Origin of the sequence: Nocardia sp. NPDC004604 (assembly GCF_040609795.1) — a bacterium.
In the GTDB taxonomy this organism is placed as follows: domain Bacteria; phylum Actinomycetota; class Actinomycetes; order Mycobacteriales; family Mycobacteriaceae; genus Nocardia.
On record NZ_JBEXLC010000039.1, the window covers coordinates 1 to 57,671 of the forward strand.

Here is a 57,671-nt window from a genome sequence, read left to right on the forward strand (position 1 = left end):
GCAGCCGCGGCTCATCTCCGCCGATCGCCGGACCTGGTCGCCGATGCTGGACGCGCTGCGCAAGGTGTGGCAGGACAGTCAGGACCAGCATTCCGGTTGGGGCGTGCAGGTTTTCGAACAGGACGGCCGCTACGTCGGGCAGATCGCCGGATATCAGGGACCGCCCGGTCCGGACGTCGCGGCCACCATGGATCAGCGCCTGCAGCGGGCCGCCGAGGATGCCGTGGTGAGCGTCGGTACGCCCGCCTCGATCGTGGCGATCCGGCCCTCCAGCGGCGCGGTCGTCGCGGTCGCGCAGAACACGCAGGCCAGCGAGCACGGTTCGGTCGCCTTCACCGGGCTGTATCCGGTGGGCACCAATATCGACCTGTTCCGCACCGTCGCCTCGGTCCTGAAGAACAAGGCACCGCAGGATGTGTCGGTGCCGGATGCGGCCGAGGCCGCGCCGAATCTCGGTGTTGGCGTCGATTACAAGGTGCCCGGACTGGATGAGGTCACCGGGCGGGTCGCGGTCGCGGGTCGCAGTGCCGAGCAGGTCCGTCAGGGCGGCGGAACGGATGCGGTGCTGGCCAGCCCCTTCGGCATGGCGATCGCCGCGGCCGCCATCGCGCGCGGACAGGTGCCGCCGCCGATGATCGAGGCCGGGCGGCCGAGCACCACCGACGCGCAGGTCAGCGGCATGTCACCGGAGCTGACCGACCGGCTGCGCGGACTATTGCGCGATGGCGCGGGCCGACCGGAATTCGCGCCGCTGCGGCCGTTCCGCGATGTCACGGGATTCGCGGCCACCGCGGGCAATGACGGTTGGCTCATTGCGAATGTGGGGGATCTGGCCTTCGCGATCCATATCAATGACACCGACAGCGGCGATGCGACCGCGCGGATGGCCGCCAGGATGCTCCAGTACCTGGCGTCTCCGGAGCCCTGATGGCTCAGTTGACGGCCTTGATGGCCGCGCGCCAGCCGAGCAGGAACAGTGCGAGCACGCATGCCGCGACAATGATGAAACTGAATGCCGTGCCCTGACCGCTGATCACGCGCAGCACCATGCCGCCGCAGAGCGTGCCGAACCAGACCAGAACTCCGGTCGGCCACAGGGCGGTCCCGTCGAAGTGCGCGGCGCGCCCCTCTTCGTCACGCATCCGGCTCGCGACCGCGACGGCCGCCACCCAGCCGATTGCGAGTCCGATTCCGAACGGCCAGAATGTCTTCAGCAATCCGGTGAGTATCGCCTCATCATGACTGCGCCTGCCGATCGCGCAGAACAGGACCACCAGCAGTGCATCGACCAGCAACGGCACCAGTTTCTTCACGCGGGCCAGCGTAGTAGTGCCCATATCCGTCGCTGAGACGCGACACCTGCCGGACGGAGTCGCCGAGCGTAGGCGCGAGTCTCGACGACTCGGACGCGAGGCCCACCCGTCGCCCGACCACCACCCCTCATCGAATCGCTACGCGATGCTGAATATTCGGGGCCGCGAATACGAGCGTCGACAGCGCTGCCGATGTCACAGCGTTCGGCGCTGCTCGAATTCCTTCTCGAGCTCCGCATCGTCGGCCTGTGGCGTGCGGAACAGGAAGGCGAAGACGATCCAGCCGATGATCGCGACCAGGATGAAGCTCACCAGGCGATAGACGAAGGCGGCGGCGACGGCCTGGGTGATGGGCAGGGCCGCGCCCGCCGTGAGGCCGTAGATGAGGGTCGCGTCGACGTAGACGATGCCGCCGGGTGCGAACGGGATGGAACCGACGGCCTTGCCCGCGGTGAACGCGATGAGCAGACCGGCCAGCTTCGGATCGGCGCCGACCGCGTAGCAGGCGGCGCCGAGGCAGGCGACATCGGCAAAGCGGTGCACCAGCGCCCAGCCCGCGACCAAAACGCCGTCACGCTTGCCCAGATCCACCGACTCCAGCTGCGATAGCACCTCGGCGATCTTGCTCATGCCCTGGTCGGCGGGCCTTTTGCGGATTCGATTGAGCAGCGCGAGGCCGCGGCGCAGCACCGCCTCCAGCGCGCCCGGATTCCTCGACAGGTAGTTGCCCGCCCACACCAGCGCGATCACACCGACCACCGACAGGATGAGTTTGAACGGCCCGACCTGGTTGCCGACCAGCAGTGCGCCGCCGACGCCGAGCAGGGCGAGTCCGGCGGTGGCCACCACGCCGGAGATCACCAGCTGCCAGGAGGCGACGATCGGATTCGCACCCCAGCGGCGGGTCTGGCGATAGGTGAAGGCGGTGGAAAACACCTGTCCGGCAGGCAAAGTCACCGACATCGCGGTGGCGCCGTAGACGACGGCGACGGATTTGTGCTGGCGGACATCGACACCGCCCGCGTGCAGCAGCTGTTTCTGAACCCGGCTGAATCCGCTCATCGACAGTGCCGCCATCCAGATACAGGCGGCGACCCAGCCCCAGTGAATTTCGGTGAGCTTATTCCAGGAATCGTGCAATCGTGGCCAGAGGTAGTAACCCTCGCCGATGAGCAAGGCCAGCAATGCCATACCGGCGACCCATTTGACCCACCAGAATCTTCCCCGCTGGCCCCGCTTCGCTGGTCTGTCGGTCGGGTCCTCGGGCGGCGGCGGTGCCGGATCGCCTGCTAGTTCCCCGTTGGCCGTCACGCGGTCAGCCTAACTAACCGATCGTTCGGCTGTCTGCATCGACGTGCGGGGCCGGGATTCAATCGCCGGAGCTCTCCGGCGCAACCCAGGCCGGCTCGTCCGGTTCGGTCGCCCGCATCGCGGTGCTCTCCTGCGGCCAGGCCAACCTGGTCTTGCGCCGCCGCCCGCGCAGCTGGACTTCGTCCCCGGTCAGCCAAAGGTCCTGCTCACTTTCATCGGCGAAATACAGCGCGCTGCCGGAGGCGAGTACGCGGCCGGGGCGATCCTTTGCCAGCTCGGTCAGCCGCGACGCCTCGTTCACCGGATCGCCGATCACGGTGTATTCGAAACGGTTTGCGGCGCCGATATTTCCGGCGACCGCCAGACCCGCCGATACCCCGATACCGATATCGAGTCCGGGCACCTCGCGCAGGGCTTCGCGCAGTTCACGGGCGGCGGCCAGGGCGGCGGTCGGTGCGTCCGGCCGGTCCAGCGGAGCGCCGAAGATCGCCAGTGCGGCATCGCCGACGAATTTATTGACGAACCCGTGGTGCCGGTCGATGACATCGACGACGATGCGGAAGAACTCATTGAGCAGGCTGACCACCTCGGTCGGCGGGCGCTCGGCCGCGGTCGCGGTCGACCCGACCATATCGACGAACAGCACGGCCACGAATCGGGTCTCCCCGCCGAGTTCGGTGCCGTAGTCGAGTGCGCGCTGCGCCACCTCCTCTCCGACATGCTGGCCAAAGAGTTCCTGCAGCTCGCGGCGCTTGGCGGCCTCTTCCATCATGCGGTTGAAGCCGACCTGCAGCAGTCCGATCTCACTGCCGTCGAACACCTCGACCTGCACGTCACGGGCACCCTCCTGCACCCGTTCGATGGCCTGGCTGAGCTGGCGCACCGGATCGGTGATGCTCGATCCGGTCAGCATGGACAGCGCGAGTGCCTGCATGATCACCACACCGCACAGCAGCAGGATGGAGATGGCCAGCGACTGCGCCGAGAACTTCACATCCGACGAGATCTGGGTGACGCACAGCAGCACAATGGCGATGGTGGGGGCGAATGTGCCCATACCCCAGGTCATCGCCATTCTGGTGCCGACGCCCGGGGTCAGCGAGCGGTCGAACGAACCCTCGGTCAGTGCCTCGGCGGCGACCGGGCGCAGAATCCGTTCGCCGAGCATATAGGTGAAGCCGAAGACGATCGTCGCGGCCATACATTCGGTGACGATGACCGCGCCCGCCAGTTCCGGCGCGTCCACGATGATGGTCGCCGCCAGGATGGCGCCGCCGATCAACCACAGCACCAGATGCAGGATCGCCTGTCGCAGCGGCGCGTGCAGTGCGGCCATCTGCTCCTGTCGGCTCGGCGGTCCGCCGCGCATCTGCCAGCGCATGACCGGCCGCAGCATCAGTGCCGACGCGGCAAGGCTCAGCAAACCGCCGGTGGTGAATACCAGACCGGGAATCACCAGGCCGGTGCGTCGCGCACCGGCCGCCTCACCCTCGGGAACCGGGAGTCCATATTGGATGAACGCCCACACCAGGACCGCACCGAAGGCATTGGCCAACAGCATCGATGTCAGGTACAGCGGCCAGCGCGTTCGCATGGTCTGTTTGACCGCTTCCAAAGGCGCTGACACGTGACCAATCTAGCGTTTCGATCATGTGTGCATATCCGCGGCGGTCCGCGCCGATTAGGCTCGCGGAGGTGACCGACCAGAAGGTAAGTGCTACGGGGAAAGCCACTGCTGTGCGGTCGGCTGCTGATTCCGTCCATCCGTTTGTCCGGATTTCCGCGGAGTGGTCGTGGCGGCTGCTGGTGATGTTCGCCGCGCTGCTCGCGCTCTCGGCGGTGGTGCAGAGGTTGGCGACGGTGGTGATCCCGCTCGCCATCGGATTGCTGGCCGCCGCACTGCTGGCGCCGCTGGTGGATTGGCTGCAAGGGCTAGGGGTGCCGAGGGCGGTGGGGGTCTTCGTCGCGCTACTCGGATCGATCGGCGTGGTCGCGGGCATCATGACCTTTGTCGTCGAACAGTTCGTCGAGGGTGTGCCGCAGCTGTCCGACGAGATCACCCACAGCATTCACGAGATTCAGGACTGGCTGATCAATGGTCCGCCCCATCTGAGCAATGAACAGATCCGCAATGCGGGCGACACGATCGTCAAGACGATCCAATCGAACCGGGAGGGTCTCACCAGCGGGGCGCTGACCACCGCGACGGTGATCGGGCACATGCTCACCGGCGCATTCCTGACGCTGTTCATTCTGATCTTCTTCCTCTACAGCGGCGATCAGATCTGGCACTTCGTCACCCGGATCGTGCCGAGGCCGCATCGGGAAAAGGTGCGCACAGCAGGGCAACTCGGCTTCGGCACGCTGGTCGGATTCGTCCGCGCCACCGTGGTCGTCGCGCTCGTCGATGCCATCGGCATCGGTGCTGGCCTGGCGATTCTCGGGGTGCCACTGGCGCTGCCACTGGCCTCGCTGGTGTTCATCAGCGCGTTCATTCCGATCGTCGGTGCGTTTCTGGCCGGGACCATCGCGGTCTTCATCGCGCTGGTGACCAAGGGCTGGGTGACCGCACTGATCGTGCTCGGCATCATCATCGCGGTGATGCAGCTGGAGAGCCATGTGCTGCAGCCGTTGCTGCTCGGGCGGGCCGTGAGCATCCATCCACTGGCGGTGGTGCTGGCGATTGCCGCTGGCATCGTGCTCGGCGGGATCGCTGGCGGTTTGCTGGCGGTGCCGTTCGTCGCGGTGATGAATACCGCGATCCGCTCACTGCTGTCCGAAAGCCCGGAGGAGGCGTTCGAGGAACTGCACACCGGCGAAGGGCACAGAATGTATTCGGCGGAGCCGGATAAACCGGAACCCGGCCGGTTCGACGTGGACGCGACATTGGCGCGGGAGGCGGCCAGGGAGCACCCAGGTGGGGACGAGACCGATGACGCGGCCGGACCAGACTGAGGTCCGACCTGCCGAACTGAGCGCGGACGATGCGGCAACCGCGCCGCTGTGGCGGGCCGTACAGGCGTTGCGCCTGGTCACGCTGCTCTACGCGGTCGGCCAGCAGATCGCCTCGGTGCAGTACTACCAGCACCAGCAGCTGAGCTGGGTGCTGATCGCGGTAATGGCGGTGTGGTCGGGCACCTCGGCATTTATGTTGTCGCAGTGGCACTTTCCCGATGTGGCGCGGTTGCGGTGGTGGGTGGTGATCGGCGACCACGTGGTGGTTGTCGCACTCATCGCCTCGACCCGACTGGTCGCCGATTACGGCTGGTACCACGGGCATCAGACGCTGCCGACCACGCTGTGGGTCGCCAATGCCGTTGTCTCGGCAGCGATCCTGCGCGGGCCGCTGGCCGGTGTGCTCTCCGGGGTGCTCATCGCAGCGGTGATCGTGACAGTGCGCGAACAATGGGGGCAGGACGTGTGGGCCGATGCGACCGCGCCTGTGCTCGTCTCCATCGGTCTTGCGCTCGGACTCGCGGCCGATACCGCGCGGCGCGCCCAAGGCCAGCTGGAACGGGCCGTGCGGCTGACCGCAGCCGCCGAGGAGCGGGAGCGGCTGGCCCGTGAGGTGCACGACGGTGTACTGCAGGTGCTCAGCTACATCAAGCGGCGCGGCAACGAGATCGGCGGTTCCACGGAGGAATTGGCCCAGCGCGCCGCGGAACAGGAAGTGGCGCTGCGGGTACTGATCTCCGAACAGGGCAAACACGGGGATACCGGTGGCGCCGATGTCGATCTGCGACCGCTGCTGACCGCATACGCGACGCCATCGGTATTCGTTTCGACACCGGGTGGTCCCGTCCGGGTGGGACGCTGGACGGCGGGGGAGATCGCGGCGGCGGTGGCGAACGCACTGTCCAATGTCGCGCTGCATGCCGGACCGGAGGCGAAAGCCTATGTGCTGCTGGAGGATACCGGCGACGAGCTGATCATCAGCGTGCGCGATGACGGCGTCGGCATTGCGCCGGGTCGCCTGGCCGAGGCGGAAGCCGAAGGGCGCATGGGTGTTTCGCGCTCCATTATCGGCCGGATCGAAACGTTGGGCGGGACGGCGGTGCTGCTGACCGAGGCGGCGGGCGGTGTCGGATTCGGCACCGAATGGGAGTTCCGGGTACCACGTACAGGAGGTGCGGTGTGACCGATGGCGGTGCGGCCGAGGCGATTTCGGTCATGGTGGTCGATGACCATCCCATGTGGCGGGACGGTGTCTCGCGAGATCTGGCCGAGGCCGGATTCGAGGTGGCCGCCACCGCGGATGGGGTCGGATCGGCCACCCGGCGGGCGGCGGCGGCGCGGCCCGCAGTGGTGCTGATGGATATGCAGTTGCCCGATGGGAACGGGGCGCAGGCCACCGCGGAGGTGCTGCGGGTGTCGCCGCAGAGTCGGGTGCTCGTCTTGTCCGCCTCGGCCGAGCGCGATGATGTGCTGGACGCGATCAAGGCGGGGGCCTGCGGATATCTGGTGAAGAGCGCGTCGGTCAGCGAGCTGATCGAGGCCGTGCGGGCCACCGCGGCGGGACAGCCGGTGTTCACACCCGGACTGGCCGGGCTGGTGCTCGGCGAGTATCGGCGGATGGCGACCGCGCCCGCGCAACCGGATGAACCGCATCGGCCCGCACTGACCGAGCGCGAGACCGAGGTGTTGCGGATGGTGGCGAAGGGCTTGTCCGCCAAGCAGATCGCCGCCCGGCTCGGGCTCAGTCATCGGACGGTGGAGAACCATGTGCAGGCGACATTGCGCAAGTTGCAGTTGGCCAATCGTGTCGAATTGACCCGTTATGCGATCGAGCAAGGGCTCGAATAGCGCGATATCGGCTCGGGGGTCGGCCACCGATTTCTTGCCCGCCACCCCGGGGATCCCTGGTGCTGGAAATACCGGACCGCAGACCGTCGGCATCGGGCGGCGGATGCCCGTGACGTGCACCGGTGCGAGAGGGGGCCGGGGATTCGGGTCGGGGCCGTGCTGGAATCGGGGTTTGCCCTGATGCACCGAGCGCCCGGGGCTCGGTAATCTCGAATTCATGGGTGGCCCCGATTCGGTATCCAATGGTGTCGGCTCCGGTGACGTCGTCGGCGACCGTGCACTGCGCGTCTCCGACGCAGAACGCGAGCACGTCGGTCAACTGCTGCAGCGGGCCGTCGGGCTCGGCATGCTCTCGCTCGGGGAGTTCACCGAGCGGATGGATACCGCGCTCGCCGCCAAGACCCGCGGTGAGCTCAATGCGGTACTGGTCGATCTGCCCGGTGTCCGGCTCATCGGCCAGCCCGCCGCACCGCCGTCGACAGTCGTCAACGCCGCGCCCCGCGTCGCGAAGCGGCCGGTATCGCCGCCGCCGTCGGTTCCGGCGCATGCCACGCCTGGCAATGTGATCCGCAGCCGTCTTTCCGGCGTCAATCGTCGCGGCCCATGGCAGGTCGCGCCATCGCTGCACCTGAACAACTGGCTCTCCGGCGTCACCCTCGATTTCACCGAGGCGATCATGTCCACGCAGGTCGTCGAGGTGAATGTCGACGACTATCTGAGTTCGCTCACCCTGATCGTCCCCGCCGAGGCCACCGTCGACCTCAATGGCGTCGACCTGATCGGCTCCAGTGTCAACAACAAGGTTCGCACCGGCCCACCCTTCGGCCCGCTGCACGTGGTCGTCCAGGGCCGGATCCGCTTCGGCTCGGTGACCGCCAAACACACCCTGCGCGCCCAGTGGCGCAAGTTGATGGGCAGCTGAACGCCGGACTAGTCGTTGACGCCGATGCGGCGGGCGAAGGCGCGCAGCGGGACTCGGCGGTCATGGTCGAGCAGTTCGGAGACGATATGCCTCGGCAGGGTCTGGTATTTGATCCAGTCGGCGCCGCCGACGCGTTCGGCATTGAGTAGTGCGTCGAGTGCGCGCTTGTGCTGGCCGGTTCGGGTCAGGGCGACGGCGGTGTCGGTGAGGTGGCGGGCCCGGGAGGCCTGCGGGAGACCACAATTCGCGGGCATATCCTTTGCGGCGGCCAGCGCCTCCGGATAGCGTTCGGAGCTCACATTCACATCGACGGTCTGCATGACGACTTGCGAAGGGCCGAAATAGGTTTCGTAGTCATGCCGATCGCTGCCGATGCGCAGTGCGACCTCACCGGCCGCTTGGACCAGCGACAGCGCTTCGGGCACCTCCTGCGCGCGGCCCGCCGCAGTGGCGCCCTGCAACACCAGTGACCCGTACGCGGACAGATGCGCGAGGGTTTCGTCGCCCTCGGGTTCCAGGCTCGCCGCCGCACGCAGCGCGACCTTGCGCGATTCGTCATAACGGCCCTGCACCAGCAGCTGCCAGGCGACCGAGCCGCGGATGGTGGCCAGCAGCAGCGGATCGTTGCCGAGTTCGGCCGCGGCCAGTGCCTGCCGGATCGCCAGGAATGCCGGATCGGTCTGGCCGAGGTGCACCAGTGTGCAGCCGGTGACCCAATACATCCGGGCGAGTAGTTCATTCGCCGGGGCGACCGTGCCGTTGTGGGCGGCGTGCACCGTAGCCCGCAGTTGGGTGAGCCCCGACGGCAGGATCGTGGTCAGCAGTTCGTAGCGGCCCGTCCAGTAGGCGCCCCACGCGTAATCGACTGCGCGACTCGCCTCGTCGAGGCCGATCGCGTCCTCGTGGGGCATCTCGCCGAGCAGATCGTCGACCGGCGTCAGCGCGCGCCGGATCGCGACGATGCCCGCATCCGGATTGCCGGAGGGTATGCCGTGCCGCTTGCCCACCAGGTCGGAGATGTCGACATCCAGTGCGCGCGCGAGCTTTTGCAGGCTGGCTATCGACGCGGTCTGGCGGCCACCCTGTTCCAGTTTGCGCACCAGGTCCACGCTGACACCGGCTTGGTCGGCGAGTTGGCGCTGGGTCAGCGCCTTGCCGCGGAACAGCCGAATCCGCACGCCGATCGAGGAATCGTCCATCTAGCCAAGTCCTTTGTTACATCCTTGTTTCAGCGTACGACGTTAAGTGATTGCGCTCACCCAAAGTGGGACATTACGTACGACTCGTGCACGCTCAGTTGGAATACCGTTGCCTTTCTGCAACTTTGAGAATGCAAAGGGCGGCGGCAATGATCACCATGCCGATTACCACCGTGCGAGCTCTCCGCGCCGATCGCGCGCTCGAGCCGGGTGCACACACCAATCGATCCGCGCGCCACATCCAGCGCGTGCGCGAACAGCACGGCCCGCTACGCGCAGGGGGCTGCCCGGTCTGCTGGCGAGGTGAGGGGTAGGCCATGTTCGAGCGCTGTCACTCTCCCAATGAAGTCGCGCATTTGCTGCGCCATCGGTACGGGTTGCCGGTTCAGCTGCTGGCAGGTCGCCCGATGATCACCACCGGCTCCATCCTCGGCGCCCTGGTGATGCCACCAGATCTGGGCCGCAAGGTCCTCGCCACCTTGGAGCGGGGCTACACGGCCCCCGTGGTCGCCGATCCCGGCGAGCGCACCTGGACCTTCCTCGTCGCACCCCCGGGTCAGTCGAGCCCCGTCGATATCAGCGTGCGCCGCTGCCTGGCCGGACACCACGTGACCGTCATCCCCGGCGGCCGCTACGTCATGCTCCCCACCACCGACTCCCAACTCGGCTGGCACTGGGCAGGCGAACCGGCTCCCGGCGTCCTGCGCATGCCACCCCGATCAGCGGTGATCAACGCGGTCCACCAGGTCACCACAATGCGAGCCCCGCAAGTCGGGTAGATATCTGGGGTCCACCGAGGATTTCTACTCATGTGTCGGCGTGGCGTGCGAATCAGCATTGGGGCATGACTTCGTCTATCGATCCCGTGCTGATTTCGCGGTTGTCAGGGGAGTTCACGGCGTTGGGAACGCAAATGGGCGTTCTGGGCCGAGACCTGGATTTGCTGCGCTGCCAGATCGAGGCGAGTTCGGTTGCGGCATCTGAGGTTTCGAAATATGCGGCAGATGCACCGGCTGCCGTGGATTCGCCGCTCGATTCCGTTAACGTGCCATCCGGTTCGTCTGTTCCTGCGTCGGCGCCGTCAGCGCAGCTCGGTTTCGAAGGCGCAGTCTCAGGAGACCTGGTGGGTCGCCGGAGGCAGTTGCCAGAGGCCGTGCCGCCGGGAGCATCCGGGATGGGTGCGATGCCTGATGCTCCAGCCGTACCCGCCGCAGGTGAGGTGCCTGGTGAGCCTGCGGTGGGGGCGGAGGGGCCCGGATCGGGTCCTGTCACGGGGATGGGCCGGATTCCGGTGCCGCCTGCTATGTCTTCGGGTTGGGCAGAGCCAGCGCCCGCGCATGGGGTCGGCTATATGCAACCAGCTGCTACTGCGGTGTCCGGTTGGGCGGCCGTGGCAGCTCCTGCTGGGATGGCGGGAGTTCCGGGTGGGTACGGGCAGCCGGTGGGTGTGCCGCCGGGAGCAACGGGAACTCGCGGTGGGTACGGGCCGATAGGTGCGCCGACGGGAACTCACGGTGGGTACCGGCCGATGGGTGTGCCGCAGCGGACGGGGGTGGTTCCGCCGGGGGTGCGGCCGCCGGGGCCGCCGGTGCGGGGTGGGGCGGGTGCGCCGCGGACGCCGTGGTGGCAGCAGGAGGGGATGATCAGTCGGGCATTGGCGGTGGCCGGGGTTGGGGTGACACTGATCGGGGTGGTGATGCTGTTGGTGCTCGCGGCGCAGGCCGGATTCTTCGGTCCGGTGCCGAGAGTTGTTGCCGGGGCAATGTTCTCGGCGGCATTGGTTGGGGTCGGTGTGCGGGTGTTCGGGCGAGCCGGTGGACGGGTCGGCGGAATTTCGTTGGCGGCCACGGGTATTGCGGGGGCATATCTGGATGTGGTTGCGGTGACCGCGATCTATGGGTGGCTGCATCCGGTGGTCGGGCTCGGGGTAGCGTTGGCCGTTGCCGCGGGTGGGGTCGGGCTGGCGCTGCGCTGGCAGTCGCAGCCGCTCGCGGTGCTGGTGGTCGCGGGTGCGGCGGTGTTATCGCCGTTCGTGACCTCGGAATTGGTACTGCTCGCCTTCCTGATCGTGCTGCAGTTGACCTGTGTGCCGGTGCAATTGGCGCGCGATTGGCCGTTCCTGCATGCGGTGCGCACGGTGCCGGTGACATTGGCGGCCTTGGTCGCCATTGCGGTGGCCGCCGTTGGCGATCCGGCACCTGGCCGGACCTACTGGCTGCTCACCGCCGCGGTGGCGATTGCATCGATCGGGCTGGTCGGCGGTTTCCTGATGGTGCGCAAACGATCCGGGGATATGGTCGCCGCGCTGGCCTTCGCCCTGTCGACGGTTCCGCTCTTGGCGGCACCCGCGCTGTTCGAGCGGCACTCGGCTGCCTTGGTCGCCGGGATCTACGCGGCGGCGCTCTTGGCCGTGGCGGCATTGTCGACGGCGCCGAAACTGCGTGAGCTGGTGCGGATTCCGGGTTCGATCGCACTCGTCGCCGCGATAGCCGGTTCCTTCGCACTGCTCGAAGCCTGTGTCGGGATCACCCGGGTGTCGACCCTGCCGATCGCGCTGTTCCTGGTTGCGCTGGGCTTCCTTGGGGTGGCAGGTCAGCAATGCTCGCGTGTTACCGCCGCCTTCGGTGCGGCCTACACGATGGTCGGCGCCATGGCGTACTTCATCACTGTGACGCCGGAAGCGCTTGCGACACAACGGATCGCGCAGGAGCGCATGGGCATCTCCACCGCATTGGGGGCAGTCCTCGCACTGGCCGTAATCGCCGCGGGCGTCTGGTGTGCCCGGAGACTCCCCGGCATGACCAGGGGCGGCACCGATGAATCGACGTTATTCGTCGTCGCGAGCATCGCGGGCCTGTATGCCGTAACCGCCGCGACGGTCTCGATCGGCATCGCATCCGGTGCCGCCGACGGCTTCATCATCGGCCACAGCGCCGCCACCATTATCTGGATGGCCGCGGCCACCGCCGCGCTGCTCTTCGGTCTGCGCAACCTATCCCGCTCGGCCGCGGTGGCGAAACTCGCCCTCGGTTCCGGACTCCTCGTCACGGCCGCGGCATTGGCCAAACTGTTCCTATTCGACCTCGCCACCCTCGACGGCCTCGTCCGAGTGGCCGCCTTCCTGATAGTCGGCGTCCTGCTCCTGCTCGCGGGTACCCGCTACGCCCGAGCCTTCGCCGAAGCCGGTGCCTCGAAACGAAATTCAGACGACGCCCCAGCCAACTGACGCCGCGCCTCTCATTGGCGGCGGCCTCCCGGCTACCCAGTCGCTGAATCGCGCATCCACGCCCGGAATCCGGTCGGCACTACCCTCCGTTGCCACAGCTGCACGGCCGCAACCCAAAGTTGCGGCCGCACAGTCATTTCTGTCGGCACCCGAGGCAATCTCATGATCTGCGATTGCCGCACGGGACGGCGCACCGGACTACTCGAAGCCGACGGGGATGCGCTGACCATCGATATCGCGCCCACCGTAGCGTCTGTCGGCTACCACTGACCACATGCCGCCTTACCTGTCGACGATCACGTGGCGCTCGGTCCTCTCGACGCACCGAACGTCGGCTATTCGCTCCCCCTGCGACGCAACAGTTCGTTCACGCTGACGGTGCGGCCATCGGCGCTGTGGTGGCGGCCCCCATCGGGTTTGCCGATGCCGCGGCGGTTGGAGCGCAATTCGGCCATCCAGTTTTCGATGCTGCTCCGGTTCTGGTCCGGGACTTCGTCATTCGATGGCGGGGTGGCGGGTTGTTCGGGCGCCGCGTGGTGGGCCGGGTGGTCCGACGAAGCCGTCGGCAAAGGTGTGGGCTGGCCCGGCGGTGGCGGCATCGGCGTAGGCGCCGGCGGAATCGGATACGTCGGCTCGGACGCCCCTGGAATCCCCGGCAGCGGACGCGGCCGAACGACCGGTTCGGCCAACCGGCGTACCGGCGGCGCGGGCTGCACGGAAGGTATCGGAGGCGCAGACGGATTCGCCCGCGGCCGCGTCGGATCATGCGGCGCGGCAACCGGTCGCGGCGGCACCGGCGGATCCGCCGGGATCTTGGTCAGATGCTGCGTCGGCGCACCCGCCTCGATCTCCTCGATCGTGCGCGGACGGCGCGGGCTGCGGGTCCGGGTCGTGGCGTTATCGGAGAGCGCGGGCATCTGCATGGTCGGCGGATCGGTGATCGGGGTGGTCTTGACCAGGTCGACGAGCTCGCCGCCACCGGGCCGCTCATCATCGAGAATCGGCTCGCCGAGCCCGACCTTCTGCTGCACCTTCTTCATCCACGTCGGTGCCCACCAGCAGTCGTCACCGAGCAGTTTCATGGTGGCCGGGACGAGCAGCATACGCAGGATGGTGGCGTCGATGAACAGCGCCGCGATCATGCCGTAGGCCAGGTACTGCATCATCACCAGATCGGAGAATGCGAACGCGCCGGTGACCACGAGCAGGATGAGCGCGGCGGCGGTGATGATCCGTCCGGTCTGCGCGGTGCCGATGCGCACCGCCTCGGTGGTCGATGCCCCCTGGGCGCGCGCCTCGACCATGCGCGACAGGAGGAATACCTCATAGTCGGTCGACAGACCATAGATGACCGCGATGATCAGCACCAGCACCGGCGACATGATCGGCTGCGGGGTGAAGTTCAGCAGGCTCGCGGCGTGCCCGTCGACGAAGATCCACGTCAAAATGCCGAGTGTGGAACCCAATCCGAGCGCGCTCATCAATGCGGCCTTGATCGGCAGCACCAGTGAGCCGAAGGTGAGGAACATCAGCAGCGTGGTCACGAACAGGACCAGCGTGATCATCAACGGCATCCGATGCAGCAGCGCATCGATGCTGTCCTTCTGGATCGCGGGCTGACCGCCGACATACATCTGCACGTCGTCGGGCATGTCGAGGGAGCGCAGATAGTCGATGGTCGGATCCGGGTTTTCGGAGTCCTCGAGCGTCGCGCTGGTGCTGTAGACATCCGGGTCGGAGGTGGAGCGCGACGGCACATTGAAGGTGCCGTTCAAGCCGGGCGCCTGTTTGGCCGCGGCCCACACCTTGCCGACGTCATTGCTGTTATCGGAGACGAAGACCAGCTGGATCGGATCGGATTTGCGCAGCGGGAAGATCGAGTCGAACTTCGCCTGCGCCAGTCGAGTCGAATTGTCCGGCGGCAGATACCGCTCGTTGATACCGCCGAATGCCAGATTCTTGACCGGAATGATCAACAGCAGCAACAGGATGCAGATCGGGATGGCGATCTTGAGCGGATGCTGCATCACCCAGCGGGTCGACTTGCCCCAGAAGCCGTTCTCGACGTCCTCGGCGGTCTTGGTCTTGCGGAATCGCTTGAACCCGAGCATATCCACCCGCGACCCCAGGATGCTGAGCATCGCGGGCAGGATGGTGATGGCGGTCAGCGCGGCCAGCGAGACGGTCGCGATGGAGCCGTAGGCAATCGATTTGAGGAAGCCCTGCGGGAACAGCAGCATGCCGCCGAGGCTGGCGATGATCATGGTCGCGGAGAACACAACGGTACGACCCGCGGTCATCACCGACCGGCGCACGGCCGCGCGCGTGTCATAGCCCTCGGCGAGTTCCTCGCGGAACCGGCTCACGATGAATAGGCCGTAGTCGATGGCCAGACCGAGACCGATCATCGAAACGACCGGCGAGACAAACGAGTTGACCTCGGTGAACTCGGTGGCGAAGCGCACGATTCCCCAGGCGCCGATCACCGTGAGACCACCGACGATCAGCGGCAGCGCCGCCGCGACCACACCGCCGAAGATGAAGAACAGCAGCACCGCGACCGCGGGGATGGCCAGGATCTCCATCCGCTTCTGGTCGGCGGCCATGGTGTCGTTCAGCGTGCCCGCCACCGCCTGCAGACCAGCGACCTGCACATCGACGCCGGGAATGGCGAAGGCGTCCTTCACCTTCCGGAAGTTGCGCACCATAGCGGTGTCGTTATCGCCCTTGATGGCGATCGAGGCGAAGGTGTACTTCTTATCCTTCGAACCGAACGTCAATGGTGAGGCCGGACCGGTTTCGGTCTGCCAGTAGGCGCCGTTGACCTTGGTGATCTCGTCCGGATGCTCGCGCGGCAGCTTGTTCAGGCTGTCGACGACCTGCTGCCGGAATGCGGGATCGTCGATCGTCTTACTGCCCGGCGCGGTGTACAGCACAATGACATCGCTGTTGTGATCGCGACCGAAGGCCTCGTCGGACAGCTTTGCAGCTTTGGCCGACTCCGACGTCGGGTCATCCCATCCGCTGGAACTGAGATGGTCCTCCAGGCCGAGGCCATAGCCGCCAAGTGCCAAGAGTCCGGCCGCGACAATGCCGATGACGGCGAAGCGCAGCCGGTAGACCAGATCGCCCCAGCGTGTGAACACTAAGCGACTCCTTGAGCAGGGCGAGAGGTGAGCAGTGCCGACAGCGGCCGGAACGGCTGCAGCCAGGCACCCTCGTCGGGCAGCGAGTCGAGGCTGACCCGGGGCAGCGGTTCACGGAACACGCCCGGGATGTCCTCGAGGTCGATGAATTCGAGGGTATCGGATGTGACGGCCCAACTCGCATGCTCACGGAAGCCGAGTATCTGAACAGGGATTCCGTTGGCGGCCAATTGTTCGAGTGGTTCGCGAAACGCCTGGCCGTCGGCGGAGGCGACCATGATGCCCGCCAGTCCGGCGCCGCGACTGCGTAGCTCGATGTGCGCGAGCATATCCGCGTCCACATCGGAGTCCTCATCGATCTTGGGCTTGGCGAAGACCGCGTAGCCGACATTGCGCAGCGCCTCCACCCACGGCCGCACCACATCCGCGGTGCCCGGGGCGATATTGGTGAAGACGGTGGCTTCCGGCTCGACCCGGGTCACGCTGCCCACCGATAGCTCGGCGGTGCGTGCGAGCAGCCAGCGGCCGAGCGCGTCGAAGCGCGGTCGATAGGCAGCCGTCGGACGCCCGCCGAGGATGGCGCCGAGTCCCATATCGAGGTTCGGGGCGTCCCAGACCAGCAGCACCCGACGCACATCCGGTCCGGTGGCACCGATCACCTCGGTTCCGGTGCCGTGCATCTCCCCGGCAACCTCTACGACGTCACTGATGCTCATGCTTTCGCCTCGCTGGCGCTCGGCTCCGACATGGCCGTCATGACGGCTGAGCTAATCACTCGCTCGCTGGGCTCGCTCATCATCCGATCTTCCCCCATATGAACTCGTTGATGGCGCTTCCTGCGCGATGTGCCTTGCCTTCGAATTTGGTGACCGGCCTTTCGAAGCCGATCGGCGCGCTGTCGCGATGTTCCGCGCTGTGTCCGCCGGTGGTCTCGTTCAGGCCGATGAGCTGTGGTTCCGCCGCGCCGACCGCGGCGATGAATTCCGCGTAGTCGGCGTGGTCGGTCGCGACGTGCAATACCCCGCCCGGCCGTAGGCGATTCGCGATCAGCGCCACCGTCGATGGCTGCAGCAGCCGCCGCTTGTGGTGTCTGGCCTTCGGCCATGGGTCGGGAAAGAAGACTCGCACGCCGGTGAGCGACTGCTCAGCAATCATATTTTCCAGCACGTCTACGGCATCACCGCGCAGCAGGCGGATGTTGTCGATGTGCTCGCGCTCGATGCGCTGCACCAGTTGGGCGAGGCCGGGCTGGTAGACCTCGATGCCGATCAGGTTCAAATGGGGTTCGGCCTGTGCCATCGTGGCGGTGGCGGTGCCTGTGCCACAACCGATCTCGATGACCAGCGGGGCCTCCCGCCCGAACCAGGCCGTGGCGTCCAATGGCTCGTCGGCCACATCGCGGCCGATGCGCGGCCAGGTGCGATCCCAGGATTGCTGCTGGGTCGCGGTCAGTGCGACCCGGCGCGAGCGGAAGCTCGTTACTCGGGGGTACAGGCGGGAGCCCGAGCCCTTTCGGGATCCACCGTCCGCCGGAGCCGAAGCTGTGGACGGCGGTCCGGGAACTGACTCGGCAGTGTGGTTCGCGGCGTCGTTCACGCGGTCCATTGTCCAGCATCGGATGATCAGGGCGGCAATCGGCCGCTGGCGATTGCTTGTGGGTCGCTCGAAAGGGGCCGTTGGCGACCTGGTCGCATGGGTCGGCCGGCTGCTCGCGGCTGGCCCGCTCGCCCCGCTCAGGCGGCGCGTACGCGGCGGATTCGCTTCGTCGGCGCGGTCTCCTGACGCAGCGGCTTGCCCAGTGCCACTTTGAGCGCGGTCCCGAGCATCTCCAACAGCCCGCGCACCCCGGCGGGTGAGGCCGCGACCGACCACACCGTGCTGTCGCTCTCCTCGTGCACCGGCTGCCCGGCCAGCCGATCACTGAGCCAGTCCAGACTGATCGGGGTGGCCAGCGGAAGCAGCGAGAAGTGTTCGCTGAGCCGATCACGCACATAGGTGACCTGCGCCCCGCCCCGCCGATACCGCTCGACCTGGCCGTCCACGCCATCCATATGAATGATCTGGTCGTGCACCGGCTGCACTATCAGCAGCGGACAGGTCGGGGTGGAGTGGCCGAGCCGCAGATCGGCGAGCATGGCCTGCATATCGGGTGCGGCGAGCACCTCATCGAGTGGTCGGGTCAGATGGTGGCCGACATCTCTATTGACGAGGCCGAGTATCGCCGAGAGCGGTGTCGCCCGTTCGGCGCGTTCGATAAGCCGATGCCCCTCGGCATCGCAGTCGCCGTCGAATACCGCAGCCAGCGCCGGATACAACCGGCGCAGCGCCGCGACCACGATCGCGGGCAGTCCGGCGTAATGTCCGCCGTTCAGCCGGGTGAAGACCTGTCCGGGATCGCCGACCGGCGCACCGAGTACGGCGCCGACGATATCGATCTCCGGTGCGTAGGTCGGCGCCATCTCGACCAGCCAGGAACTGGCCATGCCACCACCGGAATAACCCCACACCCCGACCCGGGTGTCGGGCCGCAGACCGAGCGGGGCGAAGCGCAGTGCCGCGCGGATCCCGTCGAGTCCGCGGTAGCCGGGCTCGCGCGGCGCGCCGAAGTTCCCGTGCGGACCCTCGTGATCGGCGATGCTGACCGCCCAACCCCGGCGCAGGGCATTGGCCACCAGCATCCATTCGAACTGGGTGACCGAGCCGAGCGCATGGGAACCGCGACGCAATGCGTAGGACGGCGAGCACCGCTCGGCGACCGCGTCCATGGCGGTCTGGAAGGCCAGCAACGGGCGGTCCTCCTCCGGCTCGGCGTCCAGCGGCAACAGCACCGTGGTGATCGCCGCCTCCGGTGTGCCGTGCAGATCGCAGCTGCGGTAGAGCAGCTGCCATGCCGAGACCTGCTGCGGCACAAGGCCGAACAGTGCGAGTTCGACGCGGCGGCTGCGCAGGATGGTGCCGGGCGGACGGGACGCGAAGCCCTTCGGCGGCCGCAGGAACGGGTCGGCACTGGGTAGCAGTGGTTCACCATCGCCGGACGCATCCGGCTCGCCAGCACCGATGACATCGATGGCCACGGCAACCTCCTCATCGAGACCTGCACGGAACGCGTTCCGTTCAGGTCGGCAGGCTAACCGACTCGCGGAGCTCCTGGGGCCTCGCGTGGTTATGTAAGTTTTTTTCTTACGGACCGTCGTTCGTGCTGCGGGCTCGAAAAGTTAAGCCGCGCAGCGACTATGGTGCTGACCGTCAGGTCAGATTAGGTGACCGCGGGTATCTGTGGGAACCCCGAGGTAGGGGGCTTGCCGTCGCACTAGACTGCGCGCATGAGCAGACCGACTGTGTTCATTACCGGTGCGGCGGCGGGTATCGGCCGGGCCACGGCCCTACTTTTCGCTGCACAGGGGTACCACGTCGGCGCCTACGACATCGATGAGGTGGGCCTGACCAGGCTCGCCGCCGATATCCACGCCACCGATGGCAGCGTGCGGACCGGGGTACTGGATGTGACGAACGACACGCACTGGACCGAACGTCTCGCCGAGTTCCACGCCGATGAGCAGCGCCTCGACATCCTCATCAATAACGCTGGCATCCTGCGTGCGGGTCCGTTCGAATCGATCGACCTCGCCACCCACCAGGCGATTGTCGATGTCAATCTCGGCGGGGTGATCGCGGGCACGCATGCGGCGTTCACCTATCTGCGCGATACGCCGGGTGCGCAGGTGGTGAATCTGTGCTCGGCCTCGGCGATCTACGGTCAGCCCGAACTGGCCAGCTACGGCGCGACCAAATCGGCGGTCAAAAGCCTGACCGAGGCGCTGGATCTGGAATGGGAGCAGCACGATATCCGGGTGATCGCGGTGTGGCCGCTGTTCGTGTCGACCGCCATGGTGGACGGGGTGGAGACCGCCTCGACCAAATCGCTCGGCGTGCGCCTGACCGCCACCGATGTCGCGAACGGCATCTGGGACGCGACCCGAAAGCGCGGTCGGCTGCCGCGCGTGCACTACGAAATCGGCACGCAGGCAAAGGTACTGGCGGCCGCCGCCAAATACGCGCCGAACTGGGCCGTGCGCACTGCGAATAAATACTTCAGCGGCAGCTGATCCTTTCGAGCCATCCGCGAGGGTGTGCCGACCCTTTCGAGCGACCTGCGAGCAGTCGCTGCGTCCGGCCGATACCTCGGCCCGAAGTCTGCAAGAATTGCGCACCGAAAAGGGGGTGTGCAGCTTTGCCGACAGCCACCGAATCCGACGGGCCCCGAATCCGACCGGGCGGACCTGCGCGGGAACTCGACCAACTCGACCACCTGCTCGCCACGCTGCGCTCGGGTGCGGATCCGCGGATCGTGGGCCAGGTGGGGGCCGCCATCGCGCGGTGGCGGCGGCCGCCGCGCATTCAGGTGACCGGCCGCGCGCACACCGGCCGGACCACCGTGCTGCATGCGCTCGCGCTGATGTCGGCGGTGGAAACCGCGCCGGTGGACGAGCCGGGAGTAGCCGATCCCGAACTCGATGCCGACATCATCGTCTACGTCCTCTCGGGCGCGCCGCAGCCCGCGGACCGGCGGATACTCGCCCAACTGCCACCGGAGCGCACGGTTGCGGTATTGAACAAGGCCGATGCGATCGGATCCCGGTGGGGCGACGCGGTGGCCGCCGCCGAGCAGTACAGCGGCGGCCTCGGGACCGTCACACTGCCGGTGGTCGCCTCGCTGGCCGTGCGCACCAGGGCCGGTGCGCTGACCGAGGCCGATATGGTCACGCTGCGCCGCCTCGCCGATACCGCGGATCCCGCGCTGACGCTCTCGCCCGATCTGTTCGTCGCCGCCTCGGCCGGGCCCGATGTCGCCGAGCGCGAGGAGCTGCTGCAGCGCTGGGACCTCTACGGCATCACCTGTGCGCTCGCCGCGCTGCGCCGGGACCCCGATCTCGGCCCGCACGCACTGCTGCAGACCATGCATGCGGCCAGCGGTATCGATCCGCTGCACCGCCTGCTGCACCGCCGCTACGAACAGCTCTCCGCGCTGCGCGGCGGCGAACTCCTCGACGAACTGACCCGGCTGGCCGCGCGTGCCGTCCCGGTCGACGGCGCAAACACCCGGGACGTGCTGGAGGACTACCTCTTCGGCGATGACGCCCGCTGGCTCGGCCTCTGCGCGGGTCTGGCCTATCCGGAGGTCGCCCACCTCGCCGCCGGATATCGCACACCGGCACCGGCCGACGCCGATGACGCCCTGGCCCGCGCTGCCCGCTGGCGTGCCGTGGTCTCCAGCGATATGTCACCCGCCGCCCGCCGCGCCGCACTGCGCGTCCACAACGGCTACATCCGCCTATGGGAACGGATGAGCAGTGCCGGACTCTGAACAACCTGCCGCGGGTGCGCCCGCGGCAGTGACACCGCCCGACGCCAAAGATCCGCTGCTGACACCGGAGGTCGAGGCGGTCGTCGCGCGATGGAATCCGCAGGGGACAGCGCTATTGCGGGCGGTGCGGGGGACGGGAGTGGCCTCGGCGGTCACCCTGATCGGGCCCGATGACGCGAATACCAGCTTGTTGCGCACGGAGTTGGCGCGCTTCGAGCCGCGGATCGCACTGTCGGATCCGGTACCCGACGCCAGTGCCGCGGTCGAAACCACCTCGCCGTCGGGCACCGCGCCATCGGCGGTCGCACTCATTCTGTTGGACGCCGGTAGCGCCCTCGGCGCGGACACGCTCCACCTGGTGGATCGCCTGCGGGCCGACGGCACCCGAATCCTGCTCGCCATGAACGGCATTCACGCCTATCAGGACTGGCGGGCCGTGCATGCGCGCAACCTCGAGCTGCTCCGCGCACAGGGCATCGATGATCTCGAGGTCGCGCCGGTTTCCGCTCGGCTCGCGGTGGCGGGCCGCACGGCGGGAGATGCGAGTCTGCTCGATCGCTCCGGACTCGGCGCACTGCACGCGGAACTGGCCGCCGCGACGACGGGCACCGAATCCGACGACCGGGTCGCCGCCGTCACCGCACGGGTGCTGGCCGATACCCGCAGGCGGGTCGCGGAGCAGGTCGCGGTGCTGCGCTCGGGTGCCGCGCTGATCCAGTGGCGCGAGGAGCGCGCGGTCCTGCTCGCCGGGCGCGACGGCGGCCGGGCCACGGCCATGTCCAGCTTGCGCAGCCAGCTCCACCTGGCTCGGGTCGATCTGATGACCGACGTCGGCGCCAGGGTGCGGGCACTGCACACCGCCGCCCGCGGCGAACTCGATCGGCTGCGCCGCGCCGAATTCGGCGACTATCCGGAACGGCTGCAGCAGGCGGTCAACGAGCTGACCACCGCGCTGGACGGAGCCATCGACCAGCGGCTCGCGGAACTCACCTCCCGACTGGGCGCGGCACCCGAACAGGACCGCGGTCTGCCACCGCGCTGGCGCGATCCGGCACCCCGCGTCGGCCCGGATCCGGAGCCGCGGCACCGGGGTGTCGAAGATCACCTCATGATCGCGCTCGGTGCGTCCGCCGGGGTCGGCATCGGACGCCTACTGGTTGCCCCGTTCTCGCTCGTGCAGGCGCTGGATTTCGCGACCGTTCCGGTGACGCTGCTGCTCGGAGCGGGTGCGGCGGCCTGGGTGGTGCGTGCCCGCGGCCAGGTGGCCGATCGCGCCCATCTGCGTCAATGGGTCTCTGACGCATTGGTGAATGTGAAGGCCCAGTTGGAGCAGCGCGTGGCCACTGCGCTGGTGGAATCGGAGACCGCGCTATCGGATCGGGTAATGCGCGCGAGCACCGAGCGAATCGTCGAAATCGACCGTCAGGTGGCCGAATTGGAGGCCAAACTGCGCCGGGCCGCGGCGGAGCAACCCGGACAGCTTGCCGCCTGCGAACGTGATATCGCCATCCTCGATCGGTACAGAACATCTTTTGATTAGGTAATTAGTGGGTACTCCTGGGGGAACCCGATTCCGTACTGGCCGTCACATCGCGTTAACCTCTAAAGCAGGAACCTGGGCGTCCGCTTCGTCCTTGTACGCGGTCCAGCCATGGCGCGCTTTCGACTGGTCGTAGCGGGTGCCTTCCCGCCAACGGTGGCGCTCGGTGTGTTCGCGCTGGTCATGGGCCATACCGTAGCGACTGCTCACAGGTCGCTCGAAATGGTCAGCCCAGGCCGCGACACCGAAGCCGCCCATCTCAGGAGAGATTTCATGACCTCAGCGACCATTCCTGGTCTTCGCGATTCCGACGGCAAGCAGCCGACCGAGCACAGCGAACTACTCGCCTGGGTACAGGACGTCGCAGAACTCACTCAGCCAGAGCGAGTGGTCTGGGCGGACGGTTCCGATGAGGAGTGGGATCGGCTGACCACCCAACTCGTCGCGGCGGGCACCTTCAAGAAGCTCAATGAGGAGAAGAAGCCGAACTCCTTCCTCGCCCTCTCCGATCCCTCCGATGTGGCGCGTGTCGAATCCCGCACCTACATCTGTTCCAAGACCGAGGCCGACGCGGGCCCCACCAACAACTGGGTCGACCCCACCGAGATGCGCGCCACCATGACCGAGCTGTACCGCGGCTCGATGAAGGGCCGCACCATGTACGTGGTGCCGTTCTGCATGGGCCCGCTCGGTGCCGAGGACCCCAAGCTGGGTGTGGAGATCACCGACTCCGAATACGTCGTAGCGTCGATGCGCGTGATGACCCGGATGGGCACCGCCGCGCTGGAGAAGCTCGGCACCGATAAGCCGTTCGTGAAGGCGCTGCACTCCGTCGGCGCGCCGCTGGCCGACGGCCAGGCCGATGTGCCGTGGCCGTGCAACGACACCAAGTACATCACCCATTTCCCCGAGGACCGCGAGATCTGGAGCTACGGCTCCGGCTACGGCGGCAACGCGCTGCTCGGCAAGAAGTGCTACTCGCTGCGCATCGCCTCGGCCATGGCCCATGACGAGGGCTGGCTGGCCGAGCACATGCTGATCCTCAAGCTGATCTCCCCGGAGAACAAGGCGTACTACATCGCCGCGGCCTTCCCGAGCGCGTGCGGTAAGACCAACCTCGCGATGATCCAGCCGACGGTTCCCGGCTGGCGCGCGGAGACCCTCGGCGATGACATTGCCTGGATGCGTTTCGGCAAGGACGGCCGCCTGTACGCGGTGAACCCGGAGTTCGGGTTCTTCGGCGTCGCGCCGGGTACCAACCGCAGCTCCAACCCGAACGCCATGGCGACCGTCGAGGCGGGCAACACTGTCTACACCAATGTCGCGCTCACCGATGACGGCGATGTCTGGTGGGAGGGCCTGGAGGGCGAGCCCGATCACCTGATCGACTGGAAGGGCAACGACTGGTACCTGCGGGAGACCGAAACGCTTGCCGCGCACCCGAACTCGCGCTACTGCACGCCGATGTCGCAGTGCCCGACCCTGGCTCCGGAATGGGACGACCCGCAGGGCGTGCCGATTTCGGCGATCCTGTTCGGCGGCCGCCGCAAGACCACGGTCCCGCTGGTGACCGAGTCCTTCGACTGGCAGCACGGCGTTTTCATGGGCGCCACCCTGTCGTCCGAGCAGACCGCCGCGGCCGAGGGCAAGGTCGGCACCGTGCGTCGCGACCCGATGGCCATGCTGCCGTTCATGGGCTACCACGTCGGTGACTACCTGAACCACTGGATCAATGTCGGCAAGAACGCGGATGCGAACAAGCTGCCGAAGATCTTCTACGTCAACTGGTTCCGGCGCGGTGGCGATGGCCGCTTCCTGTGGCCCGGATTCGGTGAGAACTCCCGCGTGCTGGAGTGGATCGTCGGCCGGATCGAGGGTTCGGCGCAGGCCGAGCCGACCGCGATCGGCAATGTGCCCACCGCCGCGCAGCTCGACCTCGAGGGTCTGAAGGTAGACCCCGCCGATGTCGACGAGGCGCTGGCCGTCGACGCCGACGAGTGGCGCAAGGAGATCCCGCTCATCGAGGAGTGGTTCGAATTCGTCGGCGATAAGCTGCCCTCCGGAGTGCGCGACGAGTTCGAGGCGCTGAAGGAGCGCCTGGGCTGATAGCGCCCTGAAACTTATTCGCCCGCATCATTTTCCGAAATGATGCGGGCGAATTCGTTTATTCAGCAGGTTATTCGGAGTACGGGGCCATCCGGACGAGTTGCAGAAAGCCGACACTGTTCAGCAAGGCGGCGCGGCCCTTCGGTACCGCCTCGGCCTCGGCCTTGAACGCGGCGATCAGATGCCGCTTGACCTCGTGGCGCGGATGGCGCTGCAACAGTTGCGCGACCCACTCCGGGTCCAGTTCCGGATAGCGCGCACCGATCACATCCACCGATGCGCCCGCCGATACGAATCCGCCGGGATCGCTCAGATCATCGGCAACGCCGGGGGTGATGTGCGCGGCGATCGCGGCCCCGATCGCCTGTGCGCGTTCCGGTTCCGCACCCTCGCGCACCGCGAAAGCCGCCGCCCGTTCGCCACCGGCCACCGCGAAACATCTTCCCGGTGTGGGGCTTTCGAGCTGCAGATCATGTAGCAGGCAGGCGACATAGACCAATTCGTCGTCGTAGCGAACACCGTCGAGTTCGGCGAGCACCCGGCCGAAGAAATAGGTGCGATACGAATGCTCGAGCATATGGATCGACAGCGATTCGCGGGCTTCGGTTTCCGCCGCCTTGGCGAGTTTCGAATCGGGCACGCGCAGTCCTGCGAACTCCAGGCGCCCGGTGCCATGTCTGCCGAGCATCCGTTTGAGCTGCACGCCACCCAGTTTCGGCAGCGTGCGCGCGATCTCGACCGCCAGTTGCCGGTGCTGTGCGCCGGAGAGCGTCCCTCCGGTCCGCGTCGCCCATTCCCAATCGATGCCAGCAGGCGCACCCACGTCGTTCTCCTTCTCTCGAACGCTGCTCGCTGTTCAGTGAAGCGCCCCGGTCGATCGGCGACGAGTGGCGGATATGCCAGTAATGCTCGGATTCACGCCAATCCGAGGGGCGGAAGCATACTTTACCTGGTGCATCCGATTCGCCAATGGGCTGCCAGCCCGAACGACAGGAGCGGCAGCAGCCCGAACGACAGGTTGCCGAGTCGTACCGGGCTTTACCCAGCGGCCGAGTCGACTACTCAACTGAAGTCGGTCACGTGGTCTCTTGCCCACTGCGCGAACGAATGCGCAGGGTGACCGGTGACCTCCTCGATAATGGTCGAGATCTGCGGTGCCGTGCTGAGTCCGGCCTCCCATCCGGCCAGGACGGCATCGACGCCGATCGATGGCATGGTCCTGCCGAGTTCCGCGCGCGCCTGTTCGACGGGGATCACCTCGAGGCTGATCTCGCGGCCGATGGCCGCACCAATGTGCCGGACCTGTTCGCGCAGGGTCAGTGCCTCCGGGCCCCATACGGGATAGGCGTGGCCTTCGTGCCCAGGTTCGGTCAGCGCGGTCACCGCGAGCGCGGCCAGATCCTTCTCGTGGATGGGTGCCGTGCGGGCGTCGGCATAGGGCATCCGGACGACGCCTTCGTCGCGAATGGACCGCTGCCACCACCACAGTGCGTTGGTGGCGAACATGCCGGGTCGGATGAATGTCCAGTCCAAGGCGGACTTTTCGATGGCGGACTCGATGACGGCGTGCATCCGGGCAATCGGGTTGTCCGCGGCATCGGCCAGCAGCACGGCCCCGGACGACAGGAATACCACATGCCGCACTCCGGCGGATTCGGCCGCCGCGACGAAACCGTCGATGCCGTCGGGTTTGGCATAGAGGAACACCTGCTCCGCGCCTTCGAGTGCGGCGGGCAGCGTCTCCGGGTGTTCGAGATCGGCCGCGACAACCTGTGCGTCCGGCGGAAAGTCCGCGGTGGCGGGTTCCCTGCTCGTCAGACGGACCTGCTCGCCCTGTGAAATCAGTCCCGCCGCGACGTGCCGGCCGACATTGCCCCTGGCTCCGAAAATGACTGTGACCATGGCGGCAGCGTAGGCCGACGAACTTACTTCTAGAAAGGACATACCTTCAGGTAAGCTCCGGAAATGACGGTACGTTCGCAGGTTCGGCACCCTGCCTGGCGGGACATGAGTGACGCATTCAACAGTGATTGCCCGGCCCGCGAGGTGCTCGACCACATCACGAGCCGCTGGGGCATGCTGATCCTGACCGCCCTCGGCAATGGGCCGCTGCGGTTTTCGGAGTTGAACGCCATGATCGGCGGGATCAGCGAGAAGATGCTGTCGCAAACACTGCGCACGCTGGTGCGCGACGGCCTGATCGCGCGCACCGTCGAGCCGACCACCCCGCCCCGCGTCAGCTACGAACTGACCGCACTCGGCCAGGGCCTCACCGAGTCCCTGCAGCAGTTCCTGGGTTGGATCCGCCAGAACACCGTCGAGGTCATGGCCGCCCAGAGCCGCCACGACCGCCGAAGCGCCCCGTCCAGATAGCTCGCTGCCCCACCCCCGCCGACTGCTCGCCGAGCGTAGTTGGCCTGGGCAACCACCATTCGACTACCTTCGAACGCCCCTGGACCTAGGGGGCGATACGGCAGGACTTATTCGGACGCAGGAGTGGTCTCGCGAATCCAGTTCTGTCGGAGTAACTTTCGCGGTTGCCGAGTCGCCTCGCGATTAGCGTCCCCCGCAGCTGCTGTGCCGACCACAGCGCAAGCGCGGCACAGCAGCCAGCGTGCACAGGATGTGGTTGCTGACCGGTTGCGCGCCTTGGCCGCCAAGGCATGGCTCCGCCATGGTGGAGGTGCCGACCCGGATTCCGCTGCCCACCATGCGGCCGACCAGCACAAACGCCGGGTCATCGGCTACCTCGCCGAGCTCCTCACCGCCGCAGGACGATTCGACGCCGAGGGACTGGCTTGTACGGCGCAAGGGCGTCTGGCGGGAATAGCAGCAATACTCGGATTCATGCCAAACTGAGGGGGTGAAGCAGGTTGTTGCGTTGGCGCTGGACGGGGTCATGACCTATGACCTGGCGTGTGCGGTGCAGGCGTTTCGGCACGGTCCGGGTAAGACCGGTGAGCCGGTGGGGTTCGAGATGCGGACCTGCGGGGTGCGGCCGGGGGCGGTGTGGACGCCGAATGGTTTCGGGCTCGAGGTGGACGACGGACTCGAGGCGCTCGAGAGCGCCGATATCGTGGTGGTGCCGGGGGTCGGATTGCCCACCTGGCCGCCGCCCGAGGAGGTGCTGGATGCGCTGCGGGCCGCCGCAGCGCGGGGCGCGACAATGGTCAGCATCTGCACCGGCGCATTCATATTGGCGCGGACCGGTCTGCTGGACGGACGCCCGGCCACCACCCACTGGGCGTATTGCGATGAATTCGCCGAGCTGTTCCCCGCGGTCAAGCTCGACCCCGCAGCGCTGTATGTGGACGACGGTGATGTGCTCACCTCGGCCGGTCTGTCCGCGGGGATGGATCTGTGCCTGCACATCGTGCGCCGCGAACTCGGTGCGGGCGCGGCAGCGGAGCTGGCCCGCTGGAATGTGACGCCGCCGCACCGCGAGGGCGGCCAGGCGCAGTACATTCCGGATGCCTTGGGCGGCAATGACTTCCCCGGCACGCTTGCCGCCACCATGGCCTGGGCGGTGGCGAATCCGGCACAGGCACCGGATGTTTCGGCGCTCGCCGGGCATGCGCTGATGAGTGAGCGCACCTTCATTCGCCGCTTCAAGGCCGAGGTCGGCAGCACGCCGCGGCGTTGGCTGGAGGCGCAGCGGACGGTGCGCGCTCGGGAATTGCTGGAGACCACCGAACTGCCCGTCGAAGTCGTTGCGGCGCAGTCCGGGTTCGGCAGCATCACGGCGCTGCGGGTGCATCTGCGCGCGGCCACCGGCACGACGCCCGCCGGATATCGCCGGTCGCTGCGTCGCTAGCCAGGGTCGGCCGATCGTCGGTACGCGCGCGCACTCGCCATGTTGCGACCGGGCAGTGTTCCAGATCACAGGACCTGGGGCCTCGGGTGCGCTACCGTGGATTTGCCCGAACAGCGCTTCGGGGTCGATGCCAGGCATGCGGTGTATGCCCGGCGGTGGCCTATGCTTTGCGAGTACTTCGTCTCATAATCGACCAGTCCGATTGCTTGACGTTAACTGCGTGACCTGAGATCGACTGAACTACTTCCCTTTTCGACTCGTGAACCCGCGTCGTCGCGGCCAATGATGAGATCGACGCGCGAGAGGTGGTTGGAGCAATGACCGATCTGGACATCGGCCCATTTGTAACGCCCCAGGTAGCCGGAATCGAGCTGGCGACGGCGAGCACGCCGCTGCAGCGCGCCGCTGGCCGGTTGCAGGCGGCGCTGCCGCCCGGCTGGCGCGTCGAAATCATCGACGCGCCCCGTGCACGTAGCACCCAGAGTGCACTGGGTAGCCATGGTCGTCAGCCCGTTCTCCGGGTGGTTATGCCGGAGTAGTAATTACCCCGTCCACCCCAGCGGCATCAGCAGCGACTTCTGCTCGCAGAAGGCGTCCAGACCCTCCGGTCCGTTCTCCCGGCCGAGGCCGGAGGTCTTGTACCCGCCGAACGGGGAGCCGGGATCGAACGCGTACCAGTTGATCGCGTAGGTGCCGGTGCGCACCCGCGCCGCGATCTCCGCACCGTGCTCGATATCGGTGGTCCAGACCGAACCGGCCAGGCCATAGACGGAGTCGTTCGCGATGGCCACCGCCTCGTCCTCGGTCTCGTAGGGGATGACCGAGAGGACCGGGCCGAAGATCTCCTCCTGTGCGATCGTCGACTTATTGTCGACATCGGCGAAAATGGTCGGCGCGACGAACCAGCCGCGATCCACATCCGCCGGCCGGCCGCCGCCGAGCACCAGCCGGGCGCCCTCTTCCTTGCCCTTGGCGATGTAACCCTCGACGCGATCGCGCTGACGCTCGGAGATCAGTGGGCCGAAGATGGTCGCCGGGTCGGTGGGATCGCCGGTCTTCAGCGTCTTCACGTGTTCGACCAGCGCGTCCAGGATTTCGTCGTAGCGGCTGCGCGGCGCGAGGATGCGGGTTTGCGCGACACAGCCCTGGCCGCTGTTCATCAGGCCGGAGAAGGCGAGCACCGGAATGTTGGCGGCGATATCCATATCGGGCAACAGGATTGCCGCAGATTTGCCACCGAGTTCCAGCGACACGCTCTTGAGCTGACCGGTCGCAATCGCGCCGATCTTGCGGCCGACCGCGGTGCTGCCGGTGAAGGTGATCTTGTCGACGCCCGGATGGGAGACGAGGTACTCGGCGGCGTCGGCCTCGGCGGGCAGGATCGACAGCACACCCTCGGGCAGGCCCGCGTCGGTGAAGATGTCGGCGATCTTATTGGCGGTCAACGGGGTCAGCGGCGCGGGCTTGAGCACGATCGTGCACCCGGCGAGCAAGGCGGGCGCGAGCTTATTGGCCGCGAGGAAAAGCGGCACGTTCCAGGCGGTAATGGCCGCGACGACACCGCGCGGCTCCCGCGAGACCCGCGAGGTGCCGAACATGCCGGTGCGGGTTTCGTTCCAGGGGAAGGACTTTGCCAGTCCGGCATACGAGTCGAGCGCGGCCACCGCCGGAATCTGGTTGAGCGTCATGGCGATCATCTGCGGTGCGCCCATCTCCGCGGTGAGCGTGGCGAGCAGATCGGCCGAACGCTCCTCGATCAGGCGCGCGGCGCGCGACAGGACCTGGGCACGCTCCTCGGGCGGGGTGGACGGCCACGGGCCGTTGTCGAAGGCGTGCCTGGCGGCGGCGACGGCCGCATCGACGTCGGCGCGACCCACCACCGGGACGCTGCCCACCGTCTCGACCGTCGCGGGTGAGATGACCTGGAGGCGCTCGGTGGAGGCTGGCGCGGTCCAGCGGCCGCCGATGAACAAGCTGTCGTAATGCATGAGAACACGTTACAGTTTTGCCGCTCGATTGTCTGTAACCTGTTTCAGTTTTCCGTTCGAACAGCATTCTGAACAGGGCGAATTCCAACCTGTCGGTTCGCTTTTCAGAGAACGCACTATTGCGTTCTGTTGCTGCAACGGTCATGCTGTAGCAACAGTTCAGCTCGCTCGATTCGTTACGCAATTGGGGAGTCCGAGTCATGGCGGTGCAAGTAATCGGCCGGTCGCTGATGACCAGTGATCAGACCGAGCATCAGGCTAAAAGTGTTGGCGCGGGCGGGTGGGTGGTCTCCTTCCTGCCGGGCCGGACGCTGACCATCGAGCAGGCAACAGCAGCAATGCAGGCCGCCGAGGCAGTGGCGGTCGTCGGACTGCTAGCCGATCAAGTCGGACTAACCACGCTGGAGACGGTCGGCCTGGCGATTCAGGAATCGCCTTGGGCGGCAACGGCCAACGCGTGCGGGCGCAGGAGCTGGCGACGGGGCTGGCTGGAGAAGTAGTCGCACCCTACTTGGTTGCCACTACCACCAGATTGCTCACCAGTAACTCTCGCAGTATCGGTACCCGAACCACCCACCACGCCCATCGCGGGTGGTAGCGCGGGAAGACAGTGCGCACATCGGCGGAAGTGCTTGCTGCCCAACGCAACCCATCGGCGGCGCCGACCGCGAACAGCGACTTGCCGAAGCGATTCTTCGGTTCCCGGCCGGTCTTGCGGCGGTACCGGCGCGCGGCGTACTCCCCACCGAGGTAGTGCCACGGACCGGTCTCGTGACCGCCGAATGGGCCGTGCCACACCGTGTACGACAACACGATCAAGCCGCCGGGGCGGGTTACCCGTACCATCTCATCGGCCATGACCCATGGCTGCGGCACGTGCTCGGCGACATTCGAGGAGAAGCAGATATCCACGGTGTTGTCGCGGAACGGCAGTGCCATGCCCGAGCCGCGCACCGCGCCGGGCACCGACAGTCCCGCGGCATGCATCTCCGACGGATCGGGCTCGACCGGGATATAGCGCGCACCGGTCTTGACGAATTCGTCGGCGAAGTAGCCGGGGCCGCCGCCCACATCGAGGATCGTCGCGCCGTCGAGCCCCTTTCCGGTGATATCGGCATAGAAATCGCCGATCATCGCGGCGCTGTCGGCGGCAATGCCACCGTAGAAGACTGCCGGATCGGTCTGCTCGAATCGGAAGCTGCCGAGCAGCCGCAGCGATCGACGCAATGTTGCGCGCCGCGCGAACCGGGACAGGGACGGCCCGGTGCGCCGTGGGGCGTGCGCCGCCACGGCCTCGGCTGGTTCGGTTTCAGCTCTCGGCACGGCGCAGAGTTTCGCACAGAGCTGATATGCCGCTGCCGTCCCGGCTGCCCGGGGTGGGAATTCCGCATCGCACGGCGGGTCGATGCGGTGAGAGCTGGTTGGACGGGTGCACGAGTTAGGGTGTACGGCGATATCCGTCGTCCCGGCCGGGACCCGTCGACCGAGAGAAGCTCCACCGTGCGCGAAGTCCTCCTGCTGTGCTGGCGTGACACCGGGCACCCGCAGGGCGGCGGCAGCGAGCGGTACCTGGAGCAGGTCGGGGCCCAACTCGCCGCCCGCGGGGTCAAGGTCACCCTGCGCACCGCCCGCTATCCGGGTGCGCCGAAACGGGAGCGGATCGACGGCATCGAGATCAGCCGGGCGGGCGGTCGATTCTCGGTCTATCCGCGCGCGCTGATCGCGATCGCTCTCGGTCGCCTCGGTATCGGGCCGCTGCGCGGGCTGCGCCCGGATGCGGTGATCGACACCCAGAACGGCATTCCCTTCTTCGCTGGCATCGCGGCCGATGCGCCATCGGTGGTGCTTGTGCATCACGGACATCGGGAGCAGTGGCCGGTCGCCGGACGTTTCGTCGGGCGCATCGGCTGGTGGATCGAATCGCGGCTCTCGCCCCGCGTGCATCGGAACAACCAGTACCTGACCGTTTCGCTGCCCTCGGCCGAGGAACTGGCCACGCTCGGCGTGGACGGGTCGCGGATCGCGGTGGTCCGCAATGGCGCCGAATCTGTTCCCACCGACGCGCCGACCGGCTGTGCGGAGACCCGCACGGATGATCCGCGCATTGTGGTGCTGTCGCGGCTGGTGCCGCACAAGCAGATCGAAGACGCGCTGAATGTCGTGGCCCGATTGCGGCAGCGGATCCCCGGCCTGCGGCTGGATGTGATCGGCGACGGCTGGTGGGCGGACAACCTGAAGGCCGACGCCCGCGACCTCGGCATCGCCGATGCGGTCACCTTCCACGGCCACGTCGATGAGCGGCGTAAACACGAACTGCTCGCCCGTGCCTGGGTGCATGTGCTGCCCTCGCGCAAAGAGGGCTGGGGACTCGCGGTGATCGAGGCGGCCCAGCACGGCGTGCCGACCATCGGCTACCGCAGTTCGCGCGGACTCACCGATTCCATTGTCGACGGTGTGACCGGAGTGCTCGTCGACGATATCGGCCAGCTCGGCGACTCCGTCGGCGAACTGCTCGACGACACCCAGGCGCGTGCCGTGATGGGCGAGAAGGCGCGTGCCCGTGCGCGTGAATTCTCCTGGGAGCAAACGGGAAACGGTGTTTACGAGGTACTCGCGGCGGCGGCCCGAGGTGAGTACACCGCGGGCCTCATGCCGCCCGGACCCTGATCAGCTGCGGTCCACGATCGCGGCGATCGGACCGTCGCGGACGAATTCCGATCGGCCCTCGACTTCGATGGGCCTGCCAGCGGCCGGGGTATCGACGAATCTCCCCTGGTACGCGATCTCGGTGATGGTGACGGCGCCTGGGGTCACCCTGTTCGGCGAACAAGGTGGCGTCGTGTTCGACTGGGCGGCGGAATTCCGCTGTGCCATCGGCGGATACAGAGTGCTGCAATCTGAGATGGCTGTGCGCCAGTGTTTTCAGGCAGGAGGGCGCAAAAGGGCGGCCAGTAGTAGTCCGCCGATCAGCAGTGCGGCCCAAATGAGGTGGGCGGCATAGGCGATCACCCGCTGGGTGGTGTGTGATTCGGCGGGCCGATCGGTGCTGCCGGGAACTCGGTACAGTGCGAGTTCGGAGTCGGTGTAGACCGTCGTCAATTGGGCGAGTGTCGTTTTCGACTCGCCGAGTGGTCCGGGAGTGGTGCGCTCGACCAGGACCCAGCCGACACCGAGGTTCGCCAGCTGCTGAGCCGAACCTCCGTGCAGCAGTACGGATTCCACTTCCCGGGCGCTGGCGCCCTCACCGGCGACCGTCCGGCCGTGCACCGGGAGTTCGCCGGTCTGCAGCACGTCACGAGGCAGCATTCGAGGTGCCGGATCCAACACCGGCACTTTGCCGCTGTACGGAAATTTCCGGAACATGCCTCCGGGCAGCACCGCGATATCGCCCGGGCCATCGATCCGGTCGGCGACTTGCTGCCAGCCCGCCGGATAGTGCACCGGACGCAGTTGATTGCCAACGCCCCAGGCGAGATCGAATAGCGGCAGTACGAGCAGTGCGATGAATAGCGCTGCGGTCAGCGATATTACGGTCGTTCGTGAGTTGCGGGCGGGCGGTTCGGTCGACGCGGCTGTGCTGAACCACCTGGCAACGGTCCGGCACCCGGCCGCGGCGCACAGCGCGTAGGCGGGCATTGCCAGTGCCACGTACTTCTGCGTGTCACGCAGCAGCCCGGTGCCGGGGACATTGGCGACGAGCCATTCCATGACGCTCATGCCCCACGATGTCGCGCCCAAGGTGGGGAGTACGACCGCGGTGGCCGCGAGTATCAGTAGGACGCGGCGAATACGGATGCTCGCGTGATCGATCTCGGTGGACTCGGCCCCGAGTTTTGTCGAATGGGCAATAGCTGCATCGGATTCGACATGGGCGGCGCGGCCGGTCGGAACTGTGGTGCCGGGTTCGATATCGGTGGGGGCTGTGGAACGGGTTCGGGTGTTGTCCCTCGTTGCGGTCCTACCAGTGGTGTTCGGCTTGGGTGCGGCGGGTGTCGAATGAGTCGTGGGGGAGGCGGCTGTGGGGCGGGGCGGGATAGTGCCGGTCGCGGATGTCTTCTTGGTCCAAGCGGCGCGGATGCCGGTTGCCACGAGGATCAGGAGTAGGGCGGTGCCGATCAGGGCGAGTGCGGTGGTGCGCGAGTGCGGGACCGAATCGGCGTTCCAGATGCCGCCGAGTCCGGCCAGGCTGCCGAGCGTGCCGAGGGCGGGTTCGGCGCGGGCGGCGAAGGCGGCGATTCCGGCTGGGTCGGAGGGTTCCGAGCCTGCGCCGGACAGTGCCGTCGCGGTCAACCACGGCGCGGATGCGACCAGCAGCAGTGCGAGTGTTCCGAGGAGGTTTCGTCGTCCGATCAGGACGACAGCGGTACCGCCCGCGAGCAGTGCGCCGGTCGGGGTGAGTCCTGCGGCGGCGAAACATGCGGCCAGTGCGGCCCATGAGGCTGCCGCACTCCCTGTCGTCTTGGTGGCACGGTGGAATCGCGGGCGGCGAGCTTGTGCTGGACTGCGGTTCTGAGGGGCCGCGGTAGCGGTCGGATCGGCGCGGTCGGTGGCGGTCGGAGCGATGGGCCGATCCACACCAGGCTCGTCGAACGCGTGAAATGCGGCATTCGGCGCGTTGCGCTGGCGAATTCGGTATGCGGCCAGTGCGGTCCACGGCAGCGCGGCATAGCCCGTCAGCAGACTCCAATGGCCCTGCAGCAGACGTTCGGCCACATACGGATTCCACAGAGCGACGGTGACCGCGACCAGTTGCGGTCCGGTCGATACCCGGAGCGATTCGCGGGCCAGCACCGCCGCGCCATATCCGGCCGCCCACAGCGCGACGACCAGGATCGCTTTGACGATCAGGCCGCCATCGATGATCGATGACAGCGCCGCGAGCAGCGCGTCCTGCGGCACCGCGCGCGGGGCCGCGGCACCGAGCCCCAGCGCCGAATCCGTTGGGTAGGAGCGCGGCGTACTCACTGCATCGCGCAGCAACAGATAGCCCGGTCCGAGCAGTGGACCGGCAATGAGCAGCGATAACACCCCGCTGTACCCGGCCGGTGCGAATCGCACCCACCGTGCGCGCCGAGCCGGCCAGTCACTCACGCGTGCACCCTACGTCCCGAATGCGGACCCACCCGCCCCGGGCCATGCCCACCCGCGGCCCCGGGCCTTCGGCGCGAGCTGGTCGTCGCGGCACCGATCGCCGTATTCGAATGCGTTTCGCCGGCCGGATCTCGCACCCGAGTAATGCGGGGCCTGCTCTGGCGGATCTGTCCGCCGGGCGGGTGTGGCCTGGGGCTTGCCGGGACAGGTGTACAGGGCTCGGGGGTGTGGGTGGGACGATTGCGGCGTGCCTGCCGTCCGTCGTCTACCCGTTGTCGCGGATCTGACGTTGGTGACGGCTGGCGCGATGACGGCGAATGTGGCGGGGTATCTGCTGCAGATGCTGGCCAGCCGGTGGTTGGGGGTCAGCGGATACAGCGAATTCGCGAGTCTGCTCGCGGTCCAGTTGTTGTGCGCGGTGCCCGCGCTGGCATTGCAGAATGTGGTCGCGCGGGAATTGGTGCGCGGCGCGAGCGTCTCGGCGCTGCGTCGGTTGCAGTGGCGGTGTGCGGTAATCGTCGCGGTTCTCGCCGCGGTGCTGGTTCCGCTGGTGACCGCGGTGCTGAATGTCGGCGTGGTCGCCTGCGCCGCCGCGCTCGGCGCGGCCCCCGCCCTGGTGCTGCTATCCGGCGAACAGGGCATCCTGCAGGGCGGCAGACGCTTTCGCGCATTGGCGATAGTCCTCGGCACAGCCGGAATCGCACGCGTAGCTCCCGCCCTGGTAGTCCTCGCATTGGGCGGCTCCGCCGCCCCCGCACTCTGGGCCGCCGCCCTCGGCATCACCGCCGCCGCCGTATTCGCCCACTACACCGCATCCACACCCCCTCGCATCAGCCCCACAGCCGATGCGGAAACGGAACCGTCCCCCCGCGATGGGTCCGAAGCACCGGGATATGGGGTCGGCGGTTCCGGCGATGTGACGCGCGGGATACCGGCACAGGGAGTTGGCCACGATGGCTCGACACGTGCGGTCCGCCGCGAAGGCGTGCGTGGCGCCAATCGGTGGGTGGCGCGGTTATGGGCCTGGGGTGTATCCGGCGCCTCGGACGGGGGAGCCCAGGCGGTCGGGGTGGTGCCGGTGTTGCGGGCGGCGCAGGCGCAGGCGGCGTTGATGGCGTTGTCGTCGGCGGATTTGATTGTTGCGCGGATTGTGTTGGCGGAGGCGGATGCGAGTCGGTATGCGCTCGGGGCGATTGCCACGAAGATCGCGTTCTGGCTGCCGCAGGCGGTGGGGGTGGTGTTGTATCCGCGGATGGCGCAGCCGACGCATTCGGCGCGAGCGATCCGGGATGCGCTCGCCGTGCTGTCCGGCATCGGGATCGTTGCGGTCGTGGGTGCGGCGGTGACGGCACCGCTGGCGCCCCTGTTCGCGGGACAGGACTATGCGCCGATCCAGGGCATGCTTTGGCTGTTCGCGCTGCAGGGTGCCATCCTGGCGGTGCTCCAGGGCGCACTGCTCTCGGCGATCGCGGTAGACCGCACCTCCCTTGCCGCACTGACGTGGCTCGGCCTCGCGGTCGAGCTGGTCCTGATGGCCTCCTTCGCCCGCTCGGTCCCCGCCCTGATCACCACTGCCGTCGCCGTCGCTGCCGCCACCACGATCCTGGTCGCAGCCATCGTCCTGCGAACCGCCGACCGCTCCCCATCACCCGCCTGACCGCAGGTTCGCTAGCGATCGCGTGCTCGGGTGCGGCGGTTCGTCGGCGGTCGCGTGGCTGGGTGAGCCTGGCTGGCGATTGTCCGTTCGGGTGAGTGGTTCGCTGAAGACCAACTGCCTGAGCGCACGATCACCCACCCGACCGCGCCGGCTCGCCTACGATCACCAGCATGATCACCGCTGTGCACACACTGGTCTATGCGGAGGATCCGGATGCGGCTCGCGCGTTCTTCCGCGACGTTCTCGGCTGGCCGAATGTGGACGCCCATGGTGGGTGGCTGATTTTCGGTACCGGGCCGAGCGAACTCGGGGTGCACCCCGCCGATGGCCCACCGCGCCACGAGATTTCGCTGATATGCGATGACATCGAGCAGACCATGGCGGAATTGGCCGGGCGTGGAGCGCGATTCGAGGGCGACATTGCCGAGCGGAGCTTCGGGCGCTGCGTCGACATGAAGATCCCGGGCGCGGGGCTGATGCTGCTGTACCAGCCGTCGCATCCCGTCGCGTATCCCTCGAGTTCGTCCGCCACCTGATCGAACTGCCCCCCAAAACGAACTCGGCTCCCAGGCGTCATGCCGGGGAGCCGAGTATCGGAACTGCCGTCAGAGATTCTTCTGGGTCCTGAACTGCTGGGTAGGAGCGTCATCCCCGCCCCGGCCCGGACCACCGCGCCGACCAACGCCAGCACCGGCGGATCCACCGCGGATCCCCAGGATCGCTCCGCCGACCAGGGCGGCGACACCGAGCACGCCGAGCACGATCGGCATGATCCGGCCGTACAGCGACAGCTTGTCGATGTTCTCCTTGGCGACCGAGAGCTGCGATTCGATGGTGTTCTCATCGAAGACGAGGTGCGACTTCAGCGCGGTGACGTCGGGGTGGTCGGCGCTGCGTGCGTAGAACAGGTTGAGCTGCTCGCCGCCCTTGACCACAGTGCCGGTCTGCGGCTCGACCCACAGGTCGCGGGTGTTGGTGTAGTAGCGGGTCATGGTGACCGGCTCGTCACCTTCGAGGCCCCACTTCGCGGCGGGCAGGCTCAGCCGATTGGTCGGGGCCTGGACCACGTCCCACAGGTTGGTCGCCGGGACCGACATCTGGAAGTGGTAGACCTTCGTGCTGTTGATCTCGGTCTCTTCGATGAACTTGGCGTCGAAGGTCTTGCGCACGTTGAGATCGAAGTACGGGTAGGTCTTCTTCTCGGTGCCGATCGGGAAGCGGTACTGCAGGCCGGTGTGCTGCACCGGGTCGGCGATGCTCTGTAGGTCCTTGTTCACCGTGACGGCAATGGAGCCGTTGGGCTCCTTGGCCACCGGCTCGCCGGACGTGCGGTCAATGGTGACCCGGTCGATGGTCGCGGTCAGCAGGCCGGTGTCGCCCTGCTTATCGATGCGCCGCAGCGTCTGACCGGCCTGGACGGTCATCTCGGTGGCGTCGGAGGGGTCCTCGACGGTGAGGAACCGCTGCGAGACCAGCGGCACATTGGTGTCGACCTTGGCCGCGCCCTCGGGTGCGGTGAGCGACTTGGCGTCCAGGACGAGGCTGTCCTCGCTGGGCTGGTTCGTCGCGATCGTGGTGATCTCGAGGTCGAGGGGAGTTTTTGCCAGTTTGCTGACGGTGTAGGTCGGGATCATCACCGCGGCGACGATCGACAACGCGCCCAGACCCACGAGCAGGCAGGCCACCGTCCTTCTGGTTCCGGCACTCAGTGCCATGCAAACTCTCCTCGTCGTAGAACACGGGTCTGTGCGGCAAGTACTGCGGGCGCGCCGCGGCACTCGTGAGCCCCGACACTAACAGTCCGTTGGCGTACTATGCGGTGCCGAGGCCGGATTCGACCCAGAAATCGCCCGAGTCTAACGCGAAATCTGAAACGTAGGGTTACCAGCTGGTAGGTACGACTGCTTGCAGGTCGCTCGAACGGACCTGCAGACTGGAGTCCGATGACCGCTACCCCTTCCACGCCGACCGAAGCCGCGCCCGCTCGCACGCGGGGTTTCGTGCCTGCCCTGGAAGGTATGCGTGGCATGGCCGCACTGGGTGTGCTGCTGACCCACGTCGCGTTCCAGACCGGCGCCGCGAATACGCCGGTGCTGGGCCGTATCTGGGAACGGTTCGATATGGCGGTCGCGGTGTTCTTCGCGCTGTCGGGCTTCCTGCTGTGGCGTCCGCATGCCGCGAAGGCGCGCGGGCTGGGGACCGCGCCCTCGGTCGGCTACTACCTGCGGCACCGAGCGGCGCGCATTCTGCCCGCGTACTGGGTTGTGGTGGCCGCGGTTCTGATCTTGGTTCCGAGTGCGGCCGACACTGCTGGCCTGCGCGTATGGGTTTCGAATCTGGCTCTGACGCAGGTCTTCGTGCCGCTGACGCTGACCGATGGACTCACCCAGATGTGGAGTCTGTCCGTCGAGGTGGCCTTCTATCTGGTGCTGCCCCTGCTGGCCTTCGCGGTGGTGCGGCTGCGCGGCGACGCCGCCCGCTGGCGCATACCCGCGATCCTCGCGCTGGCGGCGGTCAGCCTGAGTTGGAATTTCATTCCGGTACCGACGCCCGACGCCATTCACGCCGACAATTGGCTGCCCGGATACCTGCCGTGGTTCGCGGTGGGCATGCTGCTGGCCGAGCTCATTGACAATAGGGATCAGCTATCACCACGGCTGCGGTTGCTCGCCAATCAACCGGTGATGTGGACCGTCGCACTGATCGCCTTCCTGCTCTCCGCCACCGATCTCGGCGGCCCCGCCGGGTTGACCCGCGCCGAGCCGTGGCAGTACGCGGCCAAGATGGGCTTCGGCGCCATTATCGGATTCGCCCTGCTCGCCCCACTGGTACTGCGCCCGCCCGGCGCCCGCCCCCATCGCTGGCTGGAATCCCCGGTCGCCGCAACCATCGGCCGCTGGTCCTACGGCATCTTCCTCTGGCACCTCGCAGTCCTATCCGTGGTCTTCCCGGTCTTCGGAATCCTCCCCTTCAGCGGCGATTTCAAAGAAGTCCTCATCCTGACCATCGCACTAACCCTCCCGATCGCCGCCGCCAGCTACGCCCTAATAGAAGAACCAGCCCGCCGCTTCGCCCGAGCCCGCGACCACGCAAAACACGCCACCACCCACTCATCCACCTGCGACGCCACGGCAGCAGAGCCGCTTGATGAGCCCCCACCGACCGCCCTCAATTCAGCAGCCCCCACCCCACGACCACCACAGAAGTCACTGCCCTCTCCAAAGGACTGACCCCACCCGAGCTGCACAGCCATCGAGAATGCGCTCATGCAGGGCGCTCTCGGTGTTTGCCTGCACCAGCGCATGGTGATCGCCTGTCCAGCTGAGGCGTCGGGTGGTTGGCGGGCTGTGGACCCGGTGGTTGGTGAGGTTGGATGGCTGCGAGGTCTGGTGGGGCGGGGGTGGTCAGGTCTCGAGTTGGCGGCGGATGTCGAGTAGGTGGTGGCGGAGTTCGTGCAGGGTGTGTAGGGCGAGCCAGTGGAGGGGGCGTTCTTGGCGGTCCGGGAAGTTGTAGATGACTGTGCGGTTCCAGTCCGGGGGTGTCAGGCGGTCGAGGACGTTGGCGAAGAGTAGGGCCGCATCGGTGAGTTGGCGGGCGACGTCGGATGGCTGCTGGTCGTTGTAGCCGTCGTGTTCGACGCGTTCGTCGCGACCCATCGGCTCGAGCGCCGGTGCGTCGGCGCGGCGGGCGAGTAACACGCGTTCCCGTTGTGCGAGTAGGACATCCCGCACATGGCAGGCGTACTCCAGTGGCGACCACACCTCGGGTGCAGGTCGGCGCCGAAGTCGCTGTTCATCCTGACCGAGCAGTGTCGCGTACTCCGCCGCGTGCACCCTGGCCAGCGCCGACACCTCGGGAACCAACGCGGGTTCGTAGTCGAATCCGCACTCCACGCACGCCGTCACGCATCCGACGCTAGCAGTGCGCGTTACAGGTCTTTGCGTCGTGGCGGGAGTGCGGCGACGCCGACGGCGATCACAGCCAGTAGTGCGGGCAGTTGGACCCACAGGGAGCCACCCATGTATCCGCCTGCGGCGCGCCACGGTCCGGTGGATAGGGCTGCCGCGGCGGCGGCGGTGCCGAGGCCAGCAATGGCGGCAAGGACTTTCGACGTTATCCGTGCGGAGAAGCGAGTCGCGGCGAGCGCGATCACGGTGAGCACGGTGCCGACCGGTCCGGCGATAACCGTTGCGACAGCGCCGATTCCGATCGCGCCGAGGGTGCGATTGCCCCATGTGGTCGGAGTCGGCCCGTTGTCCACAGTCCGGTCGACCGCATTCACACTGGAGTTGGCTGCGTCTCGACTGGAGTCGGCTGCGTTTGGGTCGAGGTCGGCAACGTTCGCGTTGGATTCCGCGGTGTGTGCCCTGGGTTGGGCTTCGTCTGTACCGGAGCTCGACTCCGAGCCGCCAGCAGTCGGGATCCGGCGGGGGCGGGGGATGGCGAGCAGGACCAACGGGATCAGTAGCAGCAGACCGCCGAAGATGCTGAGGCGGTACCAGCGGTCGATGGGGAAGGAGACGGTGATCGGGCCGGATGGTTTCGATCCCGAGTCCGGTAGCAGCCAACCCTGCTGCCATCCGTTGACCACGATCGGTGCGAGTGCACTGCCGTCGGCAGCGCTTGCCCGCCATCCGACATTGGTGCTGAGCGGCAGGACGAGCAGTTGTTTCGCGTGATCGGATCGGCCGATACCGGCGGCGGCGGAATCGGTGCGGTTCAGGCGAAGTCGGTCGACGGAGAAGAGTGAGGTCGGCGCGACCGTCACATCGGCTCGCCCGGTGGGCACCGCGATCTCGTCGGAGCCGACCGAATCGGTGGGAAGTTCCGAATTCGTGCACACCCGCGCGGGAACCGGTGCACCGGAACGCAATTCATCGGCGGTCGCCGTGACGGTGGTATGCACGAACCGTCCGCCGAGCGCAATCGTGGGACCCTGCGCGCACGGGATGGTGATCAACCGATCGGGCCCGGCGGGCGCGGGATACTCCGGTCCGAGCACCGACACCTCGGCAAGCCCGGGCGGTTGTGTGACGGCGAAGCCCAGCGCGGTGCGATCGAGTACCGGCCGCCAACCCTGGATGCTCAGTTCGATGCGATCGGTCACCGTGGGCTGCAATGAGATTCGAGTCGGCTCGCCCGGCTCGAGTTCGCGAACCTGCGGGCCATTGCCGAGATTTACCGCCACCGCGAGCGGTGCGGCGGGCAATTCGCCGAGTGACGGTGTCAATTCCAGCCCCGTGACCAAAGCGGGTTCGGGCAGTTCCAGCTCGAGCGTTGGTTTGCCGCCTGCCAGGTTCCGCACCGAATCCTCCGGCGCCGTCCAACTCGTCCGCGGATCCCCATCGGTGTCCGCGAAGGCCGAACCGCGCAGATCACCGACATCGGCCTTGCCGCGCGCCACGGGACGCGACTGGTCGGTGAGCAGCGCCTCCAGTTCGGGGCTCTGTCGAGTTCGCACCGTCAGCTCCGGCGTGACGGTCATCGGCTCCGGCACCGACAGCGTGCGTTCGAACGCACCGGGCTCCTCTGGCGCCAGGGCGAGTCCCTTACTGCACCGCACTCGGTCCGGTGCATCGAAACAAGCACTGCGACCAGGGAATTCCTGTCCGAGATCCCAGGCATGGACCTGCGCGCCCGCCGGGGTGGGCGGCAATACCGTCCGATGCCGGATGTCGACCCGGACCGGTGCGGTGCGGACGGTGTAATCGTCCAGGGTCAGTTCGCTGATGCCGAATTGCCCACCCCGCGTGCCGTCTGCGGTACGGATGGCGGTAATGCTGAGCCAGTCGGTCTGCCCAGCTGGCAAGGAAATCGACACCGGTGCACCGGGTTCGGGAATCCGGGCCGAGACACTGCCGTGCGCGGTGCGGACCTCGACCCATTTCACCGGGTCGCCGATGGCCGCCGCGCTGGTGGTCAGTTGCAGCAGTCCGGTGCCGATCGGGTGGTCGAGATCGAGCCGAAGCCACTGTCCCAGTGCGTGTTCGGCGCCATTGCTGATCCATGCGGTCGACGGATCGCCATCGACGACCGCGGCGGTCGAACTGCCCGGCGCGGATCCGCCCAGTTGGGTGGCGTCGGCGGCCGAACTCGATGCGGTGATCGTCGCGCCGGACCATTCCCCGCGCACCAACTCCGCACCGGGGACGGAATAGTCGGGCACCAGATTATGGGTGCGGCGCGCATCGTCCGGTGCGCGCAGCGCCGAATTGTGGTTGTCCACCTTGCCGAAATCGGCCTCCCGCGCCATCGGCGTATCCGTGACGGTCAACGGCCCGATCGGCAGTCCGGCGGCGGCCGCATCGGATGCGAGCAGCCTCGGCGCGGTATCGGCATCACGATGCAGCCGTTCGAGTACCTCGGACCCGCCCTGCACCGTCTCGACCTCGGCCAGCGGCACCGTGTAGGCACCGGGGAACGACGTCGGAGCGCCGGTGCCGCTGTGTATTTCGACGGGCGTACCCGGCGGCCGTGCCTCGACCCGGTATATCTCGATCGCCGGATAGGCGGGCCGCAGATCACCGTCGACGACCAGATGGTCGGAGATGACGGCCGTCCCGATCGGATTGCCGAATTCGGCGACCTTGTGCAATCCGGGTGAACCGTCGATCGCCTGATGCGCCAGTATCGGCCGGGTCGAGCGTGCGGTGTCCGGATCGAGATCATTGCGCAACACCAGGATTCCGATGCCCTGCTCGGTCAGCGTCGCCGCGAGACCGCTCGACGGCCTGCCGTCGGCGATCAACCGCTGCACCGAATCCATCGCGCGGATGGTGCCCGGCGGATTCAGCGGCACCGCGTCGCGGATCGCCCACGGCGTGCTCGCCAGCGCCTGCAGCGGCTCATCACGCGTCAGCCCCCACACCTGGCTGCCGAAGGGCGCGCCGGGCACCACCAGGGCCCGGGTGTCGGAGGCATGGTCGGACAGCCACTGCGCGGTTTGCTTCCAATACCCGGGCACCTCGTCGTAGGCCCCGCGCGGCGCCAGTTTCCCGGTCCAGGCCAATGAGGTGGACAGTGCGAGCGCGGTGAGGATCAATGCGGCGACCGCGACCGACCTGTCCCGTTCGGGATGGGCGAAGGCGCTGCGCCACATCGGCATCGGAACCGACGCGGGCAATGGCACCTTGGTCAGCAGCTGAGCCAGGCCGAGCACCAGGGGAATTCGGATCAGCGGCTCCAGCTTGTGCACATTGCGCAGCGGCGCGCCACCGGCGTCCAGGAATACCCGCACCGAATCCGCGAACGGCCCACTCAGCTCACCGACATATCCGGCGCAGATCCCGACCAATCCGACCAGCAGGATCAGCGCGAGCCGCCCCCGATACGGCATGGACCGCATCGCCAACCCGGCCATACCCGCCGCTGCGAGCAGTCCGGTGGCCAGCACCGCCGCGGGCTGGGTCACCAGCACCGCACCCGCGATGCGCTCCGGTGAGACGAATGGCGTCCAGCTGTCGGTGCCGCGCAGCACCTCACCCAGGGACGCCCACTGCGTGGTCACCCCCGAGGATTCGATGTAGTCCAGGAACGGCGGGCTGACCTTGCCGAGCACGAGCAGCGGCACCGCCCACCAGAAGGTGGCGAGCACCAGCAGCGGAATCCAGGCCCGGGTGAATCGCCACCAGCGCCGGTTCGGCCGATACGACGCCCACCACAGCAGTGCGGGCAGAAATGCGGCGACCGTCGCCACTGCATTCACCGCGCCCATGAGTGCCAGCGCCAGCGCACTCCCGGCGGGCGAGGCGGCACCGCCGCGCTTGTGCGTGCGATAGGCGGTGCCCAATGCGGCGGGCGCGAGCAACACCCATGGCGCGAGCACCATCGGCAGCGTCTCCGATGAGATCGACCCGAGCGTGGTCAGCACCCGCGGTGAGAGTGCGAACGCGGTCGCGGCCACCACCCGGGACCCGCGACTACCGATGCCGAGCGCTTCACAGAGCCGGACGATGCCCCAGAACCCGGCGAGCAGCAGCAATGCCCACCAGATCCGCTGGGTCACCCAGGCGGGCAGACCGAGCACATGCCCGGCCGAGAAGAATGCGCCGTGCGGAAAGAAGTATCCGTAGGCCTGGTTCTGCACCTGCCCCATCGGGGCCTGACTGCTCCACAGGTGGGCGGCGCGTTCGAGGAAGCCCAGCGGATTCTGCGCCAGATCGTATTTGGTGTCGGCGACCGTCAGGCCGGGCGCCTGCAGAAATGTGAGCAGGAACGCCGCGACCACGGTCCCGACGAACCAGCGCCTGCCGAGCGGGGAACCGTCGAGTCGACGCGTCGTGCTACCGCCTCCGCGGCGGTCGTTCGAACTGCTGTGGATCAGCGGCTGCCGTACTCAACGTTGTTGAGTAGCGAGGAGTTGGAGTCGGAGCGCTCGATATTCGGCCGCGTGTTCTGCTGCACTGCCATCGTGATGACGAACACCGCGACCGCACCCAGAACGGCGCCAGCGACCGCACTCGCAACACCAGGGACAGCAAACTTCATCGCGGCACTCCAATACATCGATGCAGGCACATTCCGGGCCAACCTAGCAGGGCGGGGCTCGATCACATACGGTCAACCCACCGATAGCCGAATTGAATGACCTCAGTCGCTCGGAATCGCGCAGTGCAAACTGCCCAGCAAGGTGCGCAGCTTCGCGGTGGTCTCGTCCAATTCGGCATGCGGATCCGAGGCGGCCACGATCCCGCCGCCCGCGAAGGCGCGGATCGAACGACCGTCGGCGGATAGTTCCGCACTTCGGATCGCGACCACCCATTCCCCGTCGCCGTGCGCATCGCACCAGCCGACCGCGCCACCGTAGAAGCCGCGCTCCTCTTCTATATGGGCGATCGTGTCGAGCGCGAGATCGGTCGGCGTGCCACACACCGCGGGGGTGGGGTGCAGCCGGATGGCCAGGTCGAGTGCGGTTGTCGCGGGATCGCGCAGACGGCCGGTGATCGGGGTGGCCAGATGCCAGACCTCGTGCGTATTGATCAGCTGCGGGCCGTCCGGGATGGTCAGTTCCGCGCAGACCGGCGCGAGCACCTCCCGGATCCATTCGATGACGAAGGCGTGCTCATCGCGATTCTTGGTGCTGGACAACAACTCTCGCGCCTGTGCGGCATCGGCATCCGGATCGGCCAGGCGCGGCAGCGTGCCAGCGAGCGGGTGCAGCGTGACGGTGGCGCCGTGCCGCGCGACCAAAACCTCCGGGGTGGCGCCGACCAGTGTCGCGCCGGGGCGACCCGCGGCGGTCAGATCGACCGCGAACACATTCGCGTGCGGATGCCTGGTCAGCAGATGCCCCGCGACCAGCTCGGGATCCAGCGCGCTGTCGGCTTCGGCCAGTACCGATCGGGCGGCGACGACCTTGCGCAGCGGCTGCGCCGGATCCTGCAACTGCTCGACCAGTTTCGTCACCCGTGCGACATGTTCGGCCGGACTTGGTATTTCGGTGATGACCCGAACGGCGGGCAGTTCGGGCAGCGCCGCGGGCCGCCACGGCCCGACGGTGCGTTGCGCCTGCTCGGGCACGCTCAGCGCGGCCGGATTCCGCGGATCGAACGGCAGTGCCCCGACGATCAGCTCCGCGGATCCGTCTCGTAGCGCCGCCATCGCCCGCGCCACCTCGTCGAAGGCGACCCGGGTCCCCGAGGCACGGACCACTCCACCGGGCTGGGCGAGCAAGAAACCGTTCATGATCCCTCGACCCTAACCCCGCGAACCCCGCGCGAAGCTACTCGAGCGATCCAAATCTCAGCGGCGCGGCTCCCTGCCGGGCGGCACCATGAGCACCGGACGGTGGCAGTGCTTGAGTACGGCGTCGGCGACGCTGCTGTGCATCAGGGCGCGAATGCCGGTGGCGCCGCGGGTGCCCGCCACGATGATGTCGACGTCGAGGTCGTCGGCGGCTTCGACAATGGCGTTCCATATCGTGGAAGTGCATTCGGCGGTGCGCGCCTCGGCATTGAGCCCGGCGAGTTTGGCGAGGCGGACGCCCTCGATATTGATATGGCGCGCGTCGACATAGGCGATGTCCTCGATCTCCTCATCGGGGACCCACTCCGGCTGCATCACACCCGAGAGTCCGGACAGCCGAGCGGCCTGGCGCACCATCGGTTCCCACGCGGTGAGCACCACGGCTCTATTCGCCGAGAGAAATCGGCCTGCGTATTCGATGGCCCGCTTGGCATTCTCGGAGCCGTCATAGGCAATGAGCATTAGATCGCACGGCACGATGACCTCCTGATGGGAGTCACATGGCTACGCCACAACATTACTCCGGACCAGCCTGCCCCGCGGTGTGCCGCGCGCGGATAATCTGCGCATATGTCCAATGCGAACGAACTTGTGTTCTTCGGCAGGCATGAGATCGAGCCACGGACGCTGCTGTATTACGAATGGCGGCAACGGCTCGAATCGGGCTATCTGGTGGCCGAGTTCGAGTCGGATGTGCGCACGCTCGCCACCGCCGATCATGCCGACCCTGCGGCGTGCTGGACGCTATTCGACCGGCTCGAAACCGCCGAGCGCGACCCCGGCTGGAGCTATGACGAGTCGGATCTGCCCGAACCGACTGCGTCGCAAGCAATCGAGTCGGTGGTCTCGGATTTATCCGATGCCGAACTGTTCGAGCGGATTCACGGTGGCTGGGTCGGACGCTGTGTGGGCTGCACACTCGGTAAACCGCTGGAGAATGGATTCGTCTGGACGCCTGCGCGAATACGCGGCTATCTCGAACGCGCCCGCGCCTATCCGCTGACCGACTATGTGCCCGCATTATTGCCGCCATCGACGGAGTATCCGCTGAATCCGAGCTGGCCGGTATCGGTGCAGGGGTGTATCGACGGAGCTCCGCGCGATGACGATATCGATTACACCGTGCTCGGACTGCATCTATTGGAAACGTGCGGAGAGAATTTCACCCGCTCCGATGTTGCGGACGCGTGGCTGGAGCATCTGCCGTTCCTGCAGACCTACACCGCGGAGCGGGTCGCCTATCGCAATTTGATCAACGGCTTGGCCCCGCCGCGGGTGGCTCGGTATCGAAATCCGTATCGCGAGTGGATCGGTGCGATGATTCGTGCCGATATCTTCGGCTATATCAGTCCGGGTGATCCGGTACGCGCTGCCGCACTCGCCGCGCGCGACGCCGGACTCTCACATACCGGCAACGGTGTCTACGCGGCGATGTGGGCGGCCGCACTGGTCGCTGCCGCCTTCACCGCCGACGGCATAGCGTCTGCGCTTTCCATTGCCCAACAATGCATTCCGGAAGGTTCGAGGTTGTCCGCCGCGGTCGCGGAGGTTATCGCGGACCGGGAAAGCGGCATGTCCTGGGAGCGGGCCGTCGCGGCCATCCACCGCCGCCACGACCACTACAACTGGGTGCACGCCGTTCCGAACGCCTGCCTCGTTACCGCCGGATTGCTTTGGGGCGCAGACGATTTCACCCGAACCATCGGGCTCACCGTACAAGGTGGTTGCGATACCGACTCCAACGGCGCCACCGCGGGCTCGGTCGCCGGAATCCTCGTCGGCGCCGCCATCCCGGCGCACTGGACCGACCCATTCCACGACCGGCTGCACAGTGCGGTCTTCGGCTACGACGGCAGCCGCATATCCGACCTGGCCCGCAGGACCCAGCGACTCGCCGCTGGCACTACCTGAGTCGGATCGATCCGAGCGCGCCGACTACCGTGGACACATGCGAAAGACGCCTCTCGTCATGCTCGCAATCCTCGCCGCCGTCGCGACCGGCTGCTCCAGCAGCGACTCCAGCTCCGCGCCGTCGCCAGCGGCGACCCTCGGCCCCACGACCGGCGCTGCGACCGGTGCCACCACACCCGCCACCAGCCCGGTGAAGCGCGGCTGCGATGCCGACTATCTCGCAAAACTCACGTTGCGCGAGAAGTTGGGCCAGCTCCTGACAGTCGGTGTCACCGGCGCCGACGATGCCACGAATGTGGTGCGCACCTCCCAGGTCGGCGGCATTTTCGTGGGCGGATGGACCGATAAGTCACTGTTGGGCAGTGGTCTGATCGAACAGGTCAAGGCGGTGGCCAAGGTGCCGCTGATGGTGACCATCGATGAGGAGGGCGGCCGCGTCTCCCGGGCCAAGGACCTGATCGGTCCGGCGCCATCGGCTCGGGCGACCGCCCAGACCATGACCGCCCAGCAGTTCCACGATGCCACCGTGACCCGTGGCCGTGCGCTGAAGGATCTGGGCGTGACGGTGGACTTCGCACCAGATGTCGATGTGAGCAGCCAGCCCGACGATTCGGTGATCGGTGACCGCTCCTTCTCCGACGACCCCGCAGTGGTCACCGAGTACGCCGACGCCTACATCCGCGCCATGAAGGAGGTCGGTGTCGGCACGGTCATGAAGCACTTCCCGGGGCACGGTTCCGGATCGGGCGATTCGCATACCGGTGCCGTGCGCACCCCTCCACTGTCCCAGCTGCAGAGTGTCGACCTGGCTCCGTTCCGCAATCTCATCGATTCCGGCGCCGCCGTGATGGTCGGCCACCTCGACGTACCCGACCTGACCACCCCCGATGTGCCCGCCAGCATCAGCCCGCAGGCAATGTCGCTGCTGCGCGACGGCACCGGCTATGGCGCCGCCCCGTTCCAGGGCCCGATTTTCACCGATGACCTCGGTGGTATGGCCGCCATCACCAGCCGGATGAGCATCGAGGATGCGGTCGAGGCCGCGCTGGTCGCCGGTGCGGATAGCGCGCTCTGGATCACCACCGATGCGGTGCCCCAGGTGCTGGACCGGCTGGAGCAGGCGGTGTCGAATGGTCGGCTGAGCGCGGCTCGGGTCGACGAGTCGGTGCTGCGGATGGCGCGGTACAAGGGTGCGCTGCAGACCTGCTGAGCTGCCGTTTCGGCGCGACTGGCGAGTAGCCGTCGCGGATCCGTTCGAGTGACGGCAAGCAATCGCGGCTGACCCTTTCGGGCGACCTGCGAGCAGCCGCTGCGGGCCGTCGTCGTATGTTGTACAGCCGCGTTGTCGGAGGATGCCCGTAGTATCGCTCTGCTGGACGGTTGCACAGCTGTGTCAGCAAATCCAAGGACATCGCGGTCCTAAGGAGCTCAGCGTCGCCCAGCGTGGTGAAGTTGCGAACGCGCAAACCGACCCGCCGAACTTACCTTGGAGTAATATAAAAGCTTCACCATGGTAGGAGAGTGAATGGCGGGCGGGACGAAGCGACTTCCTCGGGCGGTTCGTGAGCAGCAGATGCTCGACGCCGCGGTCGAGGTGTTCTCGCGTAGGGGGTTCCACGACACGTCGATGGACGCGATCGCTGCCGAGGCGAAGATCTCCAAGCCGATGTTGTACCTCTACTACGGCTCCAAGGATGAATTGTTCCGTGCCTGCATCCAGCGGGAGGGACTGCGCTTCATCGAATCGGTGGCACCGGCGGGCAACCCCCAGCTGTCCCCGCATGAGCAGGTCCGCACGGCCCTCGAGGGTTTCCTCGGCTTCGTCGACCGCAACCGCAACTCCTGGCAGGTCCTCTACCGCCAGGCAATCGGCCAGCAAGCCTTCGCCTCGGAAATCGAGAACGCGCGCGAACGAGTCATCGAACTAACCGCCAAACTCCTCGAATCCAGTGCAAAACACGCCGAACCCGGCACCAACTTCGACGTAGTCGCGGTAGCCGTCATCGGCGCAGGCGAAGCAATCGCCGACCGAGTAGCCAGCGGCCGCATCGAGGTATCCGAGGCCGTTGACCTCCTCGACGATCTGGCCTGGCGCGGTCTTGCGGGCCGCAAGAAGGCCGAGTAGCAGCCGCTGGGTTCGGAGTGGACGCTGCACGAGCCGTCGGGGCCTGAGGCAATCGCTGGTTGCCTTGTGCCCCGTCCAGATAGATTGCTGCGCTACCCACTTCTGGCGAATGGCGGTGTGATGCATGGTATTCGGTGCGGCGTGTTCGGGTCGGGCGCAAGACAGTCTGTCGGCCGGAGGTGTGCCCTCTTGGGATGCGGGGCTGCTTGGTTGCGGGCGACTCGCTTGGTGGCAGCCGGTGGGGGCGGCTCGGCTTGCGGCTGTGTTGGTGGGCTGCGAGAGTGCGGGTGGTCAAAGGTAGTGACCGGCGGAGTGGTCGGGGAACGGGGCGGAATTGTTCGGGATGTTGCGGCCGTGTTCGCATGGGGCCGAGGAGTATGGGATTGATGCGGCCGAGTGGCGCACGCATATGTGCGGGCTGTGTTTGGGGCTGCGAGATGGGCATGGGCAGTTGGCGCGGGCGGCGACCAATACCGATGCGATTGTGCTGAGTGTGCTGACCGAGGCGCAGCTGTCGGGTCCGATGGCGCGGACCACGGCGGGACCGTGTGCGCTGCGCGGGATGCGCCGGGCGGAGGTGGCGGCGGCGAATTCACCGGGGGTGTTGCTGGCTTCCACCGCGTCACTGTTGTTGGGATCGGCCAAGATTCGCGATCACGTCGACGACGGTGACAGCTCCGCCCTCACCCGGCGTCCGATGACGAAGGTGTCGAGCCGCTGGGCGGAACGCGCACGATCGCAGGCGTCGCTGATCGGCCTGGATGTGGAACCACTTGTTGCCGCGATCAATTCGCAGGCGCACCTGGAAACTCTGGCTCCCGCAATCTCTCTCGACGATCTGACCGCCCCGACGCAGATCTGCGCTGCGGAACTGTTCGCCCACACCGCGGTGTTGGCCGATCGTCCGGAGAACATCGCCGCATTGCGAGAGGCCGGTAGGCATTTCGGCCGAATCGCACACCTCACGGATGCTGTCGAGGACTTCGATGAGGATCGAACGCGCGGTCGCTTCAACCCACTCGCCGCCACCGGAACCACCATGCCGGAGGCCTACGACCTGCTGCGGCAGTCCGATTCGCACCTGCGCAAGGCGGTCGCAGAGGTCCAACTGGACCAGATCCCCACCATCCGCTGGATGCTGCTCGACCCACTGCACGCCCTGGTCCGCCGAGTCGGACGCGGCATCGGCGCAACCGCCCACGCCTGCAACGCGTCCCGCCACACCGCGGCCGCGCAATACCCGGCCCCGCCGCCCGACTTCGAAAAGCGCCCACCGGTGCGCCGCCCCGGCATCGGAGAGGCCCTCGCACTGGTCCTCGGCGTCTATTGCACCGGCTACGCCTGCTGCGCCGACCACACCAACCCCTGCAATGGCCAACGCAAGGACGCCTGGATCAAGAACTGCGACTGCTGCGACTGCTGCGATTGCTGTGACTGCGGTTGCGACTGCGGCGACTGCGGCTGCGATTGCGGCTGCTGATCACCCCACCCGGGTAGCTGGATAGTCGATTTCGTCGATATCCGCGGCCAAGTCGGCCAGACCGAGATCCGGGTTCAATGCGGCGACGATCTCGTCCGTCAATGTCCCGAGGCTGAAGGTAGGGCGACAGCGCCGAGATCCACCGGCCCTTAGTAGTAGCTCTCCGCGAACTCGCGGTACCCCTCGGGTCGACCAGCGGATCGTCTCGTATACGGACGTGTCGCAACTCGAGCATCGTGAAACGCACAGAGCCGCATCCGAAATCGGATGCGGCTCCGCGAGCGATCGAATTCAGCGCAGGGTGGCCGTCAGATGCGGGTACCCCTTCTGCGGGTGCAGCAAGGCCAGATCCCAGCCACCTTCGGCCTTATCGGCGTACACGTTCACCGTGGACGGCAGCAGAATCGGCTTGCCGAATTTGACCGCGTAGGTCGACTTTTCCGGGATCCGCCCCTCGACATTGGCGAGGATATTCGCGGCCGACCACATGCCGTGTGCGATCGCCCTCGGGAATCCGAAGGCCTTGGCGCCCAGAGCCGAGGTATGGATCGGGTTGTGGTCACCGGAGGCGGCCGCGTACCGGGTGATCGTCTTCTGATCGACCCGAATGGTCCGCATCGGCGGCGGCGGAACCTCTTCCGGCTTCGGCTCAGGCTTCGGCTCACCGGAGAGCGAGGTGCGCTGCTGGTGCAGGAAGGTGGTGACCTGACGCCACACCAGTTCCCGTCCGACGCTCACCTCGGTGATCGCATCCACGAGCAGCCCCTTCGGGTGCTCACGCAGGTTCTCGATGTGCGTCTTGAAGTCCAGCGGCTCGCTCACCGAGATCTCGCGGGTGCGCTCGATCAGGTTCTGCGCGTGCACCGCACCCACCGCGACGAACGGAAAGTCCCGTGCCACAACCAGTTGCATCGCCAGCGGGAAGCTGAGGATGAACGGGTAGGTCATCGGCAGCGAATCACCGAACCGCAGCCCGGTCGCGCGGCAGTACGCGGCCAGGTGATCCGGATCCACCCGCAGCCCGTCCAGCCGCACGCCGCGATCGGGCACGGTCGACCTGCGTGCCGAGATCAGCGGCACCGGTACCGCACCCAGCGCGGCCTTGACGAACAGGCTGCTGTTCTTGGGAGGTTCGGTGAGCGTGATCATTTCCGTCATCATGCTCCGATCAGGCTCTGTCCGCAGACCCGAACCACATTGCCGCTCACCGCATTCGACGCCGGGCTGGCGAAGTAGGCGATGGTCTCGGCGACGTCGACGGTCTGCCCGCCCTGCAGCAGCGAGCTCATCAGACGACCGGCCTCGCGGGTGGCCAGCGGAATGGCCGCGGTCATGGCGGTTTCGATGAAGCCGGGCGCGACCGCGTTGATGGTGATGCCCTTCTCGGCCAGCTTCGGCGCCTCGGCATTGACCATGCCGATGACACCGGCCTTGGAGGCGCCGTAGTTGGTCTGGCCGCGGTTGCCCGCGATGCCCGCGATGGAGGAAACGTCGATCACGCGGCCGCCTTCCTTCAGCGCGCCACGCGCCACCAGCCCCTCGGTAATGCGGTGCGGTGCGGCGAGATTCACGTTGATGACCGACTTCCAGCGGCCCTCGTCCATATTGGCGAGCAGCTTGTCACGGGTGATGCCCGCGTTGTGCACGATGATATCGATGCCGCCGAAGCGCTCGGTGGCGAATTCGGCCAACTTCTCCGCCGCGTCCGACGCGGTCACGTCGAGTGCGAGCGCGGTGCCGCCGACCTTGTTCGCGGTGGCCGACAGGGCCTCACCCGCGGCCGGGATATCGGCGACGATCACGGTCGCGCCGTCGCGGGCGAATACCTCGGCGATAGTCGCGCCGATGCCGCGCGCGGCGCCGGTGACCACGGCGACCTTGCCGTCGAGCGGCTTGTCCCAGGCGGCCGGGGCCACCGCATCGGCCTTGCCGACCCGGATGACCTGACCGTCGACGAATGCCGACTTGGCCGAAAGCAGGAAGCGCAGCGTGGATTCCAGTCCGGACGCGGTCGCGGACGCCTCCGGATGCAGGTACACCAGCTGGGCGGTGGCGCCGCGCAGCAGTTCCTTGGCGACGCTGCGGGTGAAGCCCTCGAGCGCGCGCTGGGCGATCTGCTCGTCGACGCTCGCGGTCAGCTCGGGCGTGGTGCCGATGACCACGATGCGACCGGATGCGGCAATGCTGCGCATGGCGGGCTGGAAGAATTCGAACAGCTGCGACAGATCCTCGATCGAGCCGACGCCGGTCGCGTCGAACACCAGCGCGCCGTACTTCTGCCCGGCGGCGGGCGCATCGGCGAAGGTGTAGTCCGACAGCAGGGTGCGCACGGGTTCGGCGACCCGGCCCTTGCCGCCGAGCAGTACCGGACCGGGCAGCGGCGGCTCACCGGCCCGGTAGCGGCGCAGGTTCTCCGGCTGCGGCAAGCCGAGCTTGCTTGCCAGGAATTGACCCGGAGCGGAGTGTACGAACGATCCGTAGAGGTTGGGAGCACCCTTGCTCTTGCTGACTGCCACTGTTTCTCCCTTTTCTGTGTCTCGTGTGTCGTGGTTTCGGCTCGCGCGCTGCCGAATGGTCTGCTCGCTCACTACATGCCCCGGCGCGAATTTACGCAGACTTCCGGGGGTACGGTGTCGACAATAAACTTACTCCAGAGTAAGTTTAAAGTAAACCAACCGCGACGGGGCGCCGATCTGCGCGGACACTTCCGCGCCGAACGGCCCACCGGGCACCCGACGAGAGCTTGGAGACTCGAGTGACAACCAAAGCCCGTTCAGCGAAGAGCACGGCAAAGAAGGCCCCGCGCCCGATCGCCATCGTGGGCGGCAACCGGATTCCGTTCGCCCGCTCCGATAAGGCCTATGCCCACGCCTCGAACCAGGACATGTTCACCGCCGCGTTGGACGGGCTGGTCAGCCGGTTCGGCCTGCAGGGCGAACGCCTCGGCATGGTCGTCGGCGGCGCGGTGCTCAAGCGCGTCGGCGAGCACGGCATGGTCCGCGAGAGCGTGCTCGGCAGCAAGCTGTCGCCCTACACCCCGGCCCACGACCTCCAATTGGCTTGCGGTACCGGCCTGCAGGCGGTTGTCACCGTCGGTGACGCGATCGCCGCCGGACGCATCGAGGTCGGTATCGGCGGCGGCACCGACACCACCAGCGATGCCCCGATCGGGGTCAGCGATGCGATGCGCGAGTGGATGCTCGATGCGAACCGCGCCAAGACCACCAAGGACCGCCTCAAGCTGGTCGGCCAGCTGCGCCCCGGCATGCTCGGCATCGAAATCCCGCGCAATGCCGAACCGCGCACCGGGCTGTCCATGGGTGAGCACGCCGCCATTACCGCCAAGGAATTCGGCATTTCCCGCGAGGCTCAGGACGAACTGGCCTACCTGTCGCACAAGAATATGGCCGCCGCCTACGACCGCGGCTTCTTCGACGACCTGATCACCCCGTTCCTCGGCCTGACCCGCGACGACAACCTGCGCCCCGGCTCGACCATCGAGAAGCTGGCCACCCTTAAGCCGGTCTTCGGCGTCAAGGCGGGCGGTGCCACCATGACCGCCGGTAACTCCACTCCGCTCACCGACGGCGCCTCCGCGGTACTGCTGTCCAGCGACGAATGGGCCGCCGAGCACAACCTGCCGGTGCTCGCGCATCTGGTCGACTCCGAGGTCGCCGCGGTCGATTACATCCACGGCCCCGACGGGCTGCTGATGGCGCCCACCTACGCGGTGCCGCGCATGCTGGCCCGAAACGGCCTGACCCTGCAGGACTTCGACTACTACGAGATCCACGAGGCCTTCGCCTCGGTCGTGCTCGCCACCCTGCAGGCGTGGGAGTCGGATCAGTACTGCAAGGAGCGCCTCGGCCTGGACGGCGCGCTCGGTTCGATCGATCGCAGCAAGCTCAATATCAACGGTTCTTCGCTCGCCGCGGGTCACCCGTTCGCCGCGACCGGCGGCCGCATCGTCGCCTCCACGGCGAAGATGCTGGCGGAGAAGGGATCCGGCCGCGCGCTGATCTCCATCTGTGCCGCGGGCGGCCAGGGCGTCGTCGCGATCCTGGAGCGCTCCCCCGCCTCCCCGAATATTTAGGCGCCAGACCCGAGTGCGACGACCGTGGCGTTGGCGTGTGGCGGGCTGGCGGTAGCTGGGTTAGCCCGTCCCCGATGAGTTACCCATGTGCTGACGAGATCAGCTGTCGCCTTCGAGCAGGCACGAGGCATGGTGGTATTCGGTCGTTTCCGCGACCGAATACCACCATTGGCGTTCAATCATGTGCCGCCGCGGCACGACTCTCGACCAGCCCGCGGGTGATCTCGGCCAGTCGGTCCGCGGGAACCTCCACGGCGCCATCGGAATTGATGACGACCACGGTCGGATAGATGCCCCGGGTGAGATCCGGTCCGCCGGTGGCGGTGTCGTCCTCGGCGGCGTCGAAGAGCGATTCGACGGTGATCCGCAGCGCCGCGTCCTCATCGATACCGCGGCTGTAGGTCTTCTTCAGCGAGGACTTCGCGAACAGTGAACCGGAGCCCACCGCGGTGTAGCCGAACCGCTCCTCGCTGCGACCGCCGACGACATCGTAGGAGAAGATCCGTCCGACCTTCTCCGGATCGGTGGCGCTCAGGTCGTAGCCGACCAGAACCGGGACCACCGCCATATCCTGCAGTGCGGCAGGCAGATTGTCGCGCACCATCTTCGACAGCTTGTTCGCCTTGCCCTCGAATGTCAGCCCGACACCCTCGATCTTCTCGTAGTGTTCGAGCTCGACGGCGAACAGCCGGATCATCTCGATGGCCATGCCCACCGTGCCCGCGAAACCCGCCGCCGAATAGGTGTCGGTGATGAACACCTTCTCCATATCCCGGCTGGCCAGCAGATTTCCCATGGTGCCGCGCCGATCACCGGCGAGCAGCACACCGCCGCGGT

Annotated in this window: 48 protein-coding genes and 1 pseudogene (1 of these 49 running past the window's edge); 25 read left to right on the top strand and 24 right to left on the bottom strand. The window is 67.0% G+C overall.

Going from position 1 to position 57,671, the window contains the following annotated elements; genetic code table 11:
• A pseudogene (locus ABZW16_RS16290) lies at positions 1-928 on the top strand (penicillin-binding protein); the annotation flags it as partial.
• A 4-nt stretch (positions 929-932) separates the two neighbouring features.
• On the opposite strand, the gene ABZW16_RS16295 reads toward ABZW16_RS16290, so the two are convergent.
• The 3 genes from ABZW16_RS16295 to ABZW16_RS16305 form a co-directional block, all read right to left on the bottom strand.
• Positions 933-1,313, bottom strand: a complete 381-nt coding sequence (locus ABZW16_RS16295; RefSeq protein ID WP_354956538.1) for a DUF3054 domain-containing protein — start codon at positions 1,311-1,313, stop codon at positions 933-935.
• Positions 1,314-1,508: 195 nt separating this feature from the next.
• On the bottom strand, positions 1,509-2,624 hold the full coding sequence (locus tag ABZW16_RS16300) for a YbhN family protein (RefSeq protein ID WP_354956539.1): 1,116 nt from the start codon (positions 2,622-2,624) through the stop codon (positions 1,509-1,511).
• 58 nt (positions 2,625-2,682) lie between these two features.
• Positions 2,683-4,218 (bottom strand): adenylate/guanylate cyclase domain-containing protein, encoded by a 1,536-nt coding sequence (locus ABZW16_RS16305; RefSeq protein ID WP_354956624.1) that lies wholly within the window; start codon positions 4,216-4,218, stop codon positions 2,683-2,685.
• Between the two features lie 101 nt (positions 4,219-4,319).
• Here ABZW16_RS16305 and ABZW16_RS16310 point away from each other — a divergent pair, with 101 nt between their 5' ends.
• The 4 genes from ABZW16_RS16310 to ABZW16_RS16325 all read left to right on the top strand — a co-directional run bounded on the left by ABZW16_RS16310 (position 4,320) and on the right by ABZW16_RS16325 (position 8,349).
• Positions 4,320-5,579, top strand: a complete 1,260-nt coding sequence (locus ABZW16_RS16310) for an AI-2E family transporter (RefSeq protein ID WP_354956540.1) — start codon at positions 4,320-4,322, stop codon at positions 5,577-5,579.
• The gene (locus ABZW16_RS16315) at positions 5,557-6,762 is read left to right on the top strand and encodes a DUF5931 domain-containing protein (protein WP_354956541.1); all 1,206 of its coding nucleotides are present in this window, start codon (positions 5,557-5,559) and stop codon (positions 6,760-6,762) included. The genes ABZW16_RS16310 and ABZW16_RS16315 overlap by 23 nt, the downstream gene beginning before the upstream one ends.
• Positions 6,723-7,427, top strand: a complete 705-nt coding sequence (locus ABZW16_RS16320) for a response regulator transcription factor (protein ID WP_354956542.1) — start codon at positions 6,723-6,725, stop codon at positions 7,425-7,427. Before ABZW16_RS16315 ends, ABZW16_RS16320 begins: the two co-directional genes overlap by 40 nt.
• A gap of 217 nt (positions 7,428-7,644) precedes the next feature.
• Entirely contained in the window at positions 7,645-8,349 is a 705-nt protein-coding gene (locus ABZW16_RS16325; protein WP_354956543.1) for a DUF1707 domain-containing protein, read from the top strand.
• Positions 8,350-8,357: 8 nt separating this feature from the next.
• Here ABZW16_RS16325 and ABZW16_RS16330 read toward each other — a convergent pair whose 3' ends face one another.
• Positions 8,358-9,548, bottom strand: coding sequence for a helix-turn-helix transcriptional regulator (locus tag ABZW16_RS16330; protein ID WP_354956544.1), 1,191 nt, complete (start codon positions 9,546-9,548; stop codon positions 8,358-8,360).
• Positions 9,549-9,865: 317 nt separating this feature from the next.
• Between ABZW16_RS16330 and ABZW16_RS16335 the strand changes: the two genes are divergently transcribed.
• Together ABZW16_RS16335 and ABZW16_RS16340 are read left to right on the top strand one after the other, a co-directional pair.
• Positions 9,866-10,327, top strand: a complete 462-nt coding sequence (locus tag ABZW16_RS16335; protein ID WP_354956545.1) for a hypothetical protein — start codon at positions 9,866-9,868, stop codon at positions 10,325-10,327.
• 749 nt (positions 10,328-11,076) lie between these two features.
• A complete protein-coding gene (locus ABZW16_RS16340; protein ID WP_354956547.1) occupies positions 11,077-12,774 on the top strand; it encodes a DUF2339 domain-containing protein in 1,698 nt (565 codons plus the stop codon).
• Between the two features lie 335 nt (positions 12,775-13,109).
• On the opposite strand, the gene ABZW16_RS16345 is transcribed toward ABZW16_RS16340, so the two are convergent.
• The 4 genes from ABZW16_RS16345 to ABZW16_RS16360 form a co-directional block, all read right to left on the bottom strand.
• Positions 13,110-15,920 carry an MMPL family transporter gene (locus ABZW16_RS16345; protein WP_354956549.1) on the bottom strand — a complete coding sequence of 937 codons (2,811 nt, stop codon included), beginning with the start codon at positions 15,918-15,920 and terminating at the stop codon, positions 13,110-13,112.
• Positions 15,920-16,600 (bottom strand): NYN domain-containing protein, encoded by a 681-nt coding sequence (locus ABZW16_RS16350; protein ID WP_354956626.1) that lies wholly within the window; start codon positions 16,598-16,600, stop codon positions 15,920-15,922. Before ABZW16_RS16350 ends, ABZW16_RS16345 begins: the two co-directional genes overlap by 1 nt.
• Before the next feature lie 115 nt (positions 16,601-16,715).
• Positions 16,716-17,525: a tRNA (guanosine(46)-N7)-methyltransferase TrmB gene (gene trmB / locus ABZW16_RS16355; RefSeq protein ID WP_354956551.1), complete on the bottom strand. Its 810-nt coding sequence runs from the start codon at positions 17,523-17,525 to the stop codon at positions 16,716-16,718.
• Between the two features lie 128 nt (positions 17,526-17,653).
• Complete coding sequence (locus tag ABZW16_RS16360; RefSeq protein WP_354956553.1) at positions 17,654-18,994, bottom strand: lipase family protein; 1,341 nt, start codon at positions 18,992-18,994, stop codon at positions 17,654-17,656.
• Between the two features lie 249 nt (positions 18,995-19,243).
• On the opposite strand from ABZW16_RS16360, the gene ABZW16_RS16365 reads away from it, so the two are divergent.
• The 3 genes from ABZW16_RS16365 to ABZW16_RS16375 all read left to right on the top strand — a co-directional run bounded on the left by ABZW16_RS16365 (position 19,244) and on the right by ABZW16_RS16375 (position 22,825).
• Positions 19,244-20,026 carry an SDR family oxidoreductase gene (locus tag ABZW16_RS16365; RefSeq protein WP_354956555.1) on the top strand — a complete coding sequence of 261 codons (783 nt, stop codon included), beginning with the start codon at positions 19,244-19,246 and terminating at the stop codon, positions 20,024-20,026.
• A 125-nt stretch (positions 20,027-20,151) separates the two neighbouring features.
• Entirely contained in the window at positions 20,152-21,285 is a 1,134-nt protein-coding gene (locus tag ABZW16_RS16370) for a hypothetical protein (RefSeq protein ID WP_354956557.1), read from the top strand.
• Positions 21,272-22,825, top strand: a complete 1,554-nt coding sequence (locus tag ABZW16_RS16375; protein WP_354956559.1) for a hypothetical protein — start codon at positions 21,272-21,274, stop codon at positions 22,823-22,825. Before ABZW16_RS16370 ends, ABZW16_RS16375 begins: the two co-directional genes overlap by 14 nt.
• 45 nt (positions 22,826-22,870) lie before the next feature.
• Here ABZW16_RS16375 and ABZW16_RS16380 read toward each other — a convergent pair whose 3' ends face one another.
• The gene (locus tag ABZW16_RS16380; protein WP_354956561.1) at positions 22,871-23,083 is read right to left on the bottom strand and encodes a hypothetical protein; all 213 of its coding nucleotides are present in this window, start codon (positions 23,081-23,083) and stop codon (positions 22,871-22,873) included.
• Positions 23,084-23,098: 15 nt separating this feature from the next.
• On the opposite strand from ABZW16_RS16380, the gene ABZW16_RS16385 reads away from it, so the two are divergent.
• Positions 23,099-24,931 (top strand): phosphoenolpyruvate carboxykinase (GTP), encoded by a 1,833-nt coding sequence (locus ABZW16_RS16385; protein WP_354956563.1) that lies wholly within the window; start codon positions 23,099-23,101, stop codon positions 24,929-24,931.
• A gap of 70 nt (positions 24,932-25,001) precedes the next feature.
• On the opposite strand, the gene ABZW16_RS16390 is transcribed toward ABZW16_RS16385, so the two are convergent.
• Together ABZW16_RS16390 and ABZW16_RS16395 are read right to left on the bottom strand one after the other, a co-directional pair.
• The gene (locus tag ABZW16_RS16390; RefSeq protein WP_354956565.1) at positions 25,002-25,754 is read right to left on the bottom strand and encodes an HD domain-containing protein; all 753 of its coding nucleotides are present in this window, start codon (positions 25,752-25,754) and stop codon (positions 25,002-25,004) included.
• A 239-nt stretch (positions 25,755-25,993) separates the two neighbouring features.
• The gene (locus ABZW16_RS16395; protein WP_354956567.1) at positions 25,994-26,833 is read right to left on the bottom strand and encodes an NAD(P)H-binding protein; all 840 of its coding nucleotides are present in this window, start codon (positions 26,831-26,833) and stop codon (positions 25,994-25,996) included.
• 105 nt (positions 26,834-26,938) lie between these two features.
• Here ABZW16_RS16395 and ABZW16_RS16400 point away from each other — a divergent pair, with 105 nt between their 5' ends.
• The 4 genes from ABZW16_RS16400 (at position 26,939) to ABZW16_RS16415 (ending at position 29,284) form a co-directional block, all read left to right on the top strand.
• Positions 26,939-27,304: a helix-turn-helix domain-containing protein gene (locus tag ABZW16_RS16400; protein ID WP_354956569.1), complete on the top strand. Its 366-nt coding sequence runs from the start codon at positions 26,939-26,941 to the stop codon at positions 27,302-27,304.
• A gap of 204 nt (positions 27,305-27,508) precedes the next feature.
• The gene (locus ABZW16_RS16405; RefSeq protein ID WP_354956571.1) at positions 27,509-27,790 is read left to right on the top strand and encodes a hypothetical protein; all 282 of its coding nucleotides are present in this window, start codon (positions 27,509-27,511) and stop codon (positions 27,788-27,790) included.
• A gap of 4 nt (positions 27,791-27,794) precedes the next feature.
• Positions 27,795-28,745, top strand: coding sequence for a helix-turn-helix domain-containing protein (locus ABZW16_RS16410; RefSeq protein WP_354956572.1), 951 nt, complete (start codon positions 27,795-27,797; stop codon positions 28,743-28,745).
• Between the two features lie 317 nt (positions 28,746-29,062).
• Positions 29,063-29,284, top strand: a complete 222-nt coding sequence (locus tag ABZW16_RS16415; protein WP_354956574.1) for a hypothetical protein — start codon at positions 29,063-29,065, stop codon at positions 29,282-29,284.
• 3 nt (positions 29,285-29,287) lie between these two features.
• Here the strand turns inward: ABZW16_RS16415 and ABZW16_RS16420 are convergent, their stop codons facing one another.
• Entirely contained in the window at positions 29,288-30,733 is a 1,446-nt protein-coding gene (locus ABZW16_RS16420; RefSeq protein ID WP_354956576.1) for an aldehyde dehydrogenase, read from the bottom strand.
• 200 nt (positions 30,734-30,933) lie between these two features.
• On the opposite strand from ABZW16_RS16420, the gene ABZW16_RS16425 reads away from it, so the two are divergent.
• The gene (locus tag ABZW16_RS16425; protein WP_354956578.1) at positions 30,934-31,233 is read left to right on the top strand and encodes a hypothetical protein; all 300 of its coding nucleotides are present in this window, start codon (positions 30,934-30,936) and stop codon (positions 31,231-31,233) included.
• 7 nt (positions 31,234-31,240) lie between these two features.
• Here ABZW16_RS16425 and ABZW16_RS16430 read toward each other — a convergent pair whose 3' ends face one another.
• Positions 31,241-31,987 (bottom strand): class I SAM-dependent methyltransferase, encoded by a 747-nt coding sequence (locus tag ABZW16_RS16430; RefSeq protein WP_354956628.1) that lies wholly within the window; start codon positions 31,985-31,987, stop codon positions 31,241-31,243.
• A gap of 246 nt (positions 31,988-32,233) precedes the next feature.
• Between ABZW16_RS16430 and ABZW16_RS16435 the strand changes: the two genes are divergently transcribed.
• The gene (locus ABZW16_RS16435; RefSeq protein WP_354956580.1) at positions 32,234-33,400 is read left to right on the top strand and encodes a glycosyltransferase family 4 protein; all 1,167 of its coding nucleotides are present in this window, start codon (positions 32,234-32,236) and stop codon (positions 33,398-33,400) included.
• Here ABZW16_RS16435 and ABZW16_RS16440 read toward each other — a convergent pair whose 3' ends face one another.
• Both ABZW16_RS16440 and ABZW16_RS16445 read right to left on the bottom strand, forming a co-directional pair.
• Positions 33,401-33,547 (bottom strand): hypothetical protein, encoded by a 147-nt coding sequence (locus ABZW16_RS16440; RefSeq protein WP_354956582.1) that lies wholly within the window; start codon positions 33,545-33,547, stop codon positions 33,401-33,403. It lies immediately after the preceding gene.
• 108 nt (positions 33,548-33,655) lie between these two features.
• A complete protein-coding gene (locus tag ABZW16_RS16445) occupies positions 33,656-35,824 on the bottom strand; it encodes a hypothetical protein (RefSeq protein ID WP_354956584.1) in 2,169 nt (722 codons plus the stop codon).
• 247 nt (positions 35,825-36,071) lie between these two features.
• On the opposite strand from ABZW16_RS16445, the gene ABZW16_RS16450 reads away from it, so the two are divergent.
• A complete protein-coding gene (locus ABZW16_RS16450; RefSeq protein ID WP_354956585.1) occupies positions 36,072-37,481 on the top strand; it encodes a polysaccharide biosynthesis protein in 1,410 nt (469 codons plus the stop codon).
• Positions 37,482-37,651: 170 nt separating this feature from the next.
• Positions 37,652-38,017: a VOC family protein gene (locus tag ABZW16_RS16455; protein WP_354956587.1), complete on the top strand. Its 366-nt coding sequence runs from the start codon at positions 37,652-37,654 to the stop codon at positions 38,015-38,017.
• A 69-nt stretch (positions 38,018-38,086) separates the two neighbouring features.
• Here the strand turns inward: ABZW16_RS16455 and ABZW16_RS16460 are convergent, their stop codons facing one another.
• Complete coding sequence (locus tag ABZW16_RS16460) at positions 38,087-39,196, bottom strand: DUF3068 domain-containing protein (protein ID WP_354956588.1); 1,110 nt, start codon at positions 39,194-39,196, stop codon at positions 38,087-38,089.
• A gap of 228 nt (positions 39,197-39,424) precedes the next feature.
• On the opposite strand from ABZW16_RS16460, the gene ABZW16_RS16465 reads away from it, so the two are divergent.
• A complete protein-coding gene (locus ABZW16_RS16465) occupies positions 39,425-40,711 on the top strand; it encodes an acyltransferase (protein WP_354956590.1) in 1,287 nt (428 codons plus the stop codon).
• Positions 40,712-40,885: 174 nt separating this feature from the next.
• On the opposite strand, the gene ABZW16_RS16470 is transcribed toward ABZW16_RS16465, so the two are convergent.
• The 5 genes from ABZW16_RS16470 to ABZW16_RS16490 all read right to left on the bottom strand — a co-directional run bounded on the left by ABZW16_RS16470 (position 40,886) and on the right by ABZW16_RS16490 (position 47,702).
• Positions 40,886-41,323: a DinB family protein gene (locus ABZW16_RS16470; protein ID WP_354956630.1), complete on the bottom strand. Its 438-nt coding sequence runs from the start codon at positions 41,321-41,323 to the stop codon at positions 40,886-40,888.
• Between the two features lie 86 nt (positions 41,324-41,409).
• Entirely contained in the window at positions 41,410-45,708 is a 4,299-nt protein-coding gene (locus tag ABZW16_RS16475) for an alpha-(1->3)-arabinofuranosyltransferase (protein WP_354956592.1), read from the bottom strand.
• A gap of 92 nt (positions 45,709-45,800) precedes the next feature.
• Positions 45,801-45,968: a DUF2613 domain-containing protein gene (locus ABZW16_RS16480; RefSeq protein ID WP_354956594.1), complete on the bottom strand. Its 168-nt coding sequence runs from the start codon at positions 45,966-45,968 to the stop codon at positions 45,801-45,803.
• A 102-nt stretch (positions 45,969-46,070) separates the two neighbouring features.
• The gene (locus tag ABZW16_RS16485) at positions 46,071-47,165 is read right to left on the bottom strand and encodes an isochorismate synthase (RefSeq protein ID WP_354956596.1); all 1,095 of its coding nucleotides are present in this window, start codon (positions 47,163-47,165) and stop codon (positions 46,071-46,073) included.
• 57 nt (positions 47,166-47,222) lie between these two features.
• Positions 47,223-47,702 carry a universal stress protein gene (locus ABZW16_RS16490; RefSeq protein WP_354956598.1) on the bottom strand — a complete coding sequence of 160 codons (480 nt, stop codon included), beginning with the start codon at positions 47,700-47,702 and terminating at the stop codon, positions 47,223-47,225.
• A 93-nt stretch (positions 47,703-47,795) separates the two neighbouring features.
• On the opposite strand from ABZW16_RS16490, the gene ABZW16_RS16495 reads away from it, so the two are divergent.
• The 4 genes from ABZW16_RS16495 to ABZW16_RS16510 all read left to right on the top strand — a co-directional run bounded on the left by ABZW16_RS16495 (position 47,796) and on the right by ABZW16_RS16510 (position 52,741).
• Entirely contained in the window at positions 47,796-49,136 is a 1,341-nt protein-coding gene (locus ABZW16_RS16495) for an ADP-ribosylglycohydrolase family protein (RefSeq protein WP_354956600.1), read from the top strand.
• 37 nt (positions 49,137-49,173) lie between these two features.
• Entirely contained in the window at positions 49,174-50,346 is a 1,173-nt protein-coding gene (locus ABZW16_RS16500; protein ID WP_354956602.1) for a glycoside hydrolase family 3 N-terminal domain-containing protein, read from the top strand.
• A 315-nt stretch (positions 50,347-50,661) separates the two neighbouring features.
• The gene (locus ABZW16_RS16505; protein ID WP_354956604.1) at positions 50,662-51,261 is read left to right on the top strand and encodes a TetR/AcrR family transcriptional regulator; all 600 of its coding nucleotides are present in this window, start codon (positions 50,662-50,664) and stop codon (positions 51,259-51,261) included.
• A gap of 343 nt (positions 51,262-51,604) precedes the next feature.
• Positions 51,605-52,741, top strand: a complete 1,137-nt coding sequence (locus tag ABZW16_RS16510; protein WP_354956606.1) for a DUF5685 family protein — start codon at positions 51,605-51,607, stop codon at positions 52,739-52,741.
• Positions 52,742-53,032: 291 nt separating this feature from the next.
• Here the strand turns inward: ABZW16_RS16510 and ABZW16_RS16515 are convergent, their stop codons facing one another.
• Both ABZW16_RS16515 and ABZW16_RS16520 read right to left on the bottom strand, forming a co-directional pair.
• Positions 53,033-53,899 (bottom strand): MaoC/PaaZ C-terminal domain-containing protein, encoded by an 867-nt coding sequence (locus ABZW16_RS16515; protein WP_354956608.1) that lies wholly within the window; start codon positions 53,897-53,899, stop codon positions 53,033-53,035.
• Positions 53,899-55,257: a 3-oxoacyl-ACP reductase gene (locus ABZW16_RS16520; protein ID WP_354956610.1), complete on the bottom strand. Its 1,359-nt coding sequence runs from the start codon at positions 55,255-55,257 to the stop codon at positions 53,899-53,901. Before ABZW16_RS16520 ends, ABZW16_RS16515 begins: the two co-directional genes overlap by 1 nt.
• A 239-nt stretch (positions 55,258-55,496) precedes the next feature.
• Between ABZW16_RS16520 and ABZW16_RS16525 the strand changes: the two genes are divergently transcribed.
• Positions 55,497-56,834 carry an acetyl-CoA C-acetyltransferase gene (locus ABZW16_RS16525; protein ID WP_354956612.1) on the top strand — a complete coding sequence of 446 codons (1,338 nt, stop codon included), beginning with the start codon at positions 55,497-55,499 and terminating at the stop codon, positions 56,832-56,834.
• Positions 56,835-57,009: 175 nt separating this feature from the next.
• Here the strand turns inward: ABZW16_RS16525 and prcB are convergent, their stop codons facing one another.
• On the bottom strand, positions 57,010-57,671 hold the 3' portion of the coding sequence (gene prcB / locus ABZW16_RS16530; protein WP_354956614.1) for a proteasome subunit beta. Its footprint extends 139 nt past the window's final position; 662 of the gene's 801 nt are visible here — the last part of the coding sequence; its start codon lies beyond the right edge, outside the window; the stop codon is at positions 57,010-57,012.

Excerpts from the sequence above, each read along its gene's own strand:
- ABZW16_RS16305 (WP_354956624.1), bottom strand. The coding sequence starts at position 4,218 with ATGCGAACGCGCTGGCCGCTGTACCTGACATCGATGCTGTTGGCCAAT.
- ABZW16_RS16315 (WP_354956541.1), top strand. The coding sequence starts at position 5,557 with ATGACGCGGCCGGACCAGACTGAGGTCCGACCTGCCGAACTGAGCGCG.
- ABZW16_RS16320 (WP_354956542.1), top strand. The coding sequence starts at position 6,723 with ATGGGAGTTCCGGGTACCACGTACAGGAGGTGCGGTGTGACCGATGGC.
- ABZW16_RS16325 (WP_354956543.1), top strand. The coding sequence starts at position 7,645 with ATGGGTGGCCCCGATTCGGTATCCAATGGTGTCGGCTCCGGTGACGTC.
- ABZW16_RS16330 (WP_354956544.1), bottom strand. The coding sequence starts at position 9,548 with ATGGACGATTCCTCGATCGGCGTGCGGATTCGGCTGTTCCGCGGCAAG.
- ABZW16_RS16335 (WP_354956545.1), top strand. The coding sequence starts at position 9,866 with ATGTTCGAGCGCTGTCACTCTCCCAATGAAGTCGCGCATTTGCTGCGC.
- ABZW16_RS16340 (WP_354956547.1), top strand. The coding sequence starts at position 11,077 with ATGGGTGTGCCGCAGCGGACGGGGGTGGTTCCGCCGGGGGTGCGGCCG.
- ABZW16_RS16350 (WP_354956626.1), bottom strand. The coding sequence starts at position 16,600 with ATGCACGGCACCGGAACCGAGGTGATCGGTGCCACCGGACCGGATGTG.
- trmB (WP_354956551.1), bottom strand. The coding sequence starts at position 17,525 with ATGGACCGCGTGAACGACGCCGCGAACCACACTGCCGAGTCAGTTCCC.
- ABZW16_RS16365 (WP_354956555.1), top strand. The coding sequence starts at position 19,244 with ATGAGCAGACCGACTGTGTTCATTACCGGTGCGGCGGCGGGTATCGGC.
- ABZW16_RS16380 (WP_354956561.1), bottom strand. The coding sequence starts at position 23,083 with ATGGGCGGCTTCGGTGTCGCGGCCTGGGCTGACCATTTCGAGCGACCT.
- ABZW16_RS16385 (WP_354956563.1), top strand. The coding sequence starts at position 23,099 with ATGACCTCAGCGACCATTCCTGGTCTTCGCGATTCCGACGGCAAGCAG.
- ABZW16_RS16395 (WP_354956567.1), bottom strand. The coding sequence starts at position 26,833 with ATGGTCACAGTCATTTTCGGAGCCAGGGGCAATGTCGGCCGGCACGTC.
- ABZW16_RS16400 (WP_354956569.1), top strand. The coding sequence starts at position 26,939 with ATGAGTGACGCATTCAACAGTGATTGCCCGGCCCGCGAGGTGCTCGAC.
- ABZW16_RS16415 (WP_354956574.1), top strand. The coding sequence starts at position 29,063 with ATGACCGATCTGGACATCGGCCCATTTGTAACGCCCCAGGTAGCCGGA.
- ABZW16_RS16420 (WP_354956576.1), bottom strand. The coding sequence starts at position 30,733 with ATGCATTACGACAGCTTGTTCATCGGCGGCCGCTGGACCGCGCCAGCC.
- ABZW16_RS16425 (WP_354956578.1), top strand. The coding sequence starts at position 30,934 with ATGGCGGTGCAAGTAATCGGCCGGTCGCTGATGACCAGTGATCAGACC.
- ABZW16_RS16455 (WP_354956587.1), top strand. The coding sequence starts at position 37,652 with ATGATCACCGCTGTGCACACACTGGTCTATGCGGAGGATCCGGATGCG.
- ABZW16_RS16460 (WP_354956588.1), bottom strand. The coding sequence starts at position 39,196 with ATGGCACTGAGTGCCGGAACCAGAAGGACGGTGGCCTGCCTGCTCGTG.
- ABZW16_RS16465 (WP_354956590.1), top strand. The coding sequence starts at position 39,425 with ATGACCGCTACCCCTTCCACGCCGACCGAAGCCGCGCCCGCTCGCACG.
- ABZW16_RS16480 (WP_354956594.1), bottom strand. The coding sequence starts at position 45,968 with ATGAAGTTTGCTGTCCCTGGTGTTGCGAGTGCGGTCGCTGGCGCCGTT.
- ABZW16_RS16485 (WP_354956596.1), bottom strand. The coding sequence starts at position 47,165 with ATGAACGGTTTCTTGCTCGCCCAGCCCGGTGGAGTGGTCCGTGCCTCG.
- ABZW16_RS16495 (WP_354956600.1), top strand. The coding sequence starts at position 47,796 with ATGTCCAATGCGAACGAACTTGTGTTCTTCGGCAGGCATGAGATCGAG.
- ABZW16_RS16500 (WP_354956602.1), top strand. The coding sequence starts at position 49,174 with ATGCGAAAGACGCCTCTCGTCATGCTCGCAATCCTCGCCGCCGTCGCG.
- ABZW16_RS16505 (WP_354956604.1), top strand. The coding sequence starts at position 50,662 with ATGGCGGGCGGGACGAAGCGACTTCCTCGGGCGGTTCGTGAGCAGCAG.
- ABZW16_RS16510 (WP_354956606.1), top strand. The coding sequence starts at position 51,605 with ATGTTGCGGCCGTGTTCGCATGGGGCCGAGGAGTATGGGATTGATGCG.
- ABZW16_RS16515 (WP_354956608.1), bottom strand. The coding sequence starts at position 53,899 with ATGACGGAAATGATCACGCTCACCGAACCTCCCAAGAACAGCAGCCTG.